This window comes from Streptomyces sp. NPDC001219, assembly GCF_053597915.1.
The window spans coordinates 1-57,058 of sequence record NZ_JBSFJF010000052.1; the positions used below are offsets into that span (position 1 = coordinate 1).

Below are 57,058 nucleotides of genomic sequence, written 5' to 3' on the forward strand. Positions count from 1 at the left end.
GGCGGGGCCGGGCGGGTGGGGGGGGTGTGTGGGACCAAACGCTACGCTGCCCCACACACCGGCCCCGGAGGTCCGTCACCGCACCCCGACAGCCCCGCGCAGCGGACCCGCCCGCCGCAGGCGCAACGGCGGGAACTGACAAGCATCACCCGCACCCAAGCCCCGCGCAGCGGAGCCGTGACGAGGACAAGCCCCCACGGCGGGCCAGCCGAAAACGTGGGAGACAAGCAAAGCGCAGCGGATACGCATTTCCTTGCGCCACACCCCTACAGCTAACCTCCAGGGAGTCACCTTTCTTACGCAGGAGAAACTCCATGGCCCACGCCGCACAGGTCCAGCGCATGTCCCGCTTGATGATCAAGACACTGCGTGACGACCCGGCCGACGCCGAGACCGCCAGCCACAAGCTGCTCGTCCGCGCCGGGTACGTCCGCCGCTCCTCCGCCGGCATCTGGACGTGGCTGCCGCTCGGCAAGAAGGTCCTGGAGAACGTCTCCCGCGTGGTGCGCGAGGAGATGGACGCGATCGGCGGCCAGGAGGTCCTGCTGCCGGCCCTGCTCCCCAAGGAGCCCTACGAGGCCAGCAACCGCTGGGAGGAGTACGGCGACCTGCTCTTCCGCCTCAAGGACCGCAAGGGCGCCGACTACCTCCTCGGCCCCACCCACGAGGAGATCTTCACCCTCACGGTCAAGGACCAGTGCACGTCCTACAAGGACCTGCCGGTGATCCTCTACCAGATCCAGACCAAGTACCGCGACGAGGCCCGCCCCCGCTCCGGCGTGCTGCGCGGCCGCGAGTTCCAGATGAAGGACTCGTACAGCTTCGACACCACCGACGAGGGTCTGGCGGAGTCCTACGCGCTGCACCGCGAGGCCTACCAGAAGATCTTCCAGCGGCTCGGCCTGGACTACCGCATCGTCTCCGCCGTCTCCGGTGCGATGGGCGGCTCCGCCTCCGAGGAGTTCCTGGCCCCCGCCGCGGCCGGTGAGGACACCTTCGTCTACTGCCCGGCCTGCGACTACGCCGCCAACACCGAGGCGGTCACGGCCGTCGTCGAGCCGGTCGACGGCTCCGCGCACGGCTCCGTCGAGGAGCTGGACACCCCCGACACCCCGACCATCGAGTCGCTCGCCGAGTACCTGGGCGTACCGGCCTCCGCGACCCTCAAGAACCTCCTGGTCAAGGTCGACGGCGAGATCGTCGCGGTCGGCGTCCCGGGCGACCGCGAGGTCGACCTCGGCAAGCTCGGTGAGCACCTGGCCCCCGCGACCGTCGAGCTGGTCACCGCCGAGGACTTCACCGACCGCCCCGACCTGGTCCGCGGCTACGTCGGCCCGCAGGGTCTGGCCGGCAAGGCGTTCCGCTACATCGCCGACCCGCGCGTCGCCAACGGCACCGCCTGGATCACCGGCGCCAACAAGGACGGCAAGCACGCCAGGAACGTCGTCGCCGGCCGGGACTTCGAGGTCGACGACCACCTCGACGTGGTCGTCGTCGAGCCCGGCGACCCCTGCCCCAAGTGCGCCACCGGCCTGCGCATCGACCGCGCCATCGAGATCGGCCACATCTTCCAGCTCGGCCGCAAGTACGCGGACGCCTTCGAGCTCGACGTGCTCGGCCAGAACGGCAAGCCCGCCCGGGTCACCATGGGCTCCTACGGCATCGGCGTCTCCCGTGCGGTGGCCGCCCTCGCCGAGCAGACCCACGACGAGAAGGGCCTGTGCTGGCCCCGCGAGATCGCCCCGGCCGACGTGCACGTGGTCGCGGCGGGCAAGGCCAAGCAGACCGAGCTGGCCCTGGAGGTCGGCGAGCAGCTCGGCGCCGCGGGCCTGCGGGTCCTCGTCGACGACCGGGCCGGTGTCTCGCCGGGCGTGAAGTTCACCGACGCCGAGCTGCTGGGCGTGCCGACCATCGTGGTCGCCGGACGCCGCGCCGCCGAGGGCGTCGTCGAGGTCAAGGACCGCCGTACCGGCGAGCGCGAGGAGCTGACGGTCGAGGAGGCCGTCGCCCGCCTCAGCGCCTAACCGTCGCACGGCGAACGGGCCTGCCCGGGGGATGCCCCGGCCGGCCCGTTCGCGGTGTCCGCTACAGCCCGGCCGCGAACTCCAGCAGCAGCTCCCCGCGCTGCCGGTCACCTACGGCCGCCTCCCGCACCCCGCTGTCCACGGCGTGGTACAGCGTCCAGTCGCGCAGCCGGTCCCGGTCCACGTCCAGGGAGTCGGCCAGCTTGGCCACCCGGCGGCGGACCGCGGCCGCCGCACCGGACCCGGCCAGCAGGTCCTCGAACCGGTCCAGCACCAGCGCCGCCAGGTCGTACGCCCGCTCACCGACCACCGGCGCCGGGCCGACCGCCAGCCACGGCGTCCGCGTGCCGGCCAGCACCTTGCCCTGCCGGAACGCGCCGTGCAGCAGAAACTCCTCGTCGGACCCGGCCGGCAGGGCGCGCCGCAGTTCCGTCGCCCGCTCCACCAGCGGCTCGGCGGTCCGGGTCAGGCCGCCGGCCGTGCGCAGCCCCGCCACGGCCTCCTCGGTCCGCCCGGCCAGCGTCTCGAACGGGTGGCCGGGGTCCGGCCGCACCCACAGCCGGCGCACCGTACCGGCGGCCTCCAGCAGCGCCTTGGCCTCCGGCAGCGCCCGCAGCGACACCCCGCCCTGCAGCCGCTCCAGCAGCAGCGCACCGCTCGTGTCGTCGGACCGCAGCAGCCGCACCGCGCCCCAGCCGTCCCACACCTCCAGCGCCGCCGCCTCGTGCGCCGACACCCGCCCCGGCACCGGGAACTTCAGCGCCGCCGGCGTCCCGTCCCGCTGCCGTACGAGCGCCAGCAGACTGCCGCGGCCACCGGGCGCGTACACCCGCTCCAGCGTCAGCTCCCAGGCGTCCAGCTGCTGCTGAACCAGCGTCGGCAGCGCCGTGAGCCACTGCCGCACCGGGCTCTCCGGATCGCCGCTCAGCGAACTCACCAACCGCTGTGGCGGTTCGATGGGGGCCGTTGCCATGCGTGAGCTGTCCCTTTCCTGGAGGCGGAGGCCGCGGAGCGGCCGGTCGTTCAGAGCGCGCCCGCGGCGGGGCTCGCGGAGCCGGACGGAGCGGCGTCCGCGGCCCGTTCGACGAGCCCCGGGAAGGCTACGCCGCCGCCGCGCCAGCGCACCGACCGCACCGCGGCCTCGCGCAGCGCGGCCGCCGCCTCCCGGCGCCGCACCGCGCCACCGGCCCGTACGAGATCCGCGTACACGGCGGCCAGCCGGTCCTCCAGCTCCGCCGCCAGCCGGACCGCGGCCGCCGCGTCCGGCACCGGGAACGGCAGTTCGTAGGCGGCTGCCGCGGCCTGCGGGGTACCGCCCAGGTCGCGCACCACACGGCTCAGTGCGTCCCGGCGCGCGCGATGTCCGTCGTACGCCGCCTGTGCCTCGGTGCGCCGGTCGCCGGCGATCCGTCCGCCCACCACACCGTAGCCGTACACCGCCGCGTGCTCGGCGGCCAGCGCCGCCTGCACCGCCGTCAGCTCCTCGTGGCCGCTGTCGTCGTTGTCGCGTCTGCTGCCGCGAGCCGTTCCGGCCGTCATCCGCACGCTCCTTCGCTGGTCCTTGTCCGGTGCCCCGCCGTGCCCGTCATCCGGCCTTCTCCGCCAGCAGATACGCGTGCACCGCACCGGCCGCGGCGACCGAGGCCAGCAGCCGGGCCAGTTCCGGGGGCGCGGCGAGCAGCGCCTTGGTACGGGTGTCGGCGAGCCGGCGTTCCGCGTCGGCGAGCGCCGAGCGGGCGGCGCCCTCGTCCCGGGGGACCGCCGGACCGGACGGCCGGTCACCGCGCGGCGAGGGGCCGTCCGAGGGCGCTCCGGCCTCCCGCGCCGGGCCGTCGGAGGCCTCGCCGCCGGGGGAGGCGGTGGCGCGGTCGTCGCCGAACGCCTCGGCGTGCCGGGCGACTTCGGAGCGCAGTGGGCGCAGCCGCGACTCCAGCGCCGGGTGCGCGGCCAGCGTCGCGTCGTAGCGCGCCAGCAGGGCCGTGCTGTCGCGGGCCGAGCGTTTGCGCAGCCGTTCGGCGGCGGAGGAGTGTTCGGCCTGCTCGGGGCCGGAGTCCTCGGAGCAGCCCGTGAGCAGCGCCATGCCCCCGAGGGCGGCGCCGGCCAGCAGGGTCCTTCTACGCGCGTACGCCACATTCGGCACGTTGCACTTCCCGGGGTCTTCCGTTGTGATCACCGCAGGCGAGAGTATCCGTGACCACCCACCGAATCGTCAGTACCCCGCCGGAACCGATAGGCTTTGACCCGACACGCGACCTACCCACAACAGCACACGCGGCCGAGGAGTCACCCGGATGAGCACCACCCAGAGCGAGAGGCTGCGCGGACTGCTTGAACCGCTCATTGCCGCGCGCGACCTGGATCTGGAAGAGATCGAGGTGACACCGGCAGGCAAGCGGCGGGTGCTGAGGATCGTGGTCGATTCCGACGAGGGCGTCCAGCTGGACGAGTGCGCCGCGCTGAGCCGCGAGGCCTCCGAGGCCCTGGACGACTCCGACGTGATGGGCGGCGCCCCGTACACCCTTGAGGTGACCTCACCGGGCGCCGACCGCCCGCTGACCGAGCTGCGGCACTACCGCCGCGCCGTCGGCCGCCTCATCAAGGCCCAACTCCACGAGGGCGGCGAGCTGGTGGCGCGGATCACCGCCGTCGACGACTCCGGCCTGGACCTCGAGGTGCCGGGCGTCAAGGGCCGCAAGCCGACCGCCCGCCGGGTCTCCTTCGACGAGATCGCCAAGGCGCGCGTCGAGCTGGAGTTCAACCGTAAGCCTGACAAGTCGGACAAGCGCGACGCGCAGCACGACGAGAAGATCGACGAGAACAAGGAGGAGGCGTAGCCGTGGATATCGACATGAGTGCCCTGCGGGGTCTGGTGCGGGAGAAGGAGATCTCGTTCGACCTGCTGGTCGAGGCGATCGAGTCGGCCCTCCTCATCGCCTACCACCGCACCGACGGCAGCCGCCGTCGGGCACGGGTGGAGCTGGACCGCAAGACCGGGCATGTGACGGTGTGGGCCAAGGAGAACGCCGAGGACCTCACGGACCTCCCGGAGGGCGCCGAGCCCCGCGAGTTCGACGACACCCCCTCCGGCTTCGGGCGGATCGCGGCGACCACGGCCAAGCAGGTCATCCTGCAGCGGCTGCGGGACGCCGAGGAGGAGATCACCTTCGGCGAGTTCGCCGGGCGTGAGGGCGATGTCATCACCGGCGTCGTCCAGCAGGGCAAGGACCCCAAGAACGTGCTGGTGGACATCGGCCCGATGGAGGCCATGCTGCCGGTGCAGGAGCAGGTCCCCGGTGAGGACTACGCGCACGGCACCCGGCTGCGCTCGTACGTCGTACGGGTGGCCAAGGGTGTCCGCGGCCCGTCCGTGACGCTCTCGCGCACCCACCCCAATCTGGTGAAGAAGCTCTTCGCCATGGAGGTCCCGGAGATCGCGGACGGTTCGGTGGAGATCTCCGCCATCGCCCGCGAGGCCGGCCACCGCACCAAGATCGCCGTACGGTCGACGCGCTCGGGCCTGAACGCCAAGGGTGCCTGCATCGGCCCGATGGGCGGCCGGGTGCGCGCCGTGATGGCCGAGCTGCACGGTGAGAAGATCGACATCGTGGACTGGTCGGACGACCCGGCGGAGCTGGTGGCGAACGCGCTGTCACCGGCACGGGTCAGCAAGGTCGAGGTCGTGGACCTGGCGGCGCGCTCCGCCCGGGTCACCGTGCCCGATTACCAGCTGTCACTGGCCATCGGCAAGGAAGGGCAGAACGCCCGGCTCGCCGCCCGTCTCACGGGCTGGCGGATCGACATCCGTCCGGACACCGAGCACGCGCCGCAGGACTGAGAGCGTCCGAGGCGGCCGGGCGCCGCGGCCTCCGAAAATTCGGTGGTGCCGCGGCGCCCGGCCGGGAATTCTGGGCAGCTGTCCCGCCCTCACCCCATCGGGGGCGGACCGCTGCGGGGAGGTAGACTTAAGCAGTGTCTGGCCGGACGCATGCCCGCGCATGCCCTGAGCGCACCTGTCTGGGATGCCGGGAGCGAGCGGCCAAGGGCGATTTGCTGCGCATCGTGGAGATCGAGGGTGAGTGTGTCCCCGATCCTCGCGGTACGCTGCCCGGCCGGGGTGCTTACGTGCACCCCACAATGGTCTGTCTCGACCTGGCGGTTCGCCGCCGGGCGTTCAACCGGGCCTACCGGGCCCGGGGACCGTTCGACGCGACGGCCTTGCGCCAGTACGTCGAACGCACCGAGCAGCCCCTGCAATAACGCACAGCACCACATGCACAGCGCACGGAAAACCGTGCGGTCAGGTACCTCGCGAGTCGGAAGTAGGTCGAGATTGCGATGAGCACTCGATGAGTACGCGATGAGTACGCCCATGAAGTAGCGACGGTCCGGTGGACAAACCCGGACCTAGAAGGAGCGAAGTGGCTAAGGTCCGGGTATACGAACTCGCCAAGGAGTTCGGCGTTGAGAGCAAGGTCGTCATGGCCAAGCTCCAAGAACTTGGTGAATTCGTCCGTTCGGCGTCCTCGACGATCGAGGCGCCGGTTGTTCGCAAGTTGACCGACGCTTTCCAGGCAGGCAGTGGCAACGGCCGCGCCGCCGGTAAGCCCGCGGCGCCGCGCAAGTCGGCCCCCGCGAAGCCGTCCGCGCCGTCCCCGGCGCAGGCGGCACGTCCTGCTGCCCCGAAGCCGGGCGCCCCCAAGCCGGGCCCCGCGGCTCCGGCAGCCCCCGAGGCACCGAAGGCCCCCGAGGCCCCGGTGGCTCCCAAGAGCACTCCCGCCGCCGGCCCCACCCCGGGTCCGCGGCCCACGCCGGCGCCGAAGGCTCCGGCGCCCAAGCCCGCTCCGGCCGCCCCCGCGCAGCCCGAGTTCCAGGCTCCGCCGTCCGCGCCGGCCGCTCCGGCCGCCGGCCAGTCGGCTCCCCGTCCGGGTGCCACCCCGGGCCCGCGTCCGGCCCGTCCGGCGTCCGGTCAGGGTGGCCAGGGCGGTCAGGGCGGTCAGGGCCGCGGTAACGCTCCGCGTCCCGGTGGCGAGCGTCCCGGGCCGCGTCCCGGCGCCCGTCCGTCCGGCCCCCGTCCGGGCAACAACCCCTTCACGTCCGGTGGCTCCACGGGCATGGCCCGTCCGCAGGCCCCCCGTCCCGGTGGCGCGCCGCGCCCCGGCGGCCAGGGTGGTCCCGGTGGTCCGCGTCCGCAGGGCGGCGGCCAGGGCGGCCCCCGTCCCCAGGGTCAGGGTGGCGCGCGTCCGACTCCGGGCGGCATGCCCCGTCCGCAGGGTGCCGCTCCCGGCGCCGGTGCCGGCGGCCCCCGTCCCGGTGGCGGCGGCGGTAACCGTCCGAACCCGGGCATGATGCCGCAGCGTCCCGCTGCCGGCCCGCGTCCGGGCCCCGGCGGTGGCGGCGGTCGCGGTCCCGGCGGTGCCGGTCGTCCCGGCGGCGGCGGTCGTCCCGGTGGCGGCGGCTTCGCCGGTCGTCCCGGTGGCGGTGGCGGCGGCGGTCGTCCGGGTGGCGGCGGCGGTTTCGCCGGTCGTCCCGGCGGTCCCGGTGGTGGCGGCGGCTTCGGCGGTCGTCCCGGCTTCGGTGGCCGTCCCGGCGGTCCCGGTGGCCGTGGTGGCACGCAGGGTGCGTTCGGCCGTCCCGGCGGTCCGGCGCGTCGTGGCCGCAAGTCGAAGCGGCAGAGGCGTCAGGAGTACGAGGCCATGCAGGCCCCGTCGGTCGGCGGCATCATGCTGCCGCGCGGCAACGGCGCGACGGTTCGCCTGTCGCGTGGTGCCTCGCTGACGGACTTCGCCGAGAAGATCAACGCCAACCCGGCGTCGCTGGTCCAGGTCATGCTGAACCTGGGCGAGATGGTCACCGCGACCCAGTCGGTCTCCGACGAGACGCTGCAGCTGCTCGCCGACGAGATGAACTACGTCGTCGAGATCGTCAGCCCGGAGGAGGAGGACCGCGAGCTTCTCGAGTCCTTCGACATCGACTTCGGTGAGAACGAGGGCGGCGAGGACATGCTCGTCGCGCGTCCGCCGGTGGTGACCGTCATGGGTCACGTCGACCACGGTAAGACCCGACTGCTCGACGCGATCCGCAAGACGAACGTCATCGCGGGCGAGGCCGGCGGCATCACCCAGCACATCGGTGCCTACCAGGTCGCGACCGAGGTCAACGAAGAAGAGCGGCGCATCACCTTCATCGACACCCCCGGTCACGAGGCGTTCACCGCCATGCGTGCCCGTGGTGCCAAGTCGACCGACATCGCGATCCTCGTGGTGGCGGCCAACGACGGTGTCATGCCGCAGACGATCGAGGCGCTGAACCACGCCAAGGCGGCCGAGGTGCCGATCGTGGTCGCGGTCAACAAGATCGACGTCGAGGGTGCCGACCCGACCAAGGTGCGCGGTCAGCTGACCGAGTACGGCCTGGTGGCCGAGGAGTACGGCGGCGACACCATGTTCGTCGACATCTCCGCCAAGCAGGGCGAGAACATCGAGTCCCTGCTGGAGGCCGTGGTCCTCACCGCGGACGCGGCGCTGGACCTGCGGGCCAACGCCGAGCAGGACGCGCAGGGTCTCGCGATCGAGGCCCACCTCGACCGCGGCCGCGGCGCCGTGGCGACCGTCCTGGTCCAGCGCGGTACCCTCCGCGTCGGTGACACGATGGTGGCCGGCGACGCGTACGGCCGGGTCCGTGCGATGTTCGACGACCGTGGCAACAACGTCGAGGAAGCGGGTCCGTCGACCCCCGTCCTGGTCCTGGGTCTCACCAACGTCCCCGGTGCCGGCGACAACTTCCTGGTCGTCGACGAGGACCGTACGGCCCGTCAGATCGCCGAGAAGCGCGCGGCGCGCGAGCGCAACGCCGCCTTCGCCAAGCGCACCCGCCGGGTGTCCCTCGAGGACCTGGACAAGGTGCTCAAGGCCGGCGAGGTCCAGCAGCTCAACCTCATCATCAAGGGTGACGCTTCTGGTTCCGTCGAGGCCCTGGAGTCCTCGCTGCTCCAGCTCGACGTCGGCGAAGAGGTCGACATCCGGGTGCTGCACCGCGGCGTCGGTGCGGTCACGGAGACCGACATCAACCTGGCGTCCGGCTCCGACGCGATCGTCATCGGCTTCAACGTGCGCGCCGAAGGCCGCGCGACGCAGATGGCCGAGCGCGAGGGCGTCGACGTCCGGTACTACTCGGTCATCTACCAGGCGATCGAGGAGATCGAGGCGGCCCTCAAGGGCATGCTCAAGCCGGAGTACGAGGAGGTCGAGCTCGGTACCGCGGAGATCCGCGAGATCTTCCGCTCGTCCAAGCTCGGCAACATCGCGGGTGTCCTCATCCGCTCCGGCGAGGTCAAGCGCAACACCAAGGCGCGCCTCATCCGCGACGGCAAGGTGGTCGCGGAGGACCTCAACATCCAGGGTCTGCGCCGGTTCAAGGACGACGTCACCGAGATCCGCGAAGGCTTCGAGGGCGGTATCAACCTCGGAAACTTCAACGACATCAAGATCGACGACGTCATCGCGACGTACGAGATGCGCGAGAAGCCGCGCGGCTGATCGTGCAGCGGCCCGTGCGTGGCGCGGTCCACCCCGGTGGTGGCCGCGCGACGTACGGGTGGCCGGCCGGGGCCGGTCGGCGGAAGAATTTCCGTCGATCGGCCCCGGCCGTTCCGTGTACGGTTCGAAATGACACGGACACCTAAGGCCCCACGGGTGGCTTGACCCGTCTTGCATGTACGTAGGGACGCTGTCCTTCGACCTGCTTCTCGGCGACGTACGGTCGCTGAAGGAGAAGCGCTCCGTCGTCCGCCCGATCGTCGCCGAGCTGCACCGCAAGTTCGCGGTGAGCGTCGCGGAGGTCGGGGACCAGGATCTGCACCGCAGGGCCACCATCGGCCTGGCGGTGGTCTCCGGGGACACGGGGCATCTCACCGATGTCATGGACCGCTGCGAGCGCCTGGTCGCCGCACGGCCCGAAGTGGAGCTGCTGTCGGTACGCCGGCGGCTGCACGGCGACGACGACTGACCTGACGACCAGGCATCCCGCCGCCGGCGGAAGCACAATTGTGGAAGAAAGAAGGAGACGGACCAGTGGCCGACAATGCGCGGGCGAAGAAGCTGGCGGACCTCATCCGGGAGGTGGTCGCCCAGAAGCTGCAGCGCGGTATCAAGGACCCGCGGCTCGGTTCGCACGTGACCATCACGGACACCCGGGTCACCGGCGACCTGCGGGAGGCTACGGTCTTCTACACGGTCTACGGGGACGACGAGGACCGCGCCAGCGCCGCCGCCGGACTGGAGAGCGCCAAGGGCATCCTGCGCTCCGCGGTCGGTGCGGCGGCCGGTACGAAGTTCACGCCGACCCTGGCGTTCGTGGCGGACGCCCTGCCGGAGAACGCCAAGACCATCGAGGACCTGCTCGACAAGGCACGGGCCTCGGACGCCGCGGTGCGCGAGGTCTCCTCGGGCGCGCAGTACGCCGGTGAGGCCGACCCGTACCGCAAGCCGGGCGAGGACGAGGACGACGAGGGCACCGCAGCAGAATGAAGCGTGAGAGCAACAAGCCGGGCGGTCTGGTCATCGTCGACAAGCCGTCCGGCTTCACTTCGCACGACGTGGTGGCGAAGATGCGCGGGATGGCGCGTACCCGCCGGGTCGGGCACGCCGGCACACTCGACCCGATGGCCACCGGCGTCCTCGTCCTGGGCATCGAGCGGGCCACCAAGCTGCTGGGCCATCTCGCGCTGACGGAGAAGGAGTACGTCGGCACGATCCGGCTCGGCCAGACGACCGTCACGGATGACGCCGAGGGCGAGATCACCGCGTCGAAGGCGGCGCACGGCCTGGTCCGTGACGACATCGACGCGGGTGTCGCCGAGCTGTCCGGCGCGATCATGCAGGTCCCGTCGAAGGTCAGCGCCATCAAGATCAACGGCAAGCGCTCGTACTCGCGGGTCCGGGAGGGCGAGGACGTGGAGATCCCGGCCCGTCCGGTGACCGTCTCCTCGTTCCTGGTGCACTCCGCGCACGAGGCCGAGGCCGAGGACGGCACCCCGGTGACCGATCTGCTGGTCTCCGTCGAGTGCTCGTCGGGTACCTATATCCGCGCGCTGGCCCGCGACCTGGGAGCCGGACTCGGGGTCGGCGGCCATCTGACCGCGCTGCGCCGTACCCGCGTCGGCCCGTACAAGCTGGACCGGGCGCGCACCCTCGAACAGCTCCAGGCCGCGGTGGACGACACCGAGGGCGCGGGCCTGCCGGTCATGCCGCTCGGTGACGCGGCCGCCGCGGCGTTCACCCGCTGGGACGTCGCCGAGCCGCAGGCGCGGCTGCTGCTCAACGGGGCGCGGATTCCGATGCCGCGCTTCGAGGGTCCCGGCCCGATCGCGGCCTTCGGGCCGGACGGCCGGTTCCTGGCGCTGGTGGAGAACCAGGGCGGGAAGGCCAAGAGCCTGGCGGTGTTCGCGGTCTAGCGGCCGCGTGGCCTGATACAGGGGCCGGGTCCGGGCGTGGAGACACGCTTCCGGGCCCGGCCTTTCACATGGCCGTATACGGGGGCCGAGGCGCCCCCGCGGCGACCGCCGGACCGGACCGCCCCGCTGCCGCCCCGCGCGCCACCCTCCCCCTCCCCGCCCTCCGCTCCGACAGGTTTCGGCCATTCACTCATTCGGTGAGGCGCTCGGAGTGAACCGAGGTGTGGACGGGGGCGCGTTGGATGGCCTCCCTCCCGCGACGATCACCGCCTGCCTACCGTGCGGGGAACTGGACAGGGCGAGAGGACCGACGATGGCACTGCTGGACGCCGATGCGGACGCGGCGCTGGTGCGAATCCGCGATCTGGCAGGCCGGACTCGGGGTACCGGCTTCCTCGCGGACCACGACGGCACCGTGGTCACCAGCCACGAAGCGGTGGACGGCGCGGCACAACTGGTGCTCCAGCCCATGGCGGACGGCGCGGGCGGCGGCGCGGCCGGGGGCGGCGGCTGGACCTGCCTGGTGGCCGCCGACGCGATCACGCCCCTCCCGGAGGCCGGGCTCGCCCTCGTACGGACCGACGGGTTCGGGCCGCACCGGCTCGCCCCGCTGCCCATCGCCACGGGCCGGCCGGCACCGGACACCCGCGTCCGGCTCTGGGCGGGCGGCTGGCTGGACGGCACGGTCGCCGGGCCGGGCTCCGGGGTGATGTACACCGCCGCCGACCGCGTCCATCTGCTCGACGAGACGCTGGAACTGGGCCTCTGCGCGGGCGGCCGGGAGGCGCTGCGGCTGGGAGGTCCGGCGGTCGGCGGGCCGGTGCGGGACGCCCGCACGGGGGTGGTGCTCGGGGTGCTCGGCACCGCGCTGCACCCCCAGGCCCCCGGCGCCGTCCGGACGGGGCAGACCCCCGGGCGCCGGGCGGGCGGCTTCGCCGTCCCGCTGCGCGCGGTCGCCGAGGCCGCGCCATGGGGCCCGCTCGCCGCACTCCTGGAACGCAACGCGGTGACCGTCCCGGCATACGGCAGCGAGCTGAATCCGGCCGGCGCGCGGCATCTCGCCGACGTGGCACTGGGCTCCGCCACCCGGCCGCGACCATGGCGGGAGCCGGTCGAACGGCCGGACGTGACCGCGGAGTTCACCCGCTTCGGGGACGGCGGGGCGGCGGGCGCACGGGTGCTGGCACTGGTGGGGGAGCCGGGAACGGGGCGGAGCACCGAGCTGGCCGGGCTGGCCGCCCGCCGGGCGCGGGGACCGGCCCTCGCGCCGACCGTCTGGCTGCGCGGTGCGCAGCTGTGGCCCGACGACGACGGCGTCCGCAGCGCGGTCGAGCGCGCGCTGCGCTCCGCGGGCCGGACCGTCGCCGCCGCGGGCGGAGCGGCCGGTGACCCGGCGGACACCACGGCCCAGGGCGTGGCCCGCGCGGCGGCCGCGGCCGGCTGCCCGCTGCTCGTCCTGCTCGACGGACCGGAGGAGATGCCGGCGGGCCTGCTGCGGCGGCTGGCCGACTGGACCGGGGCGACGGCCGACTGGCTGGGCACGGCCGGGGTGCGGCTGGTGCTCGCCTGCCGCCCCGAGTACTGGGAGCGGGCCGGTGCGCTCTTCCCGCCCGGCCTGCTGCACCGCCCGTACCGCCCGGTGCCCGCACTGCCCGCCTGTGTGGAGCTCGATGACCTTTCCCGGGAGGCGGCGGAGCGCGCCCGCGCCCACTACGGCCTGCCGCCCGGCGCGCCGGCCGGGCCCGACGCCCGCCATCCGCTGGCCCTGCGGCTGCTCGCGGAGGTCCGGGCCGCGCTCCCCAAGGGCGGCGCGGACGCACCGGACGCCGGGCTCGGCACACCGGACCGCCACCAGATCTTCGACGCCTACCTGGACCTGGTGTGCCTGCGCATCGCCGTACGGATCGCGGCCGCGCACCGGCCCGTACTGCGCGGCACCGCCGTCCGCCGGCTGGCCGCCCAGGTCGCCGGCCAGGTGCACGAGGCGGCTCGCCGCTGTCTCGGCCGCGGTCCGGGCGCGCTGGACCGCACGTCCTTCGAGGAGGTCTTCCCCCGGGCCGCCGGCTGGGCCTCCGCGGTGGTCACCGAGGGGCTGCTGGTCCCGGCCGGCACCGGATACCGCTTCGCGCACGAGGAGTTCGCCGAGTGGCTGCAGGGCGCCCATGTGGACCTCGATCTGCTGCCGGTCCCCGGGCACCGTGTGGGGCCGGTGGTGCAGGCGCTGCTGCGGCTCGCCGGCCGTGAGGGCTCGGTGCAACTCACCTTCCGGCTGGCGGAGTTGGTGCCGATGGCGACCGCCCCCGCCGCCGGGACGCCGGCCCCGCACGCCGTGGACGGCCGCTGGTGGGCCGCCCGTGTGCTCTCCGGGGTGCTGCTCCGGGTCCCCGACGCGGGGCCGTACACGGGCGTGCTGCGGCTGCTCGCCGACCGGATCACGGAACGGTCGCTGCGCGCGGGCGGATTCGTGCACACCGGGCTGGAGGTCTTCGGACCGTGGTTCTGGGAGCGGCTGGCGCTCGCGGACGGCGACCGGATGGATCTGCTGCGCCGCCTGCTCCCGGCCGACGGCCCGCCGTCCGGCGCGGGGCGGGCGGGCGGTGCGGAGCGGGATGATGCGGAGCGGGGAGGCGTGGCGCCGGGGGGTCGGGCGGGTGCTGTGGAGGGTGTGCCGTCGGGGCCGCCTCCGCCGCGTACCGGGGTGGCGTCGGCGGGTTCCGGGGCAGGGGCGGCGGCATTGGGTTCGGGTGGCTCCGGGGGGTCGGCCGCTGCTGTGGCTCCGTCCGGTGTGTTGGCGTCCAGGGCGCCGTCCGGTTCGGCGTCGCCCGAAGCGTCTTCGGGCGCGGCGTCTTCCGGTCCCGTATCGCCCGGCCCCGCATCGTCCTCCGGCGGTGCGTCGAGTGAACTCGTGTCGTCGGGCGAGGAGTCGTGTGGCGGTCGTGCCTTCGCCCGCCCGCCGCGTGTACGGGTGCACCCCACCGATGACCTGTCCGCCGGGCGGTCGGGCGGTAGGACCTCGAAGGGCGGGGCGCACCCGGCCAGGGCTCCCCGCGCGGTCTCCGGGGCGGGGGCCGGCGACGGGGCGCCTCGGGCGATCGCCGGAGCGGACGAGGCCGGTGCACCGCGCTCCGCGCGTTTCCTCGACGCCGCGGCCGAGCTGCTCTGCGCGGACCCGGAGCGGATGCAGCCGCTGCTGTGCGCCTGGTTCGACGACACCCGCCCGCTGCAGCGTCCTGGTGGCGCGAACGGCCGTGGCCCGGCGCCCGGTGCGCTGCCGGGTGAGATCACCGTGGCCGCCGCCGCACAGGCCCTGCTGCACACCCACCGGCGGCCGGCGCTCGACGGGCTCACGGAGGCGCTGGTGGTGGCCGCGCACCCCAAGGGCGACGAGCTGATGGACGCGCTCGCAGAGGACGAACCGGCGGCGGTGTGCCGTGCCGTGGACCGCTGGGCGCACGACGCCCGCCCCGAGCGCCGTGCCGCCGCCGCGTCCTACGGCCTGCGGGCCGCTCCGTACGTCACCGCCGCGGCCGACCGCGCCCTGCTGCGCTACGCCGCCCTCTGCCTGCTCGCCCGGACCGCCGACAGCGCCCACCACGGCTCCGCGCTCGCCCTGCTCGTCGGCGACCCGGCGACCCGGGAACGCTTCCTGGACCGGGCACTGGCCCGCTTCGTGGCGGGGGACCCGCAGCTGCCGCCCACGGCGTTCCGGGCCGCGCTGACCGACCACCCCGGGCCGGTGCTGGAGGCCTTCCGGGCCCGGCTGGTCGGCGGTGCCGGTCCGCCGGTGGCCACCGGGCTGCTGCGGATGCTCGCCCGTACCGAGGAGCCGGTGCTCGCCGCCCGCATCGACGGGCTCGTCCGCGACTGCGCCCGGCACTGCCCGGACCGCGCCGCGCGGCCGGTCGCGGAGTTCGTCGAACGCCGCCTGGAGCGCGGACCGGCCGCCCGCGCGGCGCTCCGCCCGCTCGCCGCCGAGCTGCTGACCGGATACCCCGTCCCGGTCCGGTGCGCGCTCGCGACGGTGGTGGCCGAGGCCGGCTCCGGCGACTCGGCGCCGCTGCGCCGTGAGCTGCTCGAGGTGCTGCTGGCGCAGGAGGCGTCGTACGCGGCACCGCACGGCGGATACGGGGAGGCCGGCCCGGACACCCGGGTGCTGGAGGCGCTGCTGGAGGCGGCCGCCGAGGGAGCGGAGCGGCGGCCGGCCGGGCGTACCCGGGAGCTGGTGCACCGCACCGGGATGCTGCTGGCCCGGACGCCCGAGGGCGCGGCCCGCTTCGACCGGCGGCTGGTGGAGCTGGGGCGGCGGGTGCCCGGGTTCGCGCGGCGGGTGCAGGACTGGGTGGCGGACGAGCCGGGGGAGTGGGCGGCGGTGGTGGGCCCCGGCGCCCGCGCCACGCTCGCCGGAAGCCCCAGCTGACCGGCCGGACCAGGGGACGAGCGGGGCCGCCGTTCCGGTCCGGCGCGCGTCCCCGTACCGGTCCGCGCCCGCGGCTCGTCCCCTGTGGACGGACGGTTCGCCGCCGCGGGCCGTCCCGTGGACCGGCGGCGGGCGGTCGCCTGGGCCACCCTTCGCGCGGAGCACCACCCGCGGCATGGCAGTCTTAGACCTGCGCCATGCCGACGTGGCGCAATGGACGGACAAGGGTTCGGGCGAGGAGCGGGCACAGTGCAGCGCTGGCGTGGCTTGGAGGACATCCCCGAGGGCTGGGGACGCAGCGTCGTCACCATCGGCTCGTACGACGGAGTGCACCGCGGCCACCAATTGATCATCGGCAAGGCCGTGGCGCGCGCCCGTGAGCTGGGGGTTCCGGCCGTGGTCGTCACCTTCGACCCGCACCCGAGCGAGGTCGTCCGGCCGGGCACCCACCCGCCGCTGCTGGCGCCGCACCACCGGCGCGCGGAGCTGATGGCCGGGCTGGGGGTGGACGCGGTGCTGATCCTGCCGTTCACCAAGGAGTTCTCGAAGCTGTCCCCGGCCGAGTTCGTGGTCAAGGTGCTGGTCGACAAGCTGCACGCGCAGGTCGTCGTCGAGGGCCCCAACTTCCGCTTCGGGCACAAGGCGACCGGCAACGTCGAGACCCTCGCCGAGCTCGGGACCACCTACGACTACACCGTGGAGGTCATCGACCTCTTCGAGCGCGGTGCGGCGGGCGGCGGCGAGCCGTTCTCCTCCACGCTCACCCGCCGGCTGGTGGCCGAGGGCGATGTGGCGGGTGCGATGGAGGTCCTCGGACGACCGCACCGCGTCGAGGGCGTCGTCGTACGCGGTGCCCAGCGCGGCCGCGAACTGGGCTTTCCCACGGCCAACGTGGAGACCGTCCCGCACACCGCCATCCCGGCCGACGGCGTCTACGCCGGCCTGCTGCAGGTGGAGGGCGAGGCGATGCCGGCGGCCATCTCGGTCGGCACCAACCCGCAGTTCGACGGCAAGGTGCGCACCGTCGAGGCGTACGCCATCGACCGCGTCGGCCTGGACCTGTACGGCCTGCACGTCGGGGTGGACTTCCTCGCCTACATCCGCGGCCAGGAGAAGTTCGACACGCTCGACGCCCTGCTGGAGCGGATGGCGGTCGACGTGAAGCTGGCCCGGGGGCTGATCGCGGCGGCCGAGTGAGGGGTCGGCGGGGGCCGTTGAGCGGTTCTCGCCTCCGTTTTCCGCCGCTTCCGTTTTTTCCCCGCCGCCCACCCCCCTTCGGGGGGTGGGCGGGTGTAGACGTGCGGAGGTGCGGACGCGCGGCAGTGCGGATGAGTCAGGCCACAGCTGGCTCAACTCGGCTGGTTCCACGCGGAGTTCGGCGTGAATTGCTTCGCTCGTCCGGGGGATGACGTGATACGGGGCGGGGCCCGGCACCTCAGTGGTGCCGGGCCCCGCCCCGTGTTGCCCTACGTCCGCCTCACTGCGGAGGCGGCTGCTGCTGCCACCCCGGCCCCAGGCCGTGGCCCTGCTGCTCGGGCTGCGGTGCGTCCGGAGCGGGCTGTTGCTGCTGCCACTGCGCCTGCTGCTGGCCCTGCTGCGGCTGCTGGGTCCAGCCGCCCTGCTGCGGCGGGTAGCCGGCCGGCGGCTGCCCCTGCTGCGGCTGCTGCTGGCCCTGCTGGGCGTATTGCTGCTGCGCGTACGCGTCGCCGCCCATCTGCTGCTGGGCGTACGGGTCCTGGCCCATCTGCTGCTGGGGGTACATGCCCTGCGCCTGCTGGGCCCGCGCGAAGTCCTCGGCCACCAGGGCCGAGAGGTTGAAGTACGCCTCGCGGGTCTTGGGCCGCATCATGTCGAGGTCGACCTCGGCACCGGCGGCCAGATGCTCGTCGAAGGGGACGACCACGACACCGCGGCAACGGGTCTCGAAGTGCGACACGATGTCATCGATCTTGATCATCTTGCCGGTCTCACGGACACCCGAGATGACCGTGATGCCGCGCTGCACCAAGTCGGCGTAGCCGTGCGCGGAGAGCCAGTCCAGGGTGGTGCTCGCGCTGCTCGCACCGTCCACGGACGGGGTGGAGATGATGATCAACTGGTCGGCGAGATCGAGGACTCCCCGCATCGCGCTGTAGAGCAGCCCCGTACCCGAGTCGGTGAGGATGATCGGGTACTGCCTGCCGAGGATGTCGATCGCCCGCCGGTAGTCGTCGTCGTTGAAGGTCGTCGAGACGGCCGGGTCGACGTCGTTGGCGAGGATCTCCAGACCCGAAGGGGCCTGCGAGGTGAACCGGCGGATGTCCATGTAGCTGTGCAGGTGCGGGATGGCCTGCACCAGGTCACGGATGGTCGCACCGGTCTCACGGCGCACCCGTCGGCCGAGCGTGCCGGCGTCCGGGTTGGCGTCGATCGCGAGGATCTTGTCCTGCCGCTCGGAGGCGAGGGTGGCACCCAGCGCGGTGGTCGTGGTGGTCTTGCCGACACCGCCCTTGAGGCTGATCACCGCGATCCGGTAGCAGGACATCACCGGAGTACGGATCAGCTCCAGCTTGCGCTGCCGCTCCTCCTGCTCCTTCTTGGCGCCCAGCTTGAACTTCGACGGCTGCGCGTTGGCGCCCGGCTTGCGCTTCTTGGGCTGGTTGCGCAGCAGCCGGTCGGAGGTCAGCTCGACGGCGGCGCTGTAGCCGAGCGGCGCGCCGGGAGCGGCCCGCTGCTGCGGCTGCTGCTGACCCGGCGGCGAGTACGACGCGTAGTTGGCGGCGGCGTTCGGGTCGCCGGCCTGCTGACCGGGCAGCTGCTGGTACTGCGCCTGCTGCTGGGCCTGGGCCTGCTGAGCCTGCTGCTGGGCATGAGCCTGCTGGGCCTGGGCGTGCTGCTGCGCCTGTTGGGCTTGCTGCGCCTGCTGTTGGGCCTGAGCCTGCTGCGCCTGTGCCTGCGCGTGCTGCTGCTGCGCTTGGGCGTGCTGCTGCGCCTGCTGTGCCTGCGCCGCCTGGGCCTGAGCCTGAGCCTGGGCCTGCTGTGCGTGCTGGGCCTGCGCCTGCGCCGCCTGCTGGGCGGCCTGCTGCTGGTGGTAGCCGGACTGGGCCTGGCCCTGCTGCGGGTAGCCCTGGGAGCCGGTCTGCGGATAGCCGTAAGCCGACTGCGGCCCGGCCGCGTGCGGCTGCTGCTGCGCCTGCTCCGCGTGCGGCTGCGGCTGGGCCTGCTGGGGGTATCCGTACGCGGGCTGCGGATAGCCGTACGCGGGCTGCTGCGCGGGCGCGCCCTGCTGGGGCGGGTAGCCGGCCTGCTGCGCCGCCTGCTGCTGGGCGTACCCGGACTGGGCCTGCTGCGCCTGCGGTTGCTGCTGCTGGGCCGGTGCCTGCTGGGCTTGCTGCGGCTGCTGCGCGGCCGCCTGGCCTTGCGCCTGCGCCATCCGCGGGTCCGCGGGCTGGTACTCCGGCGGCAGCGGCAGCGGCAGCGGCGGCACCGCGCCCTGTCCGGGCGCACCCTGCTGCTGACCGTCCGCCGCGGCACCCCAAGGAGCGCCCTGCTGCGGAACCCCCTGCTGGGGAGCCGCCTGCTGCGGCGTCGCCTGCTGGGGCACGCCCTGCTGCGGCACACCCTGCTGAGGCGCCGTCTGCTGCTGCGGAACCCCCTGCTGCGGAACCCCCTGTGCGGGCCCGCCCTGCTGGGGCACGCCCTGGTGCGGCGGCTGCTGGGCCGGTGCGGGCTGTGCGCCCTGCGCGACGGCCTCGGGGCCCGGCTGTGCGGGAACCGCGGCGTCAGGGGCCGGTGTTCCGCCCTCGACCGGGGCGGTCGCGGCCGAGGCCTCCGGCTTCGATGTCACGTCGGTGGACGCGGCCTCGGGCTCGGAAGCGCTCGCGCTCTCCGCCTCCGTGTCCGTCTCCGTGTCCTCGTCGTCGTCCCAGAGGGAGGCCGAGGGGTCGACGCCCGTGCCCGAACGCCGATTGCCGCCGCCGGACTCCTCGTTCGACGCCGGCGCGGTCTCGGGGGAAGGCTCCGGGGCGGCCGGGGGAGTGGTGGCGGCCGGGGCGTCCTCGCCCGTTTCCTGCGGGCGCAGCGTCGGGAATCCCGGCGGCGCGGCCTCCGCGGGGCCGGGGAGCGGCTGGCCCACGGGCGGCCCGACGGGGGGCTGGGCCCCGGCGGGCGGAGTGGTGGGCGAAGACGCAGGAGGAGCCGCGGACGAGCCGGTGGCACTCGCGCCGCCACCACTGGTGTCGTTATTCGCGTACCAGGCCGGTGCGGTGAAATCGATCTTGAACTCACCGGTCAGGTCGAACTCGGACTGGTCGTCGTCAGGATCGTTTCCGTCCGGACGGAAAGCCTCCTGCTCGTTCACTGTGCCTCCTGGTGTACTGCAACGCACCTGAACGGCAAGACCGGATACAGGCGGATCGATCGGATGGAGCGGAAGTCGGAACACGCCACCCGGGGTTGCGCCAACACTAGCTGTCTCCATCCCCGTCTCGACTGCCGTCGTGCTGTGCTCCTGCGGCTCTCCCATACAGCCTAATCAAGAGTCGGCCCATAACGGCAGTCGGTGTCATGTCGTCTTCATCCCTTTCGGCACGCTGACGGGCGCACCCGTGGATGCGCCCGTGAGTCGTGCCTCGTGGCCGGTGGCGTACGCGCTGCGCGGACGCCCGGCCCGTCGTGCGTCAGTCCATCCGGCGCGGCCCGCCGAGCAGATTGGTCTCCGCCTCGGTGGGCTGCGTCATGACGAACTGGTGGCCGTCGCGCGAGCACCACAGCATCGCGTTGTCGCTGAGCGTCGGCAGCACCGCGCCGATCTGCTCCGGCAGCCGCATGATTCGCGTCACAACCTCCGCCTCCTCCGGCGAAAGCCGCTGCAGACCGACCAGGTCGGCCCGGCTGAGCATCTGCGGCGACCGCGGCCCGAGGAACGGCAGGACGGTCAGTACCGACTGCCAGGGGCTCGGGGCCAGCTGATTGCGCGGCGGCCGCGCACCCATGTCCCGGACCACCAGCACCGGGCTGGAGACCGACGGCCCCTGTGGTGCGATCTGCCGTACCTCGTGGACCGACACACACTGCTGTCCGCCGCCCGCTGCCTGTGCCATCTGGCCCCAGGCCTGCGGACGTGCCGTCTCGACCGCGACCCGGGCGCCGACGGCGACCGTGCGCAGCGCCAGCACCTGCGCCATCCACATGCTGCCGACCAGCGCGATCTCCATCGGTGCCGGCCGCAGCAGGCTCACCACGGCGGGCTCGTTCTGCGGGTCGATGCCGATGATCACGCCGTCGTCGCCGACCGGCAGGGTCAGGGAGGCGAGCGACTCGGCGGTCAGCACGTGCGGGCTGCGCCGCGGACCGCGCAGACCGTAACCGGGCCGCAGCTTCGGGCCGGTCGGCCCCGACTGCTCCTCGTCCGGGCGCGGCTGGTGCGAGAGCCGGCTGCCGCCGTCACCGCTGCTGAGCGGGGGGTTGCGCCAGCCGTTGCCGCTGGTGTTGACGCGGGGCTGATAGGTGGGAGAGGCCATCAGCGGGTACCTCCGAGGGGAAGCGTGGCCAGCAGGCCGGGCAGCTGTTCCCGGTCGAGCCGTACGAGGCCGACCTTGACGGAACTGGAACGACGCTCCAACTCGCTCTGGGCGGCGGAGAGTTCGTTCTCGCTGCGGGTGGAAAGACGGATGTAGCCCGAGATGGCCGGGGCGCGACCGCCGCCGTGCGTGGCGGTCAGCGCGAAGGTGCTGGCCATCGCCCTGGTGCTGGTCAGCAGCTGGGTGACGGCCGCCAACGGCGCACCGCCCTGGCCCAGTTGGGGCCACCGGCCGATCCAGTACGTGGAGTGCCAGCGGTCGTCACAGCGCACCGCCCGGGTCGTCTCCTGGGTGCGACGGGCCGCGCGGCCGTCCCGCCCCATCGCGCCGCTGGCGGCCCGCGGGCTGACGCACACCGCGGTACCGATGGCGGCCACGACCTCGCGCTCGGCGAGCACCTTGGCGCGCACACCGTGCGCCGTCAGCCGGCTGACGAGCTGGTCGGCGGCGCGCAGCAGGGAGCGCTTGGCCCCCTCCATCCCGCCGCCGCGGGCCTCGATCGCCTCCGCGCACAGCTCGGGGTCGAGCTTGAGCGCGATCCACGTCAGCTGCAGGCCGGGCGTCTGCGACTGGGCCTGCAGCGGCGCGTACGAGCGGGCCGCGACGGCCTGTTCGGGCAGGTGCGGGGCGGGTGCGGGCTGGGTGTACTGGACGAACTGCACCGACTCCAGGTGGATGTCCTCGATGTCGAGCGCGGTGTGCAGCACCTCGAGCGGCAGCATGTGGCTGCCGCGCTGCGGCCGCAGCGGCTCGTCACGGGCGTCCACCTGGACGAGGGCGGTCAGGAACGTGCCGTCACCGACGAACCCGATGGCACGCTGGTCCGCCTCGGTCGTGAACTCATAGGTCCGCAGCGCCGGTTCGCACTCCACCACCGGGGCGATCGCCGGGTCGACGCCCTGCGTGGCCGCGAGGGCGGCGGCGCTCTCCTTGCCGCGGCGCTTCATGGCGCGCACGGTGGTGATCCATTCCGGCAGCGGAATCCGCCGGCGCCGGCCGAGCGCGAAAATGACCAGAACCGCCGCGAGCGCAATGGCCACGGTCAGTGCGGCCGGATGGATCGACCAGCCCACCAGCACCAGGGCCGCGGCGAGTTCGATGATGGCCAGCTGCTGAACGCGCACCCCGCCGATGGTTCCGGCCTGTTGGCGCAGCCGCGGTGCCACCGGGCCTGCCGGGCGGGCCGCGGAACGCCGGCCGCCATTTTCTCTGTTGCCCGGAGCTGTACCGTTTTGGCCGCCATTTCCCGCGTATTGCGGTGCAGCGGAAGGCTGTTGTTGCTGTTGCCGCCCGTTGCGGCGTCGAGCCCTGGTGGCGCTGGACATCCCCCGGCCTGCTCCTCTACTGGTGGTGTGGGCTTCTGGGTGTATCGGTCGCCACTGAGACTGGTGCGTTGGAAGGTGGCACCCGTACCGTACGGGTCGATCGACACACGGCATAGTAGAGGGCGCTACGGCGTGAGTGCCGGGGGCGGTCGATGTAGATCCGACAGGCGGGGAGAGAAAGCAACAATGGCATCACGTCGGGACGAGCTGAATGCGTATTCGTTCGCTCGAAAGCGCACGAATGCGGCATTTCTGAAGCCGCTGCCGAACGGTTCGATCGAGAGCGCCCCCCGCCCCCTCAAGGCGGTCGTGCCCAGCATCGTGATGGGCGTCGTCGTCCTGGTGGGATTCGGTGCCTGCGGCATTCTCAAGCCCGTTGCCCCGCAAGGCTGGGACGAGGTCGGCAAGAATGTCATCGTCGGGGACCAGTCCACCACGCGCTATATCGTCCTGAACAATGGCAAGGATGGTAAGGGCGGCCAGAAGCTGCTGCACCCGATCCTCAACCTCGCCTCCGCCCGACTGCTTATCGACCCGAATTTCAAGGTCGTCAAGGTCAAGGAAGCCGAGCTGGACGGAAAGATTCCGCACGGCCCGGCCATCGGCATTCCCTACGCCCCCGACCGGCTGCCCGGCAAGGAGGACGTCGACAAGCCGAAGACCTGGGCGGTGTGTTCGCGCCCCGGCAGCGGTTTGCACAGCAAGCCTCAGCAGTCCGTGTTCGTCCTGGGTGGCAAGGACAAGAAGGCCGTCGAGGACAAGGGCAAGCTGGACCCCCGTCAGGCGCTGTACGTCCAGGGCCCGGACGAGAAGCGGTGGCTCGTCGACAGTGAGGGCAAGGCCTTCGAGTTCAGCGGCAGCGAACCGGTCAACGAAAGGCTGCGCCAGATCCTCTTCGGCCCTGCCAAGCCGCAGCAGGTGTCGCAGCAGTTCATGGACACCCTGCTTCGCGTTCCGCGTCGTTTCGGGATCAGCATGCCCGTCGTTGACGGGGCCGGCAGCGGCGAGACCACCGACCCGAGGGTCCCGGCGCGGGCCAAGAAGATCGGCTCGATCCTCGAGGACAGCAACGGCCAGAAGTACGTGGTGCAGCGGGACGGCGTCGAGCAGGTGTCGGACTTCGTCGCCACCCTCCTGGAGCAGGGCGCGAACGCGGACAAGGTGAACGGCGACAACACGCCGATCAAGCCTGTACCGGTCGCCGCCATCGTCCCGAAGAAGGACGCCTCGGGGGAACCGACGGACTTCTACGGCGAGTTGGATGGCCTCCCCTCCCCGTGGCCGAAGGAAAGTCTCTCGGTGGCCAACAACTTCGAGAATGGCTCCATGACCGGCGGACTGACCCGTCCCACAGCCAACGGTGTGTCGTGCAGCGTCTACAACGGCAAGAACATCAAACTCCCGGGCGGCGCCGAGAAGGATCTCGGGTACCCGAACGGCGTGCCCGAAATGCAGGCTTGGGTCGGCACGGACTACCCGGTCAAAATCGCCACCGGGGCCAACTCGTATGTCACGCCGGGCAGCGGTCTGCTCTACACGCAGGTGCGCACTGCCCAGGAGAAGACCGGCACCCAGTTCCTGGTCACCGACACCGGACTGCGCTATCCGCTGCCGCGGAACAATGACAGCAGCGACAAGTCCGGGAAGGCCGACGACGAACAGGACAAGGCCAAGATCCACCTCGGCTACGAGGCCGCGCATCCCCCGCTGATCCTGAAGGCCTGGTCCGATCTCCTCTCCACCGGCCCGTCGCTGGAGATTGATAGCGCCAGGAAGCCGCAGTCGTCCTGATATGAGCGGAAGGCCGCGCCGCGCACCGGAAAACGGGGCATTCGGCGCGGCCTTCGCCGTACCCGGATTCCGCCGCCCCGGTTTTCCTCCGGGGCGCGCGGCGTTCTTCTCGGCGCGATCTTCACTGGTCGACCCCCGTTGGTGAATGACCGATAGCGGTACATCTGTCCGTTTCTTGTGAACGACGTTTCACCAACGGGCAGTTGACATTGTTGTGATCGCGTCACAACAGCCCGCCCCCTGTTGGGAACAGGCATATCGAGTGGTTAAAGTAGCCAAAGGCGTCAGCAGGAGATGCCTGCCGCGCGAGCGCCTGTGGCTGCCCGGTGCGGTACGACGTACGAGTCTCATGGGGGACGTTGACTATGGCTGGTCAGCAGTACACAACCACCGAGGAGGAGATGGTCGCGTTCAGCGGCAAGATCTCCTCGGTCAACCAGTCGATCCAGGGCGAGATCTCGCGCCTGAACACGGTCGTCGACACCATCACGTCTGGTTGGAAGGGTGCTGCGGCCTCCTCGTACAACCAGCTCCAGTCAAAGGTGAACGAGGACGCCAACCGTCTCAACCAGCTGCTGGGTGAGATCAAGGAAGCGATCGACGAGACCACCAAGAACTACTCCGCCTCCGAAGAGGAGCAGGCGCAGTCGATCTCGCACATCTCCGCCTCGGCTTCCCCGTTCGGATGATGGGGCCGCGTCGCTGACCGCGGCGCGACGGCCCAGCCGCCACAGTCCGGGGCCGCGGTCCGTCCGCCGGCCCGCTGTGGTGTGTGAATCGACCAGCTTCATCAACTCCTGAGGAGACACCATGTCAGGCCAGATCCTCGTTAATTTCGCGACGATCTCGCAGGCCAGTTCCGACGTGCGCGGTACGGCCAACAACATCCGCCAGCAGCTCGACGACCTCGAGGCGGGCGTCAAGAAGATCGCCGCGAGCTGGGAAGGTGCGGCGCAGGAGGGCTACCAGGCCCGCCAGCGCGAGTGGGACCAGCGTGCCGCTTCCCTGCACTCGACGCTCGAGGCCATCGCCAAGGCGCTGGACCAGGCCGCTCAGAACTACCAGGCCACTGAGCACAAGAACTCCGGTATCTGGGGAGGCTGACCTCCGGTCGGTCGAGCCGGAAACGGCCAGACCTGAGCAGCCAGGCTGCTCGCACAGTGGTCCATGAGGGCGAGCGCGCTGCATCAGTGCGCTCGCCCTTCTGCCGTCCACCACTCCTTCACCCCTCCGCCTCCGTCTCCTCACCTTTCGTTCCTGCCTTATTCGCCACACATGGAGAGCAGAAAGCCCGTGGGATCTCGCGCCATTGGTCACCGACCCGGGCACCGTCGCCGAGCGGCGGGTGCACTGGTCACGGCGGTGTGCATCGTCGGCCTGTCGAGTGTCACCGCCGCCCCGGCGGTCGCGGACCCGAACGTGCCGCTCAACAGTGGTGAGTGCAAGTTCGGCACCAACAACATCCCAGAGACCCCCTGGTCGCTCCAGCGCCTCCTGACCAACCAGATGTGGGCCGACACTCATGGGGAGGGCGTCCGGGTCGCCGTCATCGACACCGGTATCGACGCCGGCAACTCGCAGATCAAGCCCAGCATCGAAGGCCCCGGAAAGAGGTTCGTCTCCGGCGGCAAGCCGACCGTCGATCAGGTCGGCCACGGCACCAAGGTCGCGGGCATCATCGCCGCGCAACCGCAGTCCGGTTCGGGTTTCTACGGCCTCGCTCCCAAGGCGAAGGTCATTCCGCTGCAGCAGACCAGCGAGGAAAAGGCCGGCACCGCCGACAGCCTTGCCGACGCCATCGACTACGCGGTCCAGCAGAACGTCGACATCATCAACATCTCCCAGGGCACGGACGCCAGCCCGGACAAGCTGCGCTCCCTCAAGGCGGCAATCCAGCGCGCCTCCCTGCGGAAGATCCTCATCGTCGCGTCGGCCGGAAACGACGGCGCGAGCGGCAAGGACAAGAAGATGTTCCCGGCCGCCTTCCAGGAATACGACAACGTCCTTTCCGTGGCCGCCTCGGACCGCAACAACGAGCGCGCGCCCTTCTCGCAGTCCGGCGACTGGGTCGACATCGCCGCGCCGGGCGTGAACATGGTCTCCACCGTCCCGAACGGCGGCAACTGCGTCGACCAGGGCACCAGCTTCGCCGCCCCCTACGCCGCGGGCGCCGCGGCCCTCCTGATCTCGAAGCACCGGCACGAGGTCCCGAAGTGGACGCCGCAGCAGGTCATCTGGCACCTGGAACAGACCGCGGAACGCGTACGCCCGAAGGCGGACCGGAACATCGGCTGGGGCGTCGTCGACCCGGTCGCCGCCCTCAACGACAACACCAGGCCCACCGCCGAACCCCAGCCGGACAAGCCCTCCAACGCGGCTAACGGCTCCAACATCCAGCCGACCGCCGTCACCCTCGGCGAGTCCGCCGAGGAACGGCGCGCCCGCATCTCCATCTACATCGTCGGCGCCGGGCTTCTTGCCGTCGCCGCGGTCGTCGGCTCCTCGATCGCTATCCGCGACTGGCGCCGCAAGAACGGACAGACATCTCACGGGGAGGCCAATCATGGCTAAGGAATACGGCGTTGATCTGGATGCTTTGGACCAGGTGGTCAGGGAGCTCAACAGTGTCCTGAAGGACATGGGTGAGGCGAAGGGGAAGGCCAAGAACCGGACCTACCTGCCGGACAGCGCGCTGGGCAAGAACTTCGGCGAGCGCAAGAGGATGCATGACTCGCACAACGAGATGAAGAAATACATCGAGGACAACATCGTCTCCTTGATCGAAAAGATGGTCGATGAATTCGGCAACAAGACCAAGAAGGCGAAGGAAGCCTACGACGACGCCGAGCACAAGAATAAGCTGAAGTGACATCGGCAGTGGTTTGGTTGGCCATCAGCTGAAGGAGAAGGGGGACGACAGGTGAGTTCGGGTACGGGCGGATCGCCCGAAGACGGTTTCGTGGACAATCGGTTCCACACCAAGTTCAACGAGCATGACTTCGATGGCCTGAAGGGCATGCTGGACGGAGCCAGCGTCGAGACGGTTCGTACGGTTGCGCACCATTGGATGATCCTTGAGGGCGACTTGCTCGACCTGCGCGAGAAGTTCTCCAAAGCTGTGGACAAGGTGCTGGAACACTGGCACGGGGACGCAGCTGATCGCTTCCGCTCCAAGGCTGAGGACGTCAAGGCCAACTTCAAACACGCAGCGCCTTACGCCAAGCACACGGCAGGGGTCATGGGTGCGGTGGCCGATGATCTCCAGAAGGCCATCGACAAGATCATTCCGGTCGATGACAGCTGGAACTGGAGCGACGACGTCTGGGGCGAGACGTGGTTCTCGGGCAATATCGACGATGACGACCTGAACGATGCGCTCAAGAAGGGCGCGAGCACGCGGGGCGTCCTCGAGGCGAACAAGGACGACCTGTCCGGGCACCAGAAGCATCGGCTCGAGGCCGCTGTGGCCATGGAGAACTTGGGTACGGCGTATGTGGTGCGGTCCGGAGCCCTGAAGCCGCCCCCAACGGGTCGTCGCGACGACAAGGTTCCTGAGCACAAGGACCCGACGGACGGGGCCGGACTGGGTCCCATCCAACAGCCCATGGGTCTGGGAGGTGGGCCGAAGGGCGGCGGTGGCGGACTCAAGCTTCCGACGCGAGGTGTAAAGACCGGCGGCACTCCGAAGATGCCCAACTCACCCGAACTCAAGACGCCACGTCAGCCGGGCATCAGTGGTGGTTTGGGCTCAATAAAGCCCAAGACGCCAGAGGTGGGAACCGGTCTCAACGGTCTTAATGATGGTGTCGGCGGGGGCGTGAAGATCCCTGGCGGCGGTGCCGGAGGCGGTGGCCTGGCCGGTGGTGCCGGCGGTGGCGCCGGTGTCCACGTGCCCGGTGGTGGTGCCGGTGGCGGAGGTGTCCAAATGCCGGGTGGCATGGCAGGCGGTGCCATGGCCGGGCGTGGCGGTGCCGGCGTCAAGGGCGGTGCTTCTGGTGCTGGTTCCGGTGGCGCAGGTGCACGGAGTGGCCGCGCCGGTATGCCTGGAATGGGTGGCGCGCATGCTGGTGGTGCAGGGAAGGGCGCGGGCGGAGGCCGCCAGGGCGTGAGCACCGGTGGCGCGCAGGCCCGGCAGAAGGGCGGAACCATTGGGACGCCTGGCGGAAAGGTCAGTGGTGCCGGCCAGGGGGGCTCCGGTCTGCACCGCAGCCGAGGAGGGACCGCGGCGGGAGCCGGCGGTTCAGGTAGTCGTCGTCCGGCAGGCATGATGGGCGCACCCGGCGCGCACGGAGCCAAGGGCGAAGGCAGGGGAAGCGACGCAAGCCGTCCTGACTACCTCGTGGAAGAAGAGGAAACCTGGACGCCGGAGCGTAATGTGGCACCCCGGGTCATCGAGTAGGAACGGCCGGACGAGCAATCGGCAGACACGCTTGGGGCCTGCAGCCCTCGGGCTGCAGGCCCCAACTCTGTGAGAAAGGTGTTATGGCATGAGCTTCACGCGGACGCTGCGTGCGGTGGGCGGCGCGGTGGTGGCGGGAGCACTGCTCTTCGGCACCGCGCCGGTTGCTCTGGCGGACCAGATCAGGAAAGACCAGTGGCCGTTGACGGCCTTCGGGGCTGACGACATCTGGAAGGTGTCGACCGGCAAGGGTGTCACGGTCGCGGTGATCGATGACCCCGTTGACGGCACTCACCCTGACCTCGAAGGGAACGTGCTCCCAGGTAAGAACCTCTTTGGTGGTGGGGGCACAGCAGATGAGGCATATGGAAAGCGAGAGCACGGCACTTCCATGGCTTCGCTCATCGCCGGGCACGGACATGGGCCTGGGGGAGGCGAAGGCGTAAAGGGGCTGGCTCCTGACGCCAAGATTCTTCCTGTGGGAATCGACTTGGGTGACTCGGAAAAGCATGACAACTTCGGCGACGGGACGAAGTCTTACGCTGAAGCACTGCGGTATGCCGTGGACCACGGTGCGAAGATCGTGAACATGTCGTTCGAGGTCGGCCCAAACCCCTCGCCGGTTGAACAGGCAGCTGTTGACTATGCGCGAAAGAAAGACGTACTGGTAGTTGCAGCATCGGGAAATTCTCATTCCGGCCTCGTCCGCAACCCGGCATCTGTGCCTGGAGTCCTTGCCGTGGGAGCGGTGGACGTTGACCTCAAGGTCTGGAAGTACTCCAATTACGGACCGCATATCAAGCTGCTGGCCCCCGGTGTTCATATCCGGTCGGCGGGAGTCGAGGACCCGTACAGGCTGGCCAACGGCACCTCGGACGCCGCGGCGTACGTGTCCGCCGCCGCTGCCCTTCTCCGCGCCAAGTTCCCGGACCTGACCGCCGGCCAGATCGCCAACCGTCTGGTGAAGTCCGCAGTGGTGCCGGACGACAAGAAGAGCGCGAAGCTTCCCGACCCGCACTACGGTTACGGGACCATCAGGCCGTACACCGCCCTGACCAAAGACATTCCCCCCGGTTCGAAGAACGGCCCGTTGCCGGCGCTCGACGGTGGCTCGTCTCCTGGCTCCGCCAAGGATGCTGAACAGGGCGCCAAGATTGACAGCGACAAGGGCATGAGCACCGGTGCCCTGGTCGGCATCTTTGCGGGTGGGGCGGTCGTCCTCGCCATCGTCCTGGGCATCGTGATCGTCGCCGTGCGGAAGAAGAACCGTCGTAACGGTCCGCCGTCGGGTGGCCCGGGTGGCTATGGCGGTCCGGGTGGCTCCGGCGGCTTTGTGCCGCATCCGCCGAACCCGAACTCGTATCAGCAGCAGCCGAGTGGGCCCGGTTCGTACCCGCCGGCGCCGCCTACGCAGCCGCCCGGTCGGTAATTTCGGACTGTTCCAAGTTTCCGGAACTGACCGCGGGCCAGATCGCCAATCGCATGGTGAAGACCGCTTTGGTGCCGGATAACTTGAAGGGAAAGAAGCTCCCCGACCCCCACTACGGTTACGGCATCGTCAATCCCTGGCAGGGGCTCATCAAGAAGCTTCCGGCGGGTTCGAAGGACGGTCCGCTGCCCGCCCTCAGGGAAGACTCATCCCAGGCGTCTCGCGACGGCAAGGCAGCCAAGAGCGGGAACGATGCGGGCATGAGTACCGGCCTCATCATCGGCATTGCCGGTGGTGTGGTCGGCCTCCTGGTCGTCGTGCTGATTTTCGTGCTGGTGGTGAGGAAGAAGAGCGGGCGTAATGGTCCGCCTCCGGGGGGTTCCGGTGGGTACGGTGGTCCCGGGGGGCCGGGTGGGGCTGGTGGCTTTGTGGGGTATCCGGTGAATCCGAATCCCTATCAGCAGCAGCCGGGTGGGCCCGGTTCGTATCCGTCGGCTCCGCCTGTGCAGCCGCCGGGTCGGTAGGTTCGAACGTTTTCAAGGTGCGGCCCGCGGCTTTCGATCTGGGGGCCGCTGCCTGTTGGGGAGAGGGGTTATACGGCATGGGCTTCACGCGGACGCTGCGTGCGGTGGGGGGCGTGGTGGCAGCCGGAGCGTTGCTCTTCGTTGGCGCGCCGAGTGCTTCGGCGGACTACATCAGGGACGGGCAGTGGGCGCTTGACGCTTTCAATCCGCAGAAGGTGTGGAAGGAGTCGACCGGTAAGAACGTGACGGTGGCCGTCATCGACTCCGGTGTCAACGGGGACCACGTCGACCTCAAGGGCAATGTGCTTCCTGGGAAGAGCTTTGCCGACGGGGGTGGGACGGCAGATCATGAATCCGGTGATGACCACGGCACGGCGATGGCGGCTCTGATCGCGGGGCATGGGCACGGCCCCGGTCACGCTGACGGCATCATGGGGCTGGCGCCGGATGCGAAGATCCTTCCGGTCAAGAGGAACGAAACGTTCGGTGGAGACGCGAACGAGGTCGACGGTGCCATTCGCTACGCGGTTGATCACGGCGCGAAGGTCATCAACATGTCCTTTGCGGGGCCTTACGAGCTGACCGAGGGCGAGAAGAGTGCCATCAGTTATGCCGTGAAGAAGGACGTGCTGCTGGTCGCTGGTTCCGGTAACGACGGCACCAGTGAGCCGTTGTATCCGGCTGCGGAGCCCGGTGTCCTGGCGGTCGGCGCCGTTGCCGAGGATGGCCAGGTCCTCGGCAAGTCAAATTATGGATCTCACATTCGGTTGATTGCTCCTGGCGAGCGGATCTACTCCGCTGGAACTCACCCGAAGTACCGGCAGGCCACCGGCACTTCCGACGCGACGGCCTACGTTTCCGCCGCCGCAGCCCTCGTCCGCTCGAAGTTCCCCGGCCTCACCGCGGGGCAGGTCGCCAATCGGCTTACGAAGACGGCGATTAGTCCAGATGGCAAGACGGGCATCGCGTCTCCCGACCCGAAGTACGGGTACGGCGTCATTCGCCCGTACCGGGCCCTCTCCGAGGACGTTCCTCCTGGGGCGAAGAACGGGCCGCTCACCATGCCGAAGGACGCTGAGCCTCCTGCCGGGGCGGGGGCGGATGCTGAGGGGAACGGGACCCAGGACGGTGCGAGCGCGGTGGTGGGCGGGCTGAGTCCCCTCGCTGTGGCCGGTGTGGGGCTTGGCGCGGTTGTCGTCGTTCTGGGGATTGTTATCGGGGTGGTCGTTGCCCAGAAGAAGCGCCGCAAGGGTCCGCCTCCTGGTGGCCCTGGTTTCGGCGGTCCGAGTGGCGGAGTCGGCGTTCCGCCGCAGCAGCAGTTCGGGTACTACCAGCAGCCGGGTGGCCCGGGGGCTTACCCGTCAGCACCTCCCACTCACCCTCCGGGGCAGTGAGTTCTCCTTGAGTTCGTCAACGGACGGGGCCCACAGCCGAGCAGGCTGCGGGCCCCGTCTTGTTGGCGTGAAGGTGGTGGCCGTGGGGGCCGGCTCAGCCGAAGACCGAGCGGACCTCGTCCGTGACGTCCTGGTGGCGGGTGGCGGCGCCGCCGGTGTGGCGGTCGGTGCGGCGTTGGGCGGCGTCCAGGCCCCGGGTGGTGAGGTCTTCCCTGGCGTGGTCGATGTAGGTGCCGGGGTCGGTGAGGCTGGTGACGCCGTCCTTGTAGTCCTGGGCGCCTTCCTTGATGCCGTCGACGTATTCGCCTGCCTTGTCCTTGGCGATGTCGGTGGTTTCGCCCCAGTCGATTCCGTCGCGGGCGCCGAAGTGGCTTTCGATGCCCTGCTGTGTGACGTTCTGGGCCATTTCCGTGGCGGCTTCCTGAGCCTTGGCCTTGCCCTCTTCGACGATCTTCTCGCGGGCGATTTCCTTCGCCTGGTCGACGACCTTGTCCTTGACGGTTTCCTTGACCGTCTTCTTCACGTAGTCCGCGGCGATCTTGCGGGCTTCCTTGGACACGGCCTTCTTCGCCATCTTCTTGATGGCGTCCATGGTGGCGTGCTCCATGGCCTTGGTGGCCGCCTCCATGACCTCGCGTTTGATCTTGTCGAGGATTTGGCGGACGAGTACCCGTGTCGCCTGAGTGGCTCCTGCGGCGCCGAGTTCGGACAGGCCGAGTGTGAAGGGTGCGGCGGCCTGTGCCGCGATGATCTCGGCGGCCAGGATCACCAGCTGGACGATGACCGCGATTTTGCCGGCGAGAACGGCGATGGCCGCCGCGTCGAAAGCGAGGGCGATGACTTCGGCCGCCGCCGCGGCGTCACGGAGGTAGTTGTCGCCGCTGTCGCCGCCGCCGGAGAAGGAACCCCACTCGTTCGCAAAGCCCTCGATCGCTTCGCCGGAGTTTGCGGAGACGACTTCACCGGCTGCCGAAGAACCCTGGGAGGACGCCTGATTGACCGCCTCGGCGAAGTTGCGCCAGACCTGCGCGCATTCGTGGAGCTTGTCCTCGTCGGCGTCCGGCCAGCTGTAGCCGAGGAGGTCCAGTACCCAAGCAACCTCGCTTGGCAGCGTCAATGACACAGCGATCGTCCCCCGTGCAGTTGTAGCCGATTGCGGAGTGGAATGGTGGTGGTGAGGAAGAGGAGAGAGTGGGCGGTGGCGCGCGCGTCAGGGCGCGGGGCGCGAGGCCTCGCTGACAGGGCCGCGCCCGGGCTCGTGCGCGGTGCGCCGGGCGTCAGATGGCCGGGCGGCCGACCGCGCTGATGGTGTGGATGCCCTGCTCGTCGGACTCGCTGTACGAGTGGGCCATGTTCTGGAGCTTGTCGCCGATGTCTTCGAGGCGCTCGCCCAAGGAGTCCATCGACCCGAACATGCCGTCCCTGATGGGCGTGTAGATCGTTTCGAAGATATCGCCGAAGTCGCAGTTCTCCCAGGGGCTGCCAAGGCCTTCAAGATCGTCCTGAAGCTTCTTCGACGCCTTGGAGAAACCGCTGCCGATGTGCGTGAACGCGTTGCCCTGCGTACGCAGCACATCCGGATCTACGTCGAATGCCTTGCCTGCCACCGTTGCCCCCGTTTTGCGGTGTGTACCGCGCGACATCTGTCGCGTTCTTAGTGGTCCCACATTAGGTGATCTGAATGCAGGCATGTCAAGGCGAGGTGTGTGGAGGGAGCGTGGGAGTTATGGCCCGTCAACGTCCCTGACATGGCGGGGAATTGGCCTGTCAGGGGGATTGGGGCGATTGGAGAATTTTGCGGGTGGCGCGGATGCGGCCTCTCCGGCGACGCAATGAAAGGAGAGGTTAAATATTGGTACGTGGTTGGTCAATGTTTTGGAACTGGTGACCGGTATCCGGCATCCGGTACGCGGCATCCGGCGTCCAGTGATGGGGAGTTGTGTGCCGAGTTCTTTCGGGGCCCGGTGACCGAGTGAGTGTTCCGGTCTCGGGCGGCGAGGAATCCGCACCCTTGGGGGAGGACGGCCTAATCGGCGGGAGTCCAGAGCGAGTTGCGGCCCGGTCCGGGGATCGGGCGATGCCGACGATCATCCGTCCCGTAGCATTCCCGGTCATGGACATACCCGCCGATGAAGAGCCCCTCCCCGAGAATCCCGGGAATCGGGTGGGCCTGACGCCCCGTCAGGCTCGCCGCGTACGCATCGTTCTGGCCTCGGTGTTGATGGCCGCGATGGCGGGGGTGCTCGTGGTGCGCCTGGCCTCGCGTACGTCGGTGCTGGTGGTCGGGGTGTACGGGGCCGCGCTGGTGCTCTGCGGTGTGGTGATCGAACTCAGCCGTCACGGGCGTACCCGGCTCGGCACCTGGTTGCTGGGCATCGGCCTGGCAGCCGCGCTCGCCTCGGACTGGCTGCTGCTGCCCTGAGAACCGGAAGGGGACGAGGAGGGGGAGAGGCGTCCCCGCGAGCTCCCTCAACCCCCAACCCCTCAACCCCCACCCCCCTCAGAACAACCCGTGCCACATCTGCTCGATGATCAGTGACCACCAGTTGCTGTCGTCGTCCAGGGCCCAGGAGTCGATCGCCGCGATCTGCTCCTGGAAGGTGGCGACCGCCGTGCCCGCCGCGTACGGGTCCATGCCCTGCATCTGCCGGCGCGTGGTGACCAGCAGGGCCAGCGAGCGGAAGTAGGCGGACAGGGTGCGGTTGACGAAACGGCCGCCGCCCGAGGACGGCTGGACCGCCCAGACGGTGCCGACCATGTTCTGGCTCTCCTCCGGTGCGGTGCACTGGACGGCGAGTGTGTAGAGGCCGTCGGTGCCGATCCGGACGTAGCCGGCGAGGGTCGCCAGGGTCTGTTCCCGGGCCTCGGTGCCGGTTTCGCGCAGGGAGGCCGCCACGTCCGGGAACAGTCCGCCGGCGGGCGGGGAGTCCGGCCGGTCGGCGGTGAAGAAGTACGGCACCTGAGCCGGGAGGCCGGCCCAGGTCAGGGTGTTCTTCGTGGCCTGGGGCAGCTGGGCGGGGAGGTCATCGGCGTCCGGGCGGGTGACGCCCTGGGGCCCGAAGACCTCCACCAGGTGCTTGCCGAGCGCCACGTCGCGCATCGGCGGTGCGGCCTCGACCCGCTGCGGTACCGGCAGCCGGTGGGGCCGCGGCGGTGCCTGCTGGCCCGCCAACTGGTGCATCAGCGCCACGTGTTGCAGCAGTCCGGCGATGCCCTCGGCGCGCTCCTCGGCCCGCATGCCGTAGCCCTGGGTGCAGGAGAACGAGGCGTTCGGGAAGGTGCGGAGGATGAAGTCGCCGGGGTAGCCGCCGGGCAGCAGCGCCGACCGCAGATCGGTGTGCAGCGCGCGGACCGCCGAGGGGTGCACGCCCAGCCGCTGCAGCTCGTCGTGGAGCTGGTACTCGGCGGGCGGCTGTCCGGGCGCCGAGACGCGGGCGAGGCTGGTCTCCTCGCCGGTCGACGGGTCGGGGTAGGTCGCGACGGCGGTGTTGCCGGGGCCGGTGACCGGTGGCTCGGCGGGGGCCGCCGGAGCCGCGCCGCCCGCGGTGCCGTGCTTCTGCTGATACATCCGGACGACCTCGTCGACCGGTACGGACGGCCACACCGTCAGCTCGCCGGACGCCCGGTCGACGACCCCGCAGGCCGCGCCGACCTCGGCGGGCGGACGCCGCTGCCCGGTCTGCGGGTCGACCTCCGGGGGCGGCGGTACGGCCCACACCACCCAGCCGAGGTCGAACTCCCGCATGGCCACCTCGCGCGCAGGACCCTGATGTCCCTCGGGGTTGAGCCAGCGGGCGGCGGTGGCGTGTGCCTGCGCCTGGTTGATCACGAGTGGTCTCCTTCGAGGCCGTCGGAAGCGTCGGAGTCGGCGGCGCCGGTGCGCTGGGCCGGCACGGTGGGGGCGGCCGGGGGAGCCGCGGCGAGGATCTGCCGGGCGGTCACCCCGCGCGCGGTGGCGACGACGAGCACCCCGTCGGGCGAGAGGTCGGCGCCGGTGAGCGGGGTGTCCGAGAGCAGCGCGGCCACCACCTCCTGGCCGGTGCGGGCCCAGACCCGCAGATAGTCGGCGCCCCGGCTGAAGCCGAACGGCGCCGCCGCCCTCGCCTCGTCGGAGGGCAGCCGCACCTGCGCCGGGTCGGCGTCGACGAATCCGGGCCGCAGCAGGTCGTGCACGAGCAGTGCGGAGTCGCCGGCCTCGGAGGCGTCGCCGCCGGGGCCGGGCACCGTACGGGAGCCGGGGGTGCCCTCGGGGACCACGAAGGCGGCGACGGGGCGGGGCGCGGTGGTGGCGGAGGCCGGTGCTTCCCCGGCGGCCCCCTCCGCCCCGGCGGCGCCCCCGCTCGCCGGGGGCAGGGAACCGGTGGTCACGGCGCGGACGCCGGCCAGCGGCACGCTCCACAGCGTGCGCCACGGCAGTGCGAAGCCGAGGGTGTGCAGCGCCTCCGCGTACGGCAGCAGACCGTCCTCGACGAACGCGGTCTCCAGGAACGCCGCCCGCATCCCGGCCGGGGCCTGCGAGCGGGTCAGCAGCGGAGCGGTGCGCAGGTACGTACGGGCCGGTGCGCCCAGCTGTTCGAGCGGTACGGCCCCGATGGCGGCCCGCAGTGTCACCGGGTCGGCGTGCGCGAACAGGCCCGGGTCGGTCAGGAGTTGGGGGAGCAGGCCGGCTTCGAGGGTGTGGGCCGCGAGATGGTCGCGGAGGTACGGGTCGGCGCGGGACCAGTCCTGCTGCGGCACCGCTTCCAGCAGCTCCATGGCGATCCTGGTCTGGGCGTCCCGGACGTCCGGCAGACCGGCGCGGATCTCCTCGGCGAGCGCCGGGTGCGCAAGCCGCAGCAGCGTACGGCCGCCCTCGGCCCCGGCCTCGTTCCCGGCCGTCGCGTCGTCCGTGTCCCCATCGGCTTCCTCGTCCGCGTCCGCCGGATCGACGACCTGGAGGAACGGCGCGGTCAGCAGCATGCCGTCGGCGAGCTCCTGGCCCATGTCCCGTTCGGCCACGGCGTTCACCAGCGCACCCCACAACGCGACGGGCAGCCCCTCGCCCTCCGCGAGCGCGAGCGGTGCCAGCAGCAGCCGCAGGGTCTGCGGATCGGCGCCCAGCCGGCGGGCGTGCAGATCGACGGCCGCACCGATGCTGCCGGGCAGCAGCGACTCGTCCGCCGGGTCGAAGCCCTCGGGCTGCATCAGCAGCGACTGCACGGCGAGCTGGACGGTCAGCCGGTTGCCGTCCGCGCGCCGGGCGAGGGCCTCGGCGAGCGGACGCCGTACGGCCGGGTCGGTGGTGAAGGGGAGGTCCGGCGCCCCGGCCTCGGGGTCGAGCGCGGTCGTGGCGTGCAGCACCAGCCCCTCGGGGTCGGCCCACTCGGGCGCGTCGAGGTCGATGATCTGCGCCTGGCCGGGCGGCAGCGACTCGGCCAGCTCCGCGGCCAGTTCGCGCGGCACATCGGCGACCAGCTGCACCGACTCGGTGGCGGCGAGCGGCTTGAGCACCTCCCGTACGAGACGGGCCGGCTCCTGCGCGGCACGTACCGGGCCGGCCCGGTCGACGTCCGGCACCACAATCGTCACCGGCTCTTCACGAGCGGCGAGTTCGGGGAAGATGTCTTCGCTGCGGCTCGCGCTCAGTCCGAAATGATCGGCGATGAGCCACAACAGCTGTGCCGCGGTGCGCCCCGCCGGGTTCGGCACGGCGGGGGCCGGGAGGTCCGGGGGCACGGTCGCCGGGTCCAGGTCACCCAGCGGCAGCCGCTTGCGGTAGCCGGGGTCGCACAACATCAGGAAGCCGGTGACCAGGCGCGAGCGCCCGCTGCCCGGGTCTCCGGTGAGCACGATGACGCGCGGGGCGCCGGGCCACCGCATCCGCCAGGCCGAGAGCGCGCGGAGCACCGCGGTGCGGCCGCCGACGTACGGATGAGGTGCGTATCCGGCCGCTGCGGAGTTTCCTTCGGCTGAGGCGCTCATGGCTTCCCCGTCCCCCATCAATCCCGCCTCCACTTTTGTGGATTCCTGCGTGTACCGGCCCGATCCTATGATCCGGATCGCGGGCCCGGGACGCTGCGGGGGGTGGCTGTGCCGGAACTGGAACACGCAGGCCGGGCGCCTTGCCGGGGGACGGTGCCAGATGATTCCCGGGACGCCCGTTAAGTGAGGTGTCCCTGTGGTGTGGTGTGGAGAAAACGGGAATGCCGTGTGCGGTCCTGTGCGGAAAGGAAGCAGATCCGCCGGGTGAATCCGGCGGCGGATCTGCTTTCTTCCGTTATCGGCGCCGAGGCCCCGCAGGCGCTGTTGCCGCTATGAACTCTTTGAACGGATTTCGGCGGCGGAAAGCGCACCGGCCCGCCGCACTCCGGGCCCGGGGCGCGCACCGCCGCCCGGCGCCGCCCACCGCCCACGCGGGGATCGGATCAGCCCCGGTGCCCGCCGCCCCGGCCGCGCCGCGGGGCGGTCACGATGTCGCCCGACGGGCCGTCACGGTCGGCGCGCTCCGCGTCCTCCTTGGCCTCCTGCTCCTTCTGCCAGGCGGCGAACTTCGCGCGCGACTCCTCGCGCTCCTCCATGGTCTGGTCCTCCGCGGCCCGCCGGATCTCGTTCATCCGGTCGCCCAGCGCGTCCATGTACCCCGGCGTCTGGATCGCGTCCTTCATGCCGATACGGCCGGAGAGCACCTCCTGGGCCATCTCCTGGAGCTTGCCGCCGACATTGGGGTTGTCCGCCAGGACCTTCAGCGCCTTACGCAGCCGGTGCGCCTGCTCCTCGTCCTGGGCGACGTCCATCAGGTCCTCGTCCTGGATCTGCCGCTCGTTGTTCATCCCTGCCCCCTTGAACGTGATGGCACAGCAACCGCGTGTGCTGCACCGGCGTCCTGGAGTCTAATGACGGGTGTGAACAGGTCGTCAAGGCGGAGGTTGTCGGTATTGCCGCATATTGCTCCGTATGCATTCCGCAGTTCGCCGCCGGTGCGCTCCGGAGCGGCCTTTGGTCCTATTGCGGGTGTGCTAGACCTGAGGCGATGTTGGCAGGCAGCTGTCATTCAATTCGGGGAGAAATGATGTCCGACGAAGTCCGGCTCAGTACCGAGGAGTTGCACAAGCTCGGTGCGACCTTCGAGATTCGCGCGGAAGAACTGAGCCGGCAACTGGCCGCATTCAGACGACGGGCCGCCGCCGAGGCCCTGCGAGACGGCTTCGGCGACGACGAGGAGGCCCGGCCGTTCCGTGAGCTGTACGAGCAGGCCGAGCACGCGCTCGTCCAGCTTCAGCAGCGGCTCGCCGAGGTCGGCGGGGGACTCAAGGAGACCGTCGTGAACACCAGGGCGGCCGAGGAAGAGCTGGTCGAGATGATGCGGAGCGTCAAGTGAGCGAGCGACGCAATCCCGAGGCCCTGCACGAGGCGGCGGCCGGCTGGCGGGAGATGGGCAAGCACCTCGACGGCCTGGTCCGCGACCTGGACCGGCATGTCGGCACCGCCGCCGCGGCCAACTGGCACGGCCCGGCCGGCGAGGCCTTCGCGGGGGAGTGGCACCGCCTCAAGCGGTCCGTCGACGACTCCCTGCCGGCCTTCGAACTGGCCGCCGCCGACCTGGAGAACGCGGCCGCCGCGCCCCCCGAGGACAAGGGCGGCGAGGGACACCACGCCGCGCCGCCGGTGAACGACTCCGCCGGCTCCTCGTCGTCCGGCACCCAGGTCGCCTACGGCTTCATGGCGCTCGGCCAGCTCGCCAACGGCCTCGGCGGCGCGTTCGGCAAACGCGGCGGGGGCGGCGGCTCGTCACGGGGACCGGCCGTACGCCACACCTGGGAGACCTCCACCGCCGCGCAGGGGCCCGACCCGTTCGGACCGGCGAAGGACGGCGACGCCAGGACGCGGGGTGGCGAGGGCATCGCCAAGGGCGTACGGACCCGGTCGGGCGGTGCGGAGCCGGCCGCGGACGAGACCCCGAAGGCCGGGCGGGAGAAGAAGGGGACGGCCGCCAGGACCGGCGCAGCCGTCACCGCCACCACCGGCGACGCCAAGGGCACCCCTGCCAAGGCCGCTCCCGCGTCCGGCGGCGAGGCTCCCGGCCAGCCCGGCCCGGACGTCACCCAGCACGGCGCGTTCGGCTGACAGCGGCCGGGCCGGGCGCCCGGTAACGGCGCGGACGCACCGCGCGCCGACAAAAACGGCGGTGGGGCGCCCCTCCCAGGAGGGACGCCCCACCGCCGTGGTGTTTCCGGCCGGTCAGCCGCTGTTCGCCGGCAGCCAGCCCGTCTGGACCAGCTGCGCACCGCGCTTGCGCGTGATGAACATGGCCCGACCGGGCGTCAGGCTCTGGCCCTTGATGTTGCCCATCAGCGGACCCTCGGCCGGGTCGGCGGACAGGATCAGACCCTGCGCACCGAGCTCCTTGGTGCGCTGCATCACGGGCTCGAAGGACGACCGTCCGGCACCCGACGAGCTGCGCGCGATGATCAGACGCAGACCCAGGTCACGGGCGAACGGCAGGTACTCCAGCAGCGGCTGCAGCGGGTTGCCGCTGCTGGTCGCCACCAGGTCGTAGTCGTCCACGATGACGAACGCGTCCGGCAGGTCGTACCAGCTGCGGTTGCGCAGCTGCTCCGGCGTGACGTCCGGGCCCGGCATCCGCCGGCCCAGCGAACCGGCCAGACCGGAGATGACCTCCTGCAACTGCGGCCCCGCGGCACAGTACTTGTACATGTGGCTCTCGGGGATCTCGCCGAGCAGCGCGCGCCGGTAGTCGGAGACCACCATCAGCGCCTTGTCGGACGGGTACCGCTCGGCGATCTGCTTGGCCAGCAGACGCAGCAGCGAGGACTTGCCGGACTCGCTCTCGCCGTAGACGACCAACAGCGGGTCGGTCTCGAAGTCGATGAACGCCGGCGACAGCGTGGTCTCGTCGACACCGATCGCGATGCCGTGCTGCGGGTAGTCGTTGCCCTTGGGCAGCTCGTTGACGTGCAGCATCGTGGGCAGCATCCGCACGGCGGGGGCGGGCTCGCCCTGCCAGTGCTCGCTGACCGTCGACACCAGGTTCGCGATGCCGTCGCTGAGCGTCTCCGGGTCGCTCATCCCGTCCAGCCGCGGCAGCGCACCCAGGAAGTCGAGCTTCTCGGGCGACATACCGCGACCGGGCTTGCCCATCGGCACGTTCTCCGCGCGCTTGCGGTCGAACTCCGACTCCATCGGGTCACCCAGGCGCAGCTCGACGCGGTTGAGCAGCTGGTCGCGCAGCGCGGGACGCACCTCGGTGTAGCGCGCGCCGGCGATGATCAGGTGGACACCGAAACCGAGACCCCGGGCGGCGATGTCCAGGATCACCGGGTCCATCTGCTCGTAGTCGGTCTTGAACGTCGCCCAGCCGTCGATGACCAGGAAGACGTCGCCCCACTTCTGGTCGGGGTAGGCGCCCGACGCCCGCCGCTGGCGGTAGGTCGAGATCGAGTCGATGCTGTTGGCCCGGAAGAACTCCTCACGCTCGTTGAGGATGCCGACGACCTCGGAGACCGTACGGCGCACCTTCTCGGCGTCCAGACGCGAGGCGACCCCACCGACGTGCGGCAGACCCTCCAGGGTCAGCATGCCGCCGCCACCGAAGTCGAGGCAGTAGAACTGCACCTCGGCCGGGGTGTGGGTGAGCGCGAACGAGGCGATGGCGGCCCGGATCAGCGTGGACTTACCGGACTGCGGACCACCCACGACCAGGCCGTGACCGGCACCGGCGGAGAAGTCCAGGTACATCACGTCACGCCGCTGCTCGAACGGCTTGTCCACCAGCGCGACCGGCACCACGAGCTTGCCGAGCGCGGTGTACTCCGCCGCGTGCACGCCCCGTTCGGGGGTGACCGCGAGGGTGGGCAGCAGCTGGTTGACGGTGGGCGCCTCGTCCAGCGGGGGCAGCCACACCTGGTGCGCCGGCGGGCCCTGGCCCTGCATCCGCTGCACCATCACGTCCAGCACGGTGTCGGCCAGCGCGTCGTCGATCTCCGGCTCGGCCGCCTCGACGGCGATCGGCTCCTCGACGATCTGCTCGGCGACCGGGGCCGCGGTGAACGGCACCGGCATCCGCGTCGACCGGCCACCGGAACCGCTCCGCCCGCCGCCGCCCGGGCCGCGGTAGGTACCGGACACGTACGCGGCCTTGAACTGGACCATCGTCTCGGTGTCGTACTTCAGGATGCCGGAACCGGGGACGTTCGGCAGGTGGTAGGCGTCCGGCACTCCGATCGCGGTCCGCGACTCGGCCGCGGAGAACGTCCGCAGACCCAGCCGGTAGGACAGGAAGGTGTCCAGACCGCGCAGCTTGCCCTCTTCCAGACGCTGCGAGGCGAGCAGCATGTGCACACCCATCGATCGGCCGATCCGGCCGATCTGGATGAACATCTCGATGAAGTCGGGCTTGGCGGCGAGCAGCTCGGAGAACTCGTCGATGATCATCACCAGGGACGGCAGCGGGTCCAGCGGGGCACCCGCGGCACGCGCCTTCTCGTAGTCGGTGATGTTGGCGTAGTTGCCCGCGGAGCGCAGCAGCTCCTGACGGCGCTGGAGTTCACCGGTGATCGAGTCCCGCATGCGGTCGATCAGTGTGACGTCCTCACCGAGGTTGGTGATGACCGCCGCGACGTGCGGCATCTCCGACATACCGGTGAAGGTGGCGCCACCCTTGAAGTCCGCGAGGATGAAGTTGAGCGTCTCGGAGGAGTGGGTGACCGCCAGGGCGAGCACCAGGGTGCGCAGCACCTCGGACTTACCCGAACCGGTCGCACCGACACAGAGACCGTGCGGGCCCATGCCCTGCTGCGAGGCCTCCTTGATGTCGAGCATGACCGGCTGGCCGTCGCGGTCGACACCGATCGGGACGCGCAGCCGCTCGGCCAGCGTCCGCGGCCGCCAGGTGCGCGCCACGTCCAGGGCACCGGCGTCGCCGATGTTGAGCAGGTCGGTGAAGTCCAGGGCGGACAGCAGCGGTTCCTCGCCGTCGGCACCGGCACCCGCCCGCAGCGGGGCCAGCTGGCGGGCCAGCGCCTCCGACTCGGGGATCGACAGGGTGTCGCAGACACCGTGGTAGACCGCGCCGCTGGCCGACTCCAGCACCAGCTTGCCCGGCTGGACCTGCACGGCCAGCCCGCCCCGGATCTCGTCCAGATCGCCCGGCACGACCTCCAGGATGGTGACGCCCTGGAGGCCCTCGGCCCCGGCGATCACCGAGTCCATCGGCACGTCGCCGCCGTCCAGCACGATCACCACGTGCGGGGAGTCGGTCACCGGAGTGCCCTGCGGGTTGAAGCGGCCGCGGCCGTCCAGCTCGTCCGCGAGCAGCTCCTCGACCTCACCGAGGTCACCGACGACCAGCCGGCGCGACCCGGCGCCGTCCGTGCTCTTGTCCTGCACGTGCGGCAGCCACTTGGTCCACTCCCACTCCGCCTGCGCACCGGGCGCGGCGACGACCGCCACCGCCAGGTCCTCGGGCGAGTGCAGGGTGCACAGCTGGGCGAGGATGGCACGCGAGGCGCCGTAGACCGTGTCCGGGTCACCGGAGACGGTCAGGTGGTAGAAGGCGCGCAGCGAGACCGCGAGCGGCAGGTTGTCCAAGTGCCCGTGCTTGTCGAGGAATTCCTTCATCGCATGCGCGGTGAGCGGCTCCAGCTCGTCGACCGGAGCGGTCTCCGGGGCCCGCAGCGGGGTGGCCAGCTGCTGCGGCCCGAGCCCCAGCCGTACCTGTCCGAAGTCCGGATCGGTCGACCGCCGTTCCCACACCCGCTTGCCCTCGGCCACGACGGCCCACAACTGGCTCGGGTCGGGGTGGGTGAACAGCTGGGCGTCCCGCTGCTTACGTGCGGTGCGCCGTACCTCTTTTCGCTTCTGCGTAAGGTACTTGAGGTAATCCTGGCGCTCTTGGAGCATTTGCCCGGAAGGCCCTTGCCGAGCCTTGACGATCTGCACGATCGCCATTGCCAGAGTGGACGCCACCATAAAGCCGCCCATGATTTTCATGAACGGCTGATTGCCCATGAACAAGAATCCCGCCGAGGACGCCATGCCCATCATGGGCATAAGGGTCATCAGCATGTTCTCTGATTCGCCCTCACGCGGAAGCTCCGGAGGTGCCTCGAGTGTCACCTCCTCCGAGGGGACTTCGGGTGGCAGCGCGCGGGGCGGGCGCTTGACGATGACAACGCTCACCGAGGCATCAGTCCTTCATGCATCTCGCAGTCTCGGACCGCCCCCGTTGGATTCGACGGTCCCCCGAGCCAAGTACGTGGCCCGACGCAGGCGTTGATCCTACTGTTAACCGCCGAGCCTCGGGGCGGGTGGGGCGGCCGCCGAATTGGACGGTACGCTGACGCCTCGCGAGCGCGCCACAGCCCCGTAGAGACGGCTCTATATATAGGGCGCGCGAAGCGACAAAACGCCCAACGGATAGGGGGAACCGCCAGGTGAGCACGAGCACTGGCACCGGCTTTTGCCGGGTCACAGTCGCCGCGCCGGATGCACGGATCGACGTGGCTCTGCCGGAAGACGTCGCACTCGTGGACATTTATCCGGAGATTCTGCGGCTCTCCGGCCAGTCCCAGGCGGAGGGCGCCCCGACCGGCTATCACCTAGTGCGCCGCGACGGCACGGTTCTTGACGCCGGGCAGTCGCTCGCACAGCAGCAGATCCTCGACGGCGACCTCCTTCTCCTGAAGCCGTTCGCCGAGTCGCTGCCGCTCCCGGTCTTCGACGACGTCTCCGACGCCGTCGCCTCCGCGGTCAAGCGCAACCGCAGCCGCTGGAGCGACGACCTCATGCACGTCGTCGGCCTGAGCGCCGGTGTGCTCCTGCTCGTCATGATGGCGTTCGCCCTGTGGTTCTCGAACCCCGCCGAGCGCGACATGCACCGGCTGCCCGGCATCATCGCCGGCGTCGTCGGCATCGTCCTGGTCGCGCTCGCCGGCGTCCGCGCCCGCGTCTACGACGACCACGGCTCCTCCATCGCGCTGGGCCTGGCCGCGCTCCCGCACCTGCTGCTCGCCGGCTCCGGGATCTTCCCCGCGGAGGAGGGCGGCCCCGGCCGGCTGCACCTCCTCGTCGGCTGTGTGACCGTACTGATCGCCTCGGCGCTCCTGGTGGTCCTGCTGCCGCGCGGTGACGCACCCTTCGTCGCCGCCGCGTTCCTCTCCGCCATGGGCACCCTCGCGGTCTTCGCCGCGATCCTCACCGACGCCGCCCCCAGCAAGGTCGCCGCCGTCACCGCCGTCGTCGCCATCGCCCTGGTCGCCTGGCTGCCCGGCCTCTCCGCCCGCTTCGCCCGGCTGCCCATCGGCTACAAGTCGCCCGACCAGATCGCCAAGGGCTCCTACGACAACAGCGGCGAGACCGAGTCCGTCGACTTCGTCAAGATCGGCAACCAGGCCAAGCGCGGCCACGAGCTGCTGCTCGGCCTCGTCGCCGGCTGCTCCGCCCTGGTCGTCGGCTCGGCCGGTGTGGTCCTCGGCTTCTCCGACAACACGTGGGCGCAGCTGCTGGCGCTGGCCGCGGGCATCACGATCATGCTGCGGGCCCGGCTCTTCGACTACACCGCGCAGGTCGCCTGCCTGACCATCGCGGGCATCCTCACGATCGTCCTGCTGATCCTGGGCCTCACCCTGAACCCGCCGCTGGACATCTTCGTCGACCTGGCCAAGTTCCAGGACTCCGGACCGCTGAACATCCGCACCGTCTGGTTCACCAGCAGCATCGCGGCGGGCGCCGCCCTCCTGGTGGGTGTCGGCCTGGTCGTCCCGCGCAAGGGCGTCACCCCCTTCTGGGGCCGGATCTTCGACCTCTTCGACGGTCTGATCCTGCTGTCCCTGGTGCCGCTGTGCCTGGCGGTCCTGGACGTGTACGCCACGGTCCGCGGCCTCACCAGCAGCAGCTAGCCCCCGGCGCACCGGCCCTTTCCACGGCCCCCCGACCAGCCGGTCGGGGGGCCGTCGCCAGCTGGTACGCTGTGTGACGGCCCGGTCGAGTCATCCAAGATTCCCTGTGAAGCAAACCAGGGGCGCTCACGGGCCGAAACCAAGAGGAGTACCGCGTGTCGCTCGACGCCGCTACCAAGAAGCAGATCATGGCCGAGTTCGCCACCAAGGAGGGTGACACCGGTTCCCCCGAGGTTCAGGTCGCGATGCTCTCCCGTCGCATCTCGGACCTGACCGAGCACCTCAAGACCCACAAGCACGACCACCACTCCCGCCGTGGTCTGCTGCTGCTCGTCGGCCAGCGCCGCCGCCTGCTGCAGTACCTGGCGAAGAAGGACATCACGCGCTTCCGTGCGCTGGTCGAGCGCCTGGGCATCCGCCGCGGCGCGGCGGGCGCCAAGTAAGACGCCGTAGAGGGAGCGGTTCCCACCGGGGGCCGCTCCCTTTGCCATACGCACCGGACTCCGTCCCGCCGCGAGGTGGACGGAAGCTTTGTAGTCTGGTGCCATATCGCAAAAAGCGAATGCGGTAGGAGCGCCACCTGGCCGCCGGTCCTCGGTAGTGGCCCCCGGAAGATCCACGGAGACCCGTGGTCACTGCTCCGGGTGCTTCGATCGAAGACCGGCCCGTACCGGCGCTCCACCGACGACGGTCCCCTGCCACACGGGCAGCGGACACATATGAGGAGATATTCCTGGTGGAGAACGAGACCCACTACGCCGAGGCCGTGATCGACAACGGTTCCTTCGGCACCCGCACCATCCGCTTCGAGACGGGCCGCCTGGCCAAGCAGGCCGCCGGTTCCGCCGTGGCGTACCTGGACGACGACACCATGGTGCTGTCGGCCACCTCCGCTTCCAAGACCCCGAAGGACCAGCTGGACTTCTTCCCGCTGACCGTCGACGTCGAGGAGCGGATGTACGCAGCCGGGAAGATCCCCGGCTCCTTCTTCCGCCGTGAGGGCCGCCCCTCCGAGGACGCGATCCTCACCTGCCGGCTGATCGACCGGCCGCTGCGCCCCTCCTTCAAGAAGGGCCTGCGCAACGAGATCCAGATCGTCGAGACGGTCATGGCGCTCAACCCCGACCACCTCTACGACGTGGTCGCGATCAACGCCGCCTCCTGCTCCACGCAGCTGGCCGGTCTGCCCTTCTCCGGCCCCGTCGGCGGCACCCGTGTCGCGCTGATCAACGGCCAGTGGGTGGGCTTCCCGACCCACACCGAGCTCGAGGACGCCGTCTTCGACATGGTCGTGGCCGGCCGCGTCCTCCCGGACGGCGACGTCGCGATCATGATGGTCGAGGCCGAGGCCACCGAGAAGACCATCCAGCTGGTCAAGGACGGCGCCGAGGCCCCGACCGAAGAGGTCGTCGCCGCCGGTCTGGAAGCCGCCAAGCCCTTCATCAAGGTGCTGTGCAAGGCCCAGTCGGACCTCGCGGCCAAGGCCGCCAAGCCCGTCGGCGAGTTCCCGATCTTCCTCGACTACCAGGACGACGTCCTGGAGGCCCTCACCAAGGCCGTCAAGGACGAGCTCTCCCAGGCGCTGACCATCGCCGGCAAGCAGGAGCGCGAGAACGAGCTGGACCGCGTCAAGGGTCTGGCCGCCGAGAAGCTGCTGCCGGAGTTCGAGGGCCGCGAGAAGGAGATCTCCGCCGCGTACCGCTCGCTGACCAAGACCCTGGTCCGTGAGCGCGTCATCAAGGAGAAGAAGCGCATCGACGGCCGCGGCGTCACGGACATCCGTACGCTCGCCGCCGAGGTCGAGGCCATCCCGCGGGTGCACGGCTCCGCCCTGTTCGAGCGTGGCGAGACCCAGATCCTGGGCGTCACCACCCTCAACATGCTCCGCATGGAGCAGCAGCTGGACACCCTCTCCCCGGTGACCCGCAAGCGCTACATGCACAACTACAACTTCCCGCCGTACTCCGTCGGTGAGACCGGCCGTGTGGGCGCCCCCAAGCGCCGCGAGATCGGCCACGGTGCGCTCGCCGAGCGCGCCATCATGCCGGTCCTGCCGACCCGCGAGGAGTTCCCCTACGCGATCCGCCAGGTCTCCGAGGCGCTGGGCTCCAACGGCTCGACCTCCATGGGCTCGGTCTGCGCCTCGACCATGTCGCTGCTGAACGCCGGTGTGCCCCTCAAGGCCCCGGTCGCCGGTATCGCCATGGGCCTGATCTCCCAGGAGATCGACGGCCAGACCCACTACGTCGCCCTCACCGACATCCTCGGTGCGGAGGACGCCTTCGGTGACATGGACTTCAAGGTCGCCGGCACCAAGCAGTTCGTGACCGCGCTGCAGCTCGACACCAAGCTCGACGGCATCCCCGCCTCGGTCCTGGCCGCCGCGCTGAAGCAGGCCCGCGACGCCCGTCTGCACATCCTCGATGTGATGAACGAGGCCATCGACGTTCCGGACGAGATGTCCCCGAACGCCCCGCGGATCATCACCGTCAAGATCCCGGTGGACAAGATCGGTGAGGTCATCGGCCCCAAGGGCAAGATGATCAACCAGATCCAGGAGGACACCGGCGCCGACATCACGATCGAGGACGACGGCACGATCTACATCGGTGCCGCCGACGGTCCGGCCGCCGAGGCCGCCCGCGCCACGATCAACGGCATCGCCAACCCGACCATGCCGGAGGTCGGCGAGCGCTACCTGGGCACGGTCGTCAAGACCACGACCTTCGGTGCGTTCGTCTCCCTGCTCCCGGGCAAGGACGGCCTGCTGCACATCTCGCAGATCCGCAAGCTCGCCGGTGGCAAGCGCGTGGAGAACGTCGAGGACGTGCTCGCGGTCGGTGCCAAGGTCCAGGTCGAGATCGCCGAGATCGACCAGCGCGGCAAGCTCTCCCTGATCCCGGTGATCGAGGAAGAGGATGCGGCCGGGGACACGAAGGACGACGCCGCCAAGTGACGTCCCGTACGCACACGACGACGGCCCGCACCTCCACGGAGGGGCGGGCCGTCGCCCGTACCCAAACGCTTCTCAAGGGCACCGCTGGTGCCGGCGAGGTCCGCCGGACCACCCTGCCCGGCGGTCTGCGCATCGTCACCGAGACGCTTCCGACGGTCCGCTCCGTCACCTTCGGGATCTGGGCGAACGTCGGTTCCCGTGACGAGACCCCGTCGCTGAACGGCGCCACGCACTACCTGGAACACCTGCTCTTCAAGGGCACCGAGCGGCGCAGCGCACTGGACATCTCCGCCGCGGTCGACGCGGTCGGCGGTGAGATGAACGCCTTCACCGCGAAGGAGTACACCTGCTACTACGCGCGGGTGCTGGACACCGATCTGCCGCTCGCCATCGACGTGGTGTGCGACATGCTCACCGGCTCGCTGGTGGAGGCCGAGGACGTGGACGCCGAGCGCGGCGTCATCCTCGAAGAGATCGCGATGACCGAGGACGACCCGGGCGACTGTGTGCACGACCTGTTCGCGCACACCATGCTCGGTGACACCCCGCTCGGCCGCCCGGTCCTGGGCACCGTCGACACCGTCAACGCCCTCACCCCCGAGCGCATCCGCCGCTTCTACAAGAAGCACTACGACCCCACCCACCTCGTCGTCACGGCCGCCGGCAACATCGACCACGCCAAGGTCGTCCGCCTGGTCCGCCGCGCCTTCGAGCAGGCCGGGGCCCTGGACCGGACGGACGCCGTCCCGATGGCGCCGCGCTCCGGCAGCCGTGCCCTGCGCACCGCCGGCCGCGTCGAACTGCTCAACCGCAAGACCGAGCAGGCCCATGTGATCCTCGGGATGCCCGGGATGGCGCGCAACGACGACCGGCGCTGGGCGATGGGCGTGCTGAACACCGCCCTGGGCGGCGGGATGAGCTCCCGCCTCTTCCAGGAGATCCGCGAGAAGCGCGGCCTGGCCTACAGCGTGTACTCGTACACCTCGGGCTTCGCCGACTGCGGACTGTTCGGCGTCTACGCCGGCTGCCGCCCCAGCCAGGTGCACGACGTCCTCAAGATCTGCCGCGACGAACTCGACCAGGTGGCCTCGCACGGCCTCACCGACGACGAGATCCGCCGCGCGATCGGCCAGCTGCGCGGCTCCACCGTCCTCGGCCTGGAGGACAGCGGCGCGCTGATGCACCGCCTCGGCAAGAGCGAGCTGTGCTGGGGCGAGCAGATGTCGGTCGACGACATGCTGGCCCGGATCGCGGCCGTCACCCCGGACGAGGTGCGCGAGGTGGCCCGGGACATCCTGGGCACCCGCCCGTCGCTGTCCGTCATCGGCCCGCTGAAGGAACGGCAGGCGGCCCGGCTGGACGACGTCGTCGCCTAGGCCCGCCGCGATACCACCAAGAGAGAGACGGGAAACGATGAGCAAGCTGCGCGTGGCCGTACTGGGAGCCCAGGGGCGCATCGGCTCCGAGGCCGTACGGGCCGTCGAGGGCGCCGAGGACATGGAGCTGGTCGCGGGCCTCGGCCGGGGCGACAAGCTGGAGACGCTGGTCGAGGCCGGCGCCCAGGTCGTGGTCGAGCTGACCAACCCCGGCGCGGTGATGGGCAACCTCGACTTCTGTGTGCGGCACGGGATTCACGCGGTGGTCGGCACGACCGGGTGGACCGATGAGCGCCTCGCGCAGCTGCGCACCTCGCTCGCCGCCTCGCCCGGGGCGGGCGTGCTCATCGCCCCGAACTTCTCCATCGGCGCGGTGCTGACCATGCGGTTCGCCCAGCAGGCGGCCCGCTTCTTCGAGTCGGCCGAGGTCGTCGAGCTGCACCACCCGAAGAAGGCGGACGCCCCGTCCGGCACCGCCGCCCGCACCGCCCAGCTGATCGCCACGGCCCGGGAGGAGGCCGGCTGCGCCCCGCAGCCGGACGCCACCAGCACCGCGCTGGACGGCGCCCGCGGCGCGGACGTGGACGGCGTGCCCGTGCACTCCGTACGGCTGCGCGGTCTGCTGGCCCACCAGGAGGTGCTCTTCGGCGGGGAGGGCGAGACCCTCACCATCCGCCATGACTCCCTCCACCACAGCAGCTTCATGCCGGGCATCCTGCTCGGTGTGCGCCGGGTGGTGAACACCCCGGGCCTGACCGTCGGCCTGGAAAACTTCCTCGACCTGGGCTGACGGACATGGGCGGAAAGATCACGTACTTCTTCCTCGCCACCGTGCTGGTCCTGGTGTTCGGCGTGGTGGCGCTGGAGGGCGTACTCCTCCTGCTGACCGGCGAGCCGGCCGCCATGGGCATGGGGGCGGTGGCCTTCCTGCTGCCATGCGTCGGCGGCTGGTTCCTCTGGCACAACACCCGCTTCGCCCGCGACGCCCACCGGCTGTCGCGGGTGCTGGAGGCCGAGGGCGGGCTGCCCGCCGACGAGCTCCAGCGCACCCCCGGCGGCCGGATCGACCGGGACGCGGCCGACGCGGTCTTCGCCCGGCGGCAGGCCGAGACGGAGGAAGCCCCCGGCGACTGGCGTACGTGGTTCCGGCTCGCGGTCGCCTACCACGACGCCCGCGACACCCCGCGCGCCCGCAAGGCGATGCAGCGCGCCATCGCCCTGCACGACGACAAGCCCGTCCCGGCCGCCTGACCCGTCCGGCGGATCAGGACCGGACCGGTCCTGACCCGCGGAGCGCGCGATGTCCGGCATCCAGGGCGGACGAGCGCCCGGGACTCAGCCGCGGTACTCCGCCGCCCAGGCCTCCAGTACGTCCGCGGCCCGCTCGAAGGCCTCCGGGCGGGACAGGAAGTCACCGTTGTGGTCGGTGACCAGGGTCCGCAACGGCTCGCCCCCGGTCCGCTCGACGATCAGGGCCTGGCCCTGCACCGTCCGCGGCAGCCCCAGCCAGCGCACCGGCTGCTGGCGGGTGCGCACCGAGGCGACGGCGCTCCACGGCTCGGTCGCCGTACGCAGCAGGTTCACCTGCCGCAGCCCCTGCGCGCTGACCCACAGGCCGACGCGCAGCAGCCGCAGAGCGAGGGCGATCACCAGCGCCCCGACGAGCGCGCAGACCGCGGCGCCGGGCAGCGAGCCGGCCATCGCGATGATCATCGCGGAGAGCAGCACGAACGAGGCGAGCAGCAAAAACACCGCCGCCGCCCCTACCCGCCACGGTCCGGGGCGGTAGGGACGGCGCCAGTGGTCGGGCTCGTCATGCGGAAGTGCGACGGTCTCCGCGGCACCGGGGTCGAGGTCGAGGTCGCGGTCGGCCGTCAGAAAGGGCAGGGGCACGGCTGGTCCTCACTCATGGGCACGCTGACGGAAGCTGTGACCGGTGAGGTTATCGGGACCGGCGGAGCGGAACCACTTCATGGCACGCGCCGCCCGACCCGTTCAGCGATGCGCCTCGGACTGATGCACCCGGCTCGACCCGGAACTGTCCTGCTGCAGGGCGGGAACGCCGAACAGCAGGGCGCCGGCCAGGCCGCCCACGACTGTCAGCGTGATGAGAGACTGGCCGAGGAGCTGCGCGCGGGAAGCGCGCTGACGCGGCGGGGGAGTGACATTGCTGCGGAACCGGTCTGCCTCGGCAACGAAGGCGAACGGGACGGGCTCTCGCCGGCGGAACATGAGCGGGCTCTCCTAGGAACCTCGAGGTGGGCACTGTCACAGGGTTAGACGTCTCAGGCGTCCGGTTGGTGCCCGTTTTCAGGGACTTCTGTGAAAAATATCAAGCGCCGCCCCGTGGGCTGCTATGGAGCGCCCGTTTTGCGGCTAACGCGGCATCACGTCGTCTTTCCCGGGCTGTCGGTGGCGGGCCGTAGGGTGGTCGCGCACGAGGAACGATTGGAAGGAACCGCCGGTGTCCCAGACCCCCGCCGAGAGCGCTGAGAGCCCCGACAGCGCAGCCGTCAGCTTCCGGAGCGAGGTGACGGTCGAGCTGGTCAAGCACAGCGCCGCGGACAGCGATGTGCTGTGGGCGGCCCGCGTCTCCACGGCCGGCGAGCAGTCCCTGGAGGAACTCCAGAAGGACCCGGAGCGCTCCAAGGGCTTGATCAACTACCTCATGCGGGACCGGCACGGCAGCCCCTTCGAGCACAACTCCATGACGTTCTTCATCAGCGCGCCGATCTTCGTCTTCCGCGAGTTCATGCGGCACCGCGTCGGCTGGTCGTACAACGAGGAGTCCGGCCGCTACCGTCAGCTGGACCCGGTCTTCTACGTCCCCGGCGAGTCCCGCAAGCTCGTCCAGCAGGGCCGCCCCGGCAAGTACGAGTTCGTCGACGGCACCCCGGCGCAGTACGAGCTCACCGGCCGCGTCATGGAGGACTCCTACCGCCGGGCCTACGAGGCCTACCAGGAGATGCTCGCCGCCGGCGTCGCCCGCGAGGTCGCCCGCGCGGTGCTCCCCGTCGGTCTGTTCTCGTCGATGTACGCGACCTGCAACGCCCGCTCCCTGATGCACTTCCTCGGTCTGCGCACCCAGCACGAGCAGGCGAAGGTGCCGTCGTTCCCGCAGCGGGAGATCGAAATGGTCGGCGAGCAGATGGAGGCCCACTGGGCGAAGCTCATGCCGCTCACGTACGGCGCATTCAATGCGAATGGCCGGATCGCTCCGTAAGGCCGCAGGTTGCGGGCCGTATACCGGAGCGCGCAGGACAGAAGTGCGAAGTGTCCGGATTGCGGCATTTTGAGAAGTTCATTTACGCTGAACAGACGGACCCGGCACTGCTTGAACCCCCGAGCAGGCAGTGCCGGTGTCCACATCCCTGCTCCCCAGAGGCGCATCTCGCGGTGAGCTACGAGTAGCGTGGGACCCATGGCTCCGACTTCCACACCGCAGACCCCCTTCGGGCGGGTGCTGACCGCCATGGTCACGCCGTTCACGGCGGATGGCGCTCTCGATCTCGACGGCGCGCAGCGGCTCGCCGCCCATCTGGTGGACGCCGGCAACGACGGCCTCGTCGTCAACGGCACCACCGGAGAGTCCCCGACCACCAGCGACGCGGAGAAAGCGCAGCTGGTCCGCGCGGTGGTCGATGCGGTGGGCGATCGGGCCTTCGTCGTCGCCGGAGCCGGCACCAACGACACCCGCCACAGCCTGGAGCTGGCCCGCGCCGCCCAGGACGCCGGGGCCCACGGCCTGCTCGCGGTGACGCCGTACTACAGCAAGCCCCCGCAGGAGGGCCTGCTCCGCCACTTCACGGCCATCGCGGACGCCACCGACCTCCCGGTGATGCTCTACGACATCCCGGGCCGCAGCGGTGTCCCGATCAACACCGAGACCATCGTCCGGCTCGCCGAACACCCGCGGATCGTCGCCAACAAGGACGCCAAGGGCGACCTCGGCCGCGCCAGCTGGGCCATCGCCCGCTCCAGCCTGGCCTGGTACAGCGGCGACGACATGCTGAACCTCCCGTTGCTCTCGGTCGGCGCAGTCGGCTTTGTCTCCGTGGTCGGCCATATCGTGACCCCCGAGCTGCGCGCCCTTCTGGACGCCCACCTCAACGGCGACGTCACCAAGGCCACCGAGATCCACCAGAAGCTGCTGCCCGTCTTCACCGGCATGTTCCGCACCCAGGGCGTCATCACGACCAAGGCCGCGCTCGGCCTCCAGGGGCTGCCTGCCGGACCGCTGCGGCTGCCGCTCGTGGAGCTCTCCCCCGAGGAGACCGAGCAGCTGACGCGCGATCTCGCCGCCGGCGGGGTACAGCTCTGATCACAGACTTCATAACTGAATACGGACCAACAACCGCCTTACAGCAAGTGCACGAATGTCATGCGCGCCACGTGCCCTCGACGGCAGCGTGGCGCGTGTGGTGAGGAGAGTCTTTTGAGTCATCCGCATCCTGAGCTCGGCGCCCCGCCGAAGCTTCCCAAGGGTGGCCTGCGTGTCACCCCCCTCGGCGGCCTGGGTGAAATCGGCCGCAACATGACGGTCTTCGAGTACGACGGCCGGCTGCTGATCGTCGACTGCGGAGTGCTCTTCCCCGAGGAGGAGCAGCCCGGAATCGACCTGATCCTTCCGGACTTCACGTCGATCAGGGACCGCCTCGACGACATCGACGGCATCGTGCTCACGCACGGCCACGAGGACCACATCGGTGGCGTCCCCTACCTCCTGCGCGAGAAGCCGGACATCCCCCTCATCGGCTCCAAGCTGACCCTCGCCCTCATCGAGGCCAAGCTCCAGGAGCACCGCATCCGCCCCTACACCCTCGAGGTGACCGAGGGGCACACCGAGCGGATCGGCTCGTTCGACTGCGAGTTCGTCGCGGTCAACCACTCGATCCCCGACGCCCTCGCGGTCGCCATCCGCACCCCCGCGGGCATGGTCGTCCACACCGGCGACTTCAAGATGGACCAGCTCCCGCTGGACCGCCGGCTGACGGACCTCCCCGCGTTCGCGCGGCTCGGCGAGGAAGGCATCGACCTTCTCCTCTCCGACTCCACGAACGCCGAGGTCCCGGGATTCGTCCCGCCCGAGCGGGACATCTCCAACGTCCTGCGCACGGTGTTCGCGAACGCCCAGAAGCGCATCATCGTGGCCAGCTTCGCCAGCCATGTGCACCGCATCCAGCAGATCCTCGACGCGGCGCACGAGTACGGCCGCCGGGTCGCCTTCGTCGGCCGCTCGATGGTCCGCAACATGGGCATCGCCCGCGAGCTGGGCTACCTGAAGGTCCCCGCCGGCCTGGTCGTCGACGTCAAGACGCTCGACGATCTCCCCGACGACGAGGTCGTGCTGGTCTGCACCGGCTCCCAGGGTGAGCCGATGGCCGCGCTCTCCCGGATGGCCAACCGCGATCACCAGATCCGGATCGTCCAGGGCGACACCGTGATCCTGGCCTCGTCCCTCATCCCGGGCAACGAGAACGCGGTCTACCGCGTGATCAACGGCCTCACCCGATGGGGCGCGGACGTGGTCCACAAGGGCAACGCCAAGGTCCATGTCTCGGGTCACGCCTCGGCCGGCGAGCTGCTGTACTTCTACAACATCTGCAAGCCGAAGAACCTCATGCCGGTGCACGGCGAATGGCGTCACCTGCGGGCCAACGCCGAGCTGGGCGCCCTGACCGGCGTGCGGAAGGACCGGATCGTCATCGCCGAGGACGGCGTGGTGGTCGACCTGGTCGACGGTGTCGCCAGGATCGTCGGCAAGGTCCAGGCCGGCTATGTCTACGTCGACGGCCTCTCGGTCGGCGATGTCACCGAGGCGCACCTCAAGGACCGCCGCATCCTCGGCGACGAGGGCATCATCTCGGTCTACGTGGTCGTGGACAGCACCACCGGCAAGATCGTCGGCGGCCCGGACATCCACGCCCGTGGCTCGGGCATCGACGACGCCGCGTTCTCCGGTGTGATGCCCAAGATCGACGAGGCCCTGTCCAAGTCGGCACAGGACGGCATCACCGAGCCCCACCAGCTCCAGCAGCTGGTCCGCCGCACGGTCGGTAAGTGGGTGTCGGACAACTACCGCCGTCGCCCGATGATCCTCCCCGTGGTCGTCGAGGTCTGACGGACGGAGTCGCACGTACGTGCCCAAGTGGGAGCGGGGCGCCCGGATTTGCATCCGGGCGCCCCGCTCCAGTACGTTTACGGCTCCGCCTGAACGGGAAGCACCGCGCGCCATGCGCACGGAGCACTCCGGGAAGACCGGGCGGAATTCCGGCCCAGAGTAATCTGATAAAGTCGGATCAGCCGAAAGGCAACCCCCCTCCGACGGGAAAGCAGAACGAATTCGGACCGGCAACGGAACGAAATCGGATCTGCTAGAGTCGGAAAGGCCGAAAAGCGAAAGCGAAGCGGCCGACCCCGCTCCGACAGGGGCCAGAGACGGAAACGGATCTGGTAGAGTCGGAAACGCGAAGAAGCCGAAAGGCGGAAACGCACCGGCGAAAATCGGGCCCGCAA

General features: G+C 70.6%; 45 protein-coding genes. 31 read left to right on the top strand and 14 right to left on the bottom strand.

All coding sequences use genetic code 11. From position 1 onward, the window contains the following. Positions 1-314 precede the first annotated feature (314 nt). Positions 315-2,024, top strand: a complete 1,710-nt coding sequence (locus ACWC9R_RS27350; RefSeq protein ID WP_450735415.1) for a proline--tRNA ligase — start codon at positions 315-317, stop codon at positions 2,022-2,024. 61 nt (positions 2,025-2,085) lie between these two features. On the opposite strand, the gene ACWC9R_RS27355 is transcribed toward ACWC9R_RS27350, so the two are convergent. From ACWC9R_RS27355 to ACWC9R_RS27365, 3 genes are read right to left on the bottom strand one after another with little or no spacing between them, the layout of a single operon-like run. Continuing rightward, complete coding sequence (locus tag ACWC9R_RS27355; RefSeq protein WP_450735416.1) at positions 2,086-2,997, bottom strand: aminoglycoside phosphotransferase family protein; 912 nt, start codon at positions 2,995-2,997, stop codon at positions 2,086-2,088. Between the two features lie 50 nt (positions 2,998-3,047). Next, the gene (locus tag ACWC9R_RS27360; RefSeq protein ID WP_450735418.1) at positions 3,048-3,563 is read right to left on the bottom strand and encodes a ferritin-like domain-containing protein; all 516 of its coding nucleotides are present in this window, start codon (positions 3,561-3,563) and stop codon (positions 3,048-3,050) included. Positions 3,564-3,609: 46 nt separating this feature from the next. Further along, complete coding sequence (locus tag ACWC9R_RS27365) at positions 3,610-4,155, bottom strand: hypothetical protein (RefSeq protein WP_450735474.1); 546 nt, start codon at positions 4,153-4,155, stop codon at positions 3,610-3,612. Between the two features lie 160 nt (positions 4,156-4,315). Here ACWC9R_RS27365 and rimP point away from each other — a divergent pair, with 160 nt between their 5' ends. The 9 genes from rimP to ACWC9R_RS27410 all read left to right on the top strand — a co-directional run bounded on the left by rimP (position 4,316) and on the right by ACWC9R_RS27410 (position 17,089). Next, positions 4,316-4,858, top strand: coding sequence for a ribosome maturation factor RimP (gene rimP / locus ACWC9R_RS27370; protein ID WP_450735420.1), 543 nt, complete (start codon positions 4,316-4,318; stop codon positions 4,856-4,858). Between the two features lie 2 nt (positions 4,859-4,860). Next, entirely contained in the window at positions 4,861-5,859 is a 999-nt protein-coding gene (gene nusA, locus ACWC9R_RS27375; RefSeq protein ID WP_450735422.1) for a transcription termination factor NusA, read from the top strand. A gap of 134 nt (positions 5,860-5,993) precedes the next feature. Further along, a complete protein-coding gene (locus tag ACWC9R_RS27380) occupies positions 5,994-6,281 on the top strand; it encodes a YlxR family protein (protein WP_362614545.1) in 288 nt (95 codons plus the stop codon). Between the two features lie 161 nt (positions 6,282-6,442). Further along, positions 6,443-9,559, top strand: coding sequence for a translation initiation factor IF-2 (infB, locus tag ACWC9R_RS27385; RefSeq protein ID WP_450735424.1), 3,117 nt, complete (start codon positions 6,443-6,445; stop codon positions 9,557-9,559). A 175-nt stretch (positions 9,560-9,734) separates the two neighbouring features. After that, positions 9,735-10,028: a DUF503 domain-containing protein gene (locus ACWC9R_RS27390; protein ID WP_033269483.1), complete on the top strand. Its 294-nt coding sequence runs from the start codon at positions 9,735-9,737 to the stop codon at positions 10,026-10,028. Between the two features lie 65 nt (positions 10,029-10,093). Further along, complete coding sequence (gene rbfA / locus ACWC9R_RS27395; RefSeq protein ID WP_362614542.1) at positions 10,094-10,549, top strand: 30S ribosome-binding factor RbfA; 456 nt, start codon at positions 10,094-10,096, stop codon at positions 10,547-10,549. After that, a complete protein-coding gene (truB, locus tag ACWC9R_RS27400; RefSeq protein ID WP_450735426.1) occupies positions 10,546-11,475 on the top strand; it encodes a tRNA pseudouridine(55) synthase TruB in 930 nt (309 codons plus the stop codon). The genes rbfA and truB overlap by 4 nt, the downstream gene beginning before the upstream one ends. A gap of 313 nt (positions 11,476-11,788) precedes the next feature. Then, positions 11,789-15,892: a hypothetical protein gene (locus tag ACWC9R_RS27405; protein ID WP_450735427.1), complete on the top strand. Its 4,104-nt coding sequence runs from the start codon at positions 11,789-11,791 to the stop codon at positions 15,890-15,892. Positions 15,893-16,141: 249 nt separating this feature from the next. Further along, a complete protein-coding gene (locus ACWC9R_RS27410) occupies positions 16,142-17,089 on the top strand; it encodes a bifunctional riboflavin kinase/FAD synthetase (RefSeq protein ID WP_450735428.1) in 948 nt (315 codons plus the stop codon). 280 nt (positions 17,090-17,369) lie between these two features. Here ACWC9R_RS27410 and ACWC9R_RS27415 read toward each other — a convergent pair whose 3' ends face one another. From ACWC9R_RS27415 to eccE, 3 genes are all read right to left on the bottom strand, one after another. Further along, positions 17,370-20,231: an SCO5717 family growth-regulating ATPase gene (locus ACWC9R_RS27415; protein ID WP_450735430.1), complete on the bottom strand. Its 2,862-nt coding sequence runs from the start codon at positions 20,229-20,231 to the stop codon at positions 17,370-17,372. A gap of 319 nt (positions 20,232-20,550) precedes the next feature. Further along, positions 20,551-21,393 carry a hypothetical protein gene (locus ACWC9R_RS27420; protein WP_450735432.1) on the bottom strand — a complete coding sequence of 281 codons (843 nt, stop codon included), beginning with the start codon at positions 21,391-21,393 and terminating at the stop codon, positions 20,551-20,553. Continuing rightward, complete coding sequence (gene eccE, locus ACWC9R_RS27425) at positions 21,393-22,577, bottom strand: type VII secretion protein EccE (RefSeq protein ID WP_450735434.1); 1,185 nt, start codon at positions 22,575-22,577, stop codon at positions 21,393-21,395. The genes ACWC9R_RS27420 and eccE overlap by 1 nt, the downstream gene beginning before the upstream one ends. A 387-nt stretch (positions 22,578-22,964) precedes the next feature. On the opposite strand from eccE, the gene ACWC9R_RS27430 reads away from it, so the two are divergent. From ACWC9R_RS27430 to ACWC9R_RS27470, 9 genes are all read left to right on the top strand, one after another. Then, positions 22,965-24,569 (top strand): type VII secretion protein EccB, encoded by a 1,605-nt coding sequence (locus ACWC9R_RS27430; RefSeq protein ID WP_450735436.1) that lies wholly within the window; start codon positions 22,965-22,967, stop codon positions 24,567-24,569. Positions 24,570-24,934: 365 nt separating this feature from the next. Then, a complete protein-coding gene (locus ACWC9R_RS27435; protein WP_085927375.1) occupies positions 24,935-25,258 on the top strand; it encodes a WXG100 family type VII secretion target in 324 nt (107 codons plus the stop codon). A gap of 121 nt (positions 25,259-25,379) precedes the next feature. Continuing rightward, a complete protein-coding gene (locus tag ACWC9R_RS27440; protein ID WP_018093366.1) occupies positions 25,380-25,673 on the top strand; it encodes a WXG100 family type VII secretion target in 294 nt (97 codons plus the stop codon). Positions 25,674-25,862: 189 nt separating this feature from the next. Continuing rightward, positions 25,863-27,140, top strand: a complete 1,278-nt coding sequence (gene mycP, locus ACWC9R_RS27445; RefSeq protein ID WP_450735475.1) for a type VII secretion-associated serine protease mycosin — start codon at positions 25,863-25,865, stop codon at positions 27,138-27,140. Continuing rightward, the gene (locus ACWC9R_RS27450) at positions 27,133-27,438 is read left to right on the top strand and encodes a hypothetical protein (RefSeq protein ID WP_450735438.1); all 306 of its coding nucleotides are present in this window, start codon (positions 27,133-27,135) and stop codon (positions 27,436-27,438) included. The genes mycP and ACWC9R_RS27450 overlap by 8 nt, the downstream gene beginning before the upstream one ends. A gap of 51 nt (positions 27,439-27,489) precedes the next feature. Continuing rightward, entirely contained in the window at positions 27,490-28,968 is a 1,479-nt protein-coding gene (locus ACWC9R_RS27455; protein ID WP_450735440.1) for a hypothetical protein, read from the top strand. Between the two features lie 88 nt (positions 28,969-29,056). Next, positions 29,057-30,397: a S8 family serine peptidase gene (locus ACWC9R_RS27460; RefSeq protein ID WP_450735442.1), complete on the top strand. Its 1,341-nt coding sequence runs from the start codon at positions 29,057-29,059 to the stop codon at positions 30,395-30,397. A 53-nt stretch (positions 30,398-30,450) separates the two neighbouring features. Continuing rightward, on the top strand, positions 30,451-30,921 hold the full coding sequence (locus ACWC9R_RS27465) for a hypothetical protein (RefSeq protein ID WP_450735444.1): 471 nt from the start codon (positions 30,451-30,453) through the stop codon (positions 30,919-30,921). Between the two features lie 77 nt (positions 30,922-30,998). Beyond that, complete coding sequence (locus ACWC9R_RS27470; RefSeq protein WP_450735446.1) at positions 30,999-32,315, top strand: S8 family serine peptidase; 1,317 nt, start codon at positions 30,999-31,001, stop codon at positions 32,313-32,315. 94 nt (positions 32,316-32,409) lie between these two features. Here ACWC9R_RS27470 and ACWC9R_RS27475 read toward each other — a convergent pair whose 3' ends face one another. Together ACWC9R_RS27475 and ACWC9R_RS27480 are read right to left on the bottom strand one after the other, a co-directional pair. Further along, positions 32,410-33,438 (bottom strand): WXG100-like domain-containing protein, encoded by a 1,029-nt coding sequence (locus ACWC9R_RS27475; protein WP_450735448.1) that lies wholly within the window; start codon positions 33,436-33,438, stop codon positions 32,410-32,412. Positions 33,439-33,592: 154 nt separating this feature from the next. Continuing rightward, on the bottom strand, positions 33,593-33,922 hold the full coding sequence (locus tag ACWC9R_RS27480; RefSeq protein ID WP_450735449.1) for a WXG100 family type VII secretion target: 330 nt from the start codon (positions 33,920-33,922) through the stop codon (positions 33,593-33,595). A gap of 506 nt (positions 33,923-34,428) precedes the next feature. Here ACWC9R_RS27480 and ACWC9R_RS27485 point away from each other — a divergent pair. Next, on the top strand, positions 34,429-34,737 hold the full coding sequence (locus ACWC9R_RS27485) for a hypothetical protein (RefSeq protein WP_362612826.1): 309 nt from the start codon (positions 34,429-34,431) through the stop codon (positions 34,735-34,737). A gap of 78 nt (positions 34,738-34,815) precedes the next feature. Here ACWC9R_RS27485 and ACWC9R_RS27490 read toward each other — a convergent pair whose 3' ends face one another. From ACWC9R_RS27490 to ACWC9R_RS27500, 3 genes are all read right to left on the bottom strand, one after another. Further along, entirely contained in the window at positions 34,816-36,144 is a 1,329-nt protein-coding gene (locus ACWC9R_RS27490; RefSeq protein WP_450735451.1) for an SUKH-4 family immunity protein, read from the bottom strand. Continuing rightward, positions 36,141-38,276 (bottom strand): ATP-binding protein, encoded by a 2,136-nt coding sequence (locus tag ACWC9R_RS27495; RefSeq protein ID WP_450735453.1) that lies wholly within the window; start codon positions 38,274-38,276, stop codon positions 36,141-36,143. The genes ACWC9R_RS27490 and ACWC9R_RS27495 overlap by 4 nt, the downstream gene beginning before the upstream one ends. Before the next feature lie 443 nt (positions 38,277-38,719). Further along, complete coding sequence (locus ACWC9R_RS27500; RefSeq protein WP_450735455.1) at positions 38,720-39,124, bottom strand: hypothetical protein; 405 nt, start codon at positions 39,122-39,124, stop codon at positions 38,720-38,722. Between the two features lie 239 nt (positions 39,125-39,363). On the opposite strand from ACWC9R_RS27500, the gene ACWC9R_RS27505 reads away from it, so the two are divergent. Both ACWC9R_RS27505 and ACWC9R_RS27510 read left to right on the top strand, forming a co-directional pair. Next, positions 39,364-39,672, top strand: coding sequence for a hypothetical protein (locus ACWC9R_RS27505; RefSeq protein WP_450735457.1), 309 nt, complete (start codon positions 39,364-39,366; stop codon positions 39,670-39,672). Beyond that, the gene (locus ACWC9R_RS27510) at positions 39,669-40,418 is read left to right on the top strand and encodes a WXG100 family type VII secretion target (RefSeq protein WP_450735459.1); all 750 of its coding nucleotides are present in this window, start codon (positions 39,669-39,671) and stop codon (positions 40,416-40,418) included. Before ACWC9R_RS27505 ends, ACWC9R_RS27510 begins: the two co-directional genes overlap by 4 nt. A gap of 114 nt (positions 40,419-40,532) precedes the next feature. Here ACWC9R_RS27510 and eccCa read toward each other — a convergent pair whose 3' ends face one another. Beyond that, on the bottom strand, positions 40,533-44,492 hold the full coding sequence (gene eccCa / locus ACWC9R_RS27515) for a type VII secretion protein EccCa (RefSeq protein WP_450735461.1): 3,960 nt from the start codon (positions 44,490-44,492) through the stop codon (positions 40,533-40,535). A 254-nt stretch (positions 44,493-44,746) separates the two neighbouring features. Here eccCa and eccD point away from each other — a divergent pair, with 254 nt between their 5' ends. The 6 genes from eccD (at position 44,747) to ACWC9R_RS27545 (ending at position 51,793) form a co-directional block, all read left to right on the top strand. Beyond that, complete coding sequence (gene eccD / locus ACWC9R_RS27520) at positions 44,747-46,210, top strand: type VII secretion integral membrane protein EccD (RefSeq protein WP_450735462.1); 1,464 nt, start codon at positions 44,747-44,749, stop codon at positions 46,208-46,210. Between the two features lie 155 nt (positions 46,211-46,365). After that, positions 46,366-46,653 (top strand): 30S ribosomal protein S15, encoded by a 288-nt coding sequence (gene rpsO, locus ACWC9R_RS27525; RefSeq protein ID WP_006602744.1) that lies wholly within the window; start codon positions 46,366-46,368, stop codon positions 46,651-46,653. Between the two features lie 293 nt (positions 46,654-46,946). Then, entirely contained in the window at positions 46,947-49,166 is a 2,220-nt protein-coding gene (locus ACWC9R_RS27530; protein ID WP_450735464.1) for a polyribonucleotide nucleotidyltransferase, read from the top strand. Further along, on the top strand, positions 49,163-50,542 hold the full coding sequence (locus tag ACWC9R_RS27535; protein ID WP_450735466.1) for a M16 family metallopeptidase: 1,380 nt from the start codon (positions 49,163-49,165) through the stop codon (positions 50,540-50,542). Before ACWC9R_RS27530 ends, ACWC9R_RS27535 begins: the two co-directional genes overlap by 4 nt. A 37-nt stretch (positions 50,543-50,579) precedes the next feature. After that, positions 50,580-51,332 carry a 4-hydroxy-tetrahydrodipicolinate reductase gene (gene dapB, locus ACWC9R_RS27540; RefSeq protein WP_450735467.1) on the top strand — a complete coding sequence of 251 codons (753 nt, stop codon included), beginning with the start codon at positions 50,580-50,582 and terminating at the stop codon, positions 51,330-51,332. A gap of 5 nt (positions 51,333-51,337) precedes the next feature. Further along, positions 51,338-51,793, top strand: a complete 456-nt coding sequence (locus ACWC9R_RS27545) for a tetratricopeptide repeat protein (RefSeq protein WP_393367063.1) — start codon at positions 51,338-51,340, stop codon at positions 51,791-51,793. Positions 51,794-51,877: 84 nt separating this feature from the next. On the opposite strand, the gene ACWC9R_RS27550 is transcribed toward ACWC9R_RS27545, so the two are convergent. After that, positions 51,878-52,435 (bottom strand): phage holin family protein, encoded by a 558-nt coding sequence (locus tag ACWC9R_RS27550; RefSeq protein WP_450735469.1) that lies wholly within the window; start codon positions 52,433-52,435, stop codon positions 51,878-51,880. Positions 52,436-52,537: 102 nt separating this feature from the next. Further along, a complete protein-coding gene (locus tag ACWC9R_RS27555; protein ID WP_127153296.1) occupies positions 52,538-52,774 on the bottom strand; it encodes a hypothetical protein in 237 nt (78 codons plus the stop codon). Between the two features lie 232 nt (positions 52,775-53,006). Between ACWC9R_RS27555 and thyX the strand changes: the two genes are divergently transcribed. From thyX to ACWC9R_RS27570, 3 genes are all read left to right on the top strand, one after another. After that, on the top strand, positions 53,007-53,765 hold the full coding sequence (gene thyX / locus ACWC9R_RS27560; protein WP_450735470.1) for an FAD-dependent thymidylate synthase: 759 nt from the start codon (positions 53,007-53,009) through the stop codon (positions 53,763-53,765). Between the two features lie 198 nt (positions 53,766-53,963). Then, positions 53,964-54,863, top strand: coding sequence for a 4-hydroxy-tetrahydrodipicolinate synthase (dapA, locus tag ACWC9R_RS27565; RefSeq protein WP_362613788.1), 900 nt, complete (start codon positions 53,964-53,966; stop codon positions 54,861-54,863). A 114-nt stretch (positions 54,864-54,977) separates the two neighbouring features. Beyond that, the gene (locus ACWC9R_RS27570; RefSeq protein WP_450735472.1) at positions 54,978-56,663 is read left to right on the top strand and encodes a ribonuclease J; all 1,686 of its coding nucleotides are present in this window, start codon (positions 54,978-54,980) and stop codon (positions 56,661-56,663) included. The last annotated feature ends 395 nt before the right edge of the window (positions 56,664-57,058 follow it).

What these genes read in the sequence shown, in the direction of transcription:
- ACWC9R_RS27495 (WP_450735453.1), bottom strand. Translation starts at nt 38,276, where the DNA reads ATGAGCGCCTCAGCCGAAGGAAACTCCGCAGCGGCCGGATACGCACCT.
- ACWC9R_RS27420 (WP_450735432.1), bottom strand. Translation starts at nt 21,393, where the DNA reads ATGGCCTCTCCCACCTATCAGCCCCGCGTCAACACCAGCGGCAACGGC.
- ACWC9R_RS27405 (WP_450735427.1), top strand. Translation starts at nt 11,789, where the DNA reads ATGGCACTGCTGGACGCCGATGCGGACGCGGCGCTGGTGCGAATCCGC.
- ACWC9R_RS27545 (WP_393367063.1), top strand. Translation starts at nt 51,338, where the DNA reads ATGGGCGGAAAGATCACGTACTTCTTCCTCGCCACCGTGCTGGTCCTG.
- ACWC9R_RS27350 (WP_450735415.1), top strand. Translation starts at nt 315, where the DNA reads ATGGCCCACGCCGCACAGGTCCAGCGCATGTCCCGCTTGATGATCAAG.
- ACWC9R_RS27390 (WP_033269483.1), top strand. Translation starts at nt 9,735, where the DNA reads ATGTACGTAGGGACGCTGTCCTTCGACCTGCTTCTCGGCGACGTACGG.
- ACWC9R_RS27555 (WP_127153296.1), bottom strand. Translation starts at nt 52,774, where the DNA reads ATGTTCCGCCGGCGAGAGCCCGTCCCGTTCGCCTTCGTTGCCGAGGCA.
- ACWC9R_RS27430 (WP_450735436.1), top strand. Translation starts at nt 22,965, where the DNA reads ATGGCATCACGTCGGGACGAGCTGAATGCGTATTCGTTCGCTCGAAAG.
- ACWC9R_RS27440 (WP_018093366.1), top strand. Translation starts at nt 25,380, where the DNA reads ATGTCAGGCCAGATCCTCGTTAATTTCGCGACGATCTCGCAGGCCAGT.
- ACWC9R_RS27460 (WP_450735442.1), top strand. Translation starts at nt 29,057, where the DNA reads ATGAGCTTCACGCGGACGCTGCGTGCGGTGGGCGGCGCGGTGGTGGCG.
- ACWC9R_RS27505 (WP_450735457.1), top strand. Translation starts at nt 39,364, where the DNA reads ATGTCCGACGAAGTCCGGCTCAGTACCGAGGAGTTGCACAAGCTCGGT.
- ACWC9R_RS27470 (WP_450735446.1), top strand. Translation starts at nt 30,999, where the DNA reads ATGGGCTTCACGCGGACGCTGCGTGCGGTGGGGGGCGTGGTGGCAGCC.
- ACWC9R_RS27355 (WP_450735416.1), bottom strand. Translation starts at nt 2,997, where the DNA reads ATGGCAACGGCCCCCATCGAACCGCCACAGCGGTTGGTGAGTTCGCTG.
- ACWC9R_RS27465 (WP_450735444.1), top strand. Translation starts at nt 30,451, where the DNA reads ATGGTGAAGACCGCTTTGGTGCCGGATAACTTGAAGGGAAAGAAGCTC.
- dapB (WP_450735467.1), top strand. Translation starts at nt 50,580, where the DNA reads ATGAGCAAGCTGCGCGTGGCCGTACTGGGAGCCCAGGGGCGCATCGGC.
- ACWC9R_RS27500 (WP_450735455.1), bottom strand. Translation starts at nt 39,124, where the DNA reads ATGAACAACGAGCGGCAGATCCAGGACGAGGACCTGATGGACGTCGCC.
- rimP (WP_450735420.1), top strand. Translation starts at nt 4,316, where the DNA reads ATGAGCACCACCCAGAGCGAGAGGCTGCGCGGACTGCTTGAACCGCTC.
- ACWC9R_RS27450 (WP_450735438.1), top strand. Translation starts at nt 27,133, where the DNA reads ATGGCTAAGGAATACGGCGTTGATCTGGATGCTTTGGACCAGGTGGTC.
- truB (WP_450735426.1), top strand. Translation starts at nt 10,546, where the DNA reads ATGAAGCGTGAGAGCAACAAGCCGGGCGGTCTGGTCATCGTCGACAAG.
- ACWC9R_RS27360 (WP_450735418.1), bottom strand. Translation starts at nt 3,563, where the DNA reads ATGACGGCCGGAACGGCTCGCGGCAGCAGACGCGACAACGACGACAGC.
- dapA (WP_362613788.1), top strand. Translation starts at nt 53,964, where the DNA reads ATGGCTCCGACTTCCACACCGCAGACCCCCTTCGGGCGGGTGCTGACC.
- ACWC9R_RS27435 (WP_085927375.1), top strand. Translation starts at nt 24,935, where the DNA reads ATGGCTGGTCAGCAGTACACAACCACCGAGGAGGAGATGGTCGCGTTC.
- ACWC9R_RS27485 (WP_362612826.1), top strand. Translation starts at nt 34,429, where the DNA reads ATGGACATACCCGCCGATGAAGAGCCCCTCCCCGAGAATCCCGGGAAT.